Source organism: Shewanella sp. P1-14-1 (assembly GCF_001401775.1).
Lineage (GTDB): Bacteria > Pseudomonadota > Gammaproteobacteria > Enterobacterales > Shewanellaceae > Shewanella > Shewanella japonica.
The window spans coordinates 115,344-173,014 of record NZ_LKTL01000001.1; the positions used below are offsets into that span (position 1 = coordinate 115,344).

45 protein-coding genes (2 of these 45 cut by a window edge) are annotated in these 57,671 nt (G+C 40.8%); 24 read left to right on the forward strand and 21 right to left on the reverse strand.

The window, feature by feature from the left end:
- Nucleotides 1-337, reverse strand: partial view of an ABC transporter ATP-binding protein/permease gene (locus AN944_RS00460; RefSeq protein WP_055022613.1) — the 5' end (the start) only. 1,451 nt of this gene lie to the left of the window's left edge; the window shows 337 of its 1,788 coding nt (coding positions 1-337); it begins with the start codon at nt 335-337; its stop codon lies beyond the left edge, outside the window.
- A 367-nt stretch (nt 338-704) separates the two neighbouring features.
- Here AN944_RS00460 and AN944_RS21750 point away from each other — a divergent pair, with 367 nt between their 5' ends.
- On the forward strand, nt 705-878 hold the full coding sequence (locus AN944_RS21750) for a hypothetical protein (protein WP_119967651.1): 174 nt from the start codon (nt 705-707) through the stop codon (nt 876-878).
- A gap of 41 nt (nt 879-919) precedes the next feature.
- Here the strand turns inward: AN944_RS21750 and aroG are convergent, their stop codons facing one another.
- The 6 genes from aroG to AN944_RS21330 all read right to left on the reverse strand — a co-directional run bounded on the left by aroG (nt 920) and on the right by AN944_RS21330 (nt 7,626).
- Nucleotides 920-1,972: a 3-deoxy-7-phosphoheptulonate synthase AroG gene (aroG, locus tag AN944_RS00465; protein ID WP_055022614.1), complete on the reverse strand. Its 1,053-nt coding sequence runs from the start codon at nt 1,970-1,972 to the stop codon at nt 920-922.
- Nucleotides 1,973-2,357: 385 nt separating this feature from the next.
- Nucleotides 2,358-3,578, reverse strand: a complete 1,221-nt coding sequence (locus AN944_RS00470) for a lipopolysaccharide assembly protein LapB (RefSeq protein WP_055022615.1) — start codon at nt 3,576-3,578, stop codon at nt 2,358-2,360.
- A gap of 187 nt (nt 3,579-3,765) precedes the next feature.
- Nucleotides 3,766-4,050: a hypothetical protein gene (locus AN944_RS00475; RefSeq protein WP_144430104.1), complete on the reverse strand. Its 285-nt coding sequence runs from the start codon at nt 4,048-4,050 to the stop codon at nt 3,766-3,768.
- Nucleotides 4,051-4,217: 167 nt separating this feature from the next.
- On the reverse strand, nt 4,218-5,468 hold the full coding sequence (locus AN944_RS00480; RefSeq protein WP_055022617.1) for an ammonium transporter: 1,251 nt from the start codon (nt 5,466-5,468) through the stop codon (nt 4,218-4,220).
- 10 nt (nt 5,469-5,478) lie between these two features.
- Entirely contained in the window at nt 5,479-5,817 is a 339-nt protein-coding gene (locus AN944_RS00485) for a P-II family nitrogen regulator (protein WP_055022618.1), read from the reverse strand.
- A 450-nt stretch (nt 5,818-6,267) separates the two neighbouring features.
- Nucleotides 6,268-7,626, reverse strand: coding sequence for a polymer-forming cytoskeletal protein (locus AN944_RS21330; RefSeq protein WP_082419821.1), 1,359 nt, complete (start codon nt 7,624-7,626; stop codon nt 6,268-6,270).
- A 226-nt stretch (nt 7,627-7,852) separates the two neighbouring features.
- On the opposite strand from AN944_RS21330, the gene AN944_RS00495 reads away from it, so the two are divergent.
- Both AN944_RS00495 and zapE read left to right on the forward strand, forming a co-directional pair.
- Nucleotides 7,853-8,473, forward strand: coding sequence for a response regulator transcription factor (locus AN944_RS00495; protein ID WP_055022619.1), 621 nt, complete (start codon nt 7,853-7,855; stop codon nt 8,471-8,473).
- Nucleotides 8,474-8,766: 293 nt separating this feature from the next.
- Complete coding sequence (gene zapE / locus AN944_RS00500; RefSeq protein WP_144430105.1) at nt 8,767-9,963, forward strand: cell division protein ZapE; 1,197 nt, start codon at nt 8,767-8,769, stop codon at nt 9,961-9,963.
- 70 nt (nt 9,964-10,033) lie between these two features.
- Here zapE and AN944_RS00505 read toward each other — a convergent pair whose 3' ends face one another.
- From AN944_RS00505 to glnE, 3 genes are all read right to left on the reverse strand, one after another.
- A complete protein-coding gene (locus tag AN944_RS00505) occupies nt 10,034-10,315 on the reverse strand; it encodes a DUF3081 family protein (RefSeq protein WP_055022620.1) in 282 nt (93 codons plus the stop codon).
- A gap of 179 nt (nt 10,316-10,494) precedes the next feature.
- On the reverse strand, nt 10,495-11,463 hold the full coding sequence (locus tag AN944_RS00510) for a sensor domain-containing diguanylate cyclase (RefSeq protein ID WP_055022621.1): 969 nt from the start codon (nt 11,461-11,463) through the stop codon (nt 10,495-10,497).
- 210 nt (nt 11,464-11,673) lie between these two features.
- Nucleotides 11,674-14,535, reverse strand: a complete 2,862-nt coding sequence (gene glnE, locus AN944_RS00515) for a bifunctional [glutamate--ammonia ligase]-adenylyl-L-tyrosine phosphorylase/[glutamate--ammonia-ligase] adenylyltransferase (RefSeq protein WP_055022622.1) — start codon at nt 14,533-14,535, stop codon at nt 11,674-11,676.
- 238 nt (nt 14,536-14,773) lie between these two features.
- On the opposite strand from glnE, the gene AN944_RS00520 reads away from it, so the two are divergent.
- The 8 genes from AN944_RS00520 (at nt 14,774) to AN944_RS00555 (ending at nt 21,565) form a co-directional block, all read left to right on the forward strand.
- Nucleotides 14,774-15,742 (forward strand): hypothetical protein, encoded by a 969-nt coding sequence (locus AN944_RS00520; RefSeq protein WP_055022623.1) that lies wholly within the window; start codon nt 14,774-14,776, stop codon nt 15,740-15,742.
- 9 nt (nt 15,743-15,751) lie between these two features.
- Entirely contained in the window at nt 15,752-16,651 is a 900-nt protein-coding gene (locus tag AN944_RS00525; protein ID WP_055022624.1) for a DUF350 domain-containing protein, read from the forward strand.
- A 4-nt stretch (nt 16,652-16,655) separates the two neighbouring features.
- On the forward strand, nt 16,656-18,404 hold the full coding sequence (locus AN944_RS00530) for a polyamine aminopropyltransferase (RefSeq protein ID WP_082419823.1): 1,749 nt from the start codon (nt 16,656-16,658) through the stop codon (nt 18,402-18,404).
- 81 nt (nt 18,405-18,485) lie between these two features.
- The gene (locus AN944_RS00535; protein ID WP_055022625.1) at nt 18,486-18,899 is read left to right on the forward strand and encodes a YjfI family protein; all 414 of its coding nucleotides are present in this window, start codon (nt 18,486-18,488) and stop codon (nt 18,897-18,899) included.
- A gap of 10 nt (nt 18,900-18,909) precedes the next feature.
- Nucleotides 18,910-19,599 (forward strand): PspA/IM30 family protein, encoded by a 690-nt coding sequence (locus AN944_RS00540; protein WP_055022626.1) that lies wholly within the window; start codon nt 18,910-18,912, stop codon nt 19,597-19,599.
- A 7-nt stretch (nt 19,600-19,606) separates the two neighbouring features.
- Entirely contained in the window at nt 19,607-20,263 is a 657-nt protein-coding gene (locus tag AN944_RS00545) for a hypothetical protein (protein WP_055022627.1), read from the forward strand.
- Between the two features lie 30 nt (nt 20,264-20,293).
- Complete coding sequence (locus AN944_RS00550) at nt 20,294-20,617, forward strand: hypothetical protein (RefSeq protein WP_055022628.1); 324 nt, start codon at nt 20,294-20,296, stop codon at nt 20,615-20,617.
- Nucleotides 20,618-20,740: 123 nt separating this feature from the next.
- On the forward strand, nt 20,741-21,565 hold the full coding sequence (locus tag AN944_RS00555; protein ID WP_055022629.1) for an ion transporter: 825 nt from the start codon (nt 20,741-20,743) through the stop codon (nt 21,563-21,565).
- Nucleotides 21,566-21,626: 61 nt separating this feature from the next.
- Here AN944_RS00555 and AN944_RS00560 read toward each other — a convergent pair whose 3' ends face one another.
- On the reverse strand, nt 21,627-23,108 hold the full coding sequence (locus tag AN944_RS00560; protein ID WP_082419825.1) for an inorganic triphosphatase: 1,482 nt from the start codon (nt 23,106-23,108) through the stop codon (nt 21,627-21,629).
- Nucleotides 23,109-23,332: 224 nt separating this feature from the next.
- Between AN944_RS00560 and AN944_RS00565 the strand changes: the two genes are divergently transcribed.
- The 8 genes from AN944_RS00565 to AN944_RS00595 all read left to right on the forward strand — a co-directional run bounded on the left by AN944_RS00565 (nt 23,333) and on the right by AN944_RS00595 (nt 33,196).
- Nucleotides 23,333-24,016: a TIGR00153 family protein gene (locus AN944_RS00565; protein WP_055022631.1), complete on the forward strand. Its 684-nt coding sequence runs from the start codon at nt 23,333-23,335 to the stop codon at nt 24,014-24,016.
- A 25-nt stretch (nt 24,017-24,041) separates the two neighbouring features.
- The gene (locus tag AN944_RS00570; protein WP_055022632.1) at nt 24,042-25,310 is read left to right on the forward strand and encodes an inorganic phosphate transporter; all 1,269 of its coding nucleotides are present in this window, start codon (nt 24,042-24,044) and stop codon (nt 25,308-25,310) included.
- Between the two features lie 268 nt (nt 25,311-25,578).
- Nucleotides 25,579-26,142 (forward strand): TIGR04211 family SH3 domain-containing protein, encoded by a 564-nt coding sequence (locus AN944_RS00575; protein ID WP_235530817.1) that lies wholly within the window; start codon nt 25,579-25,581, stop codon nt 26,140-26,142.
- Between the two features lie 374 nt (nt 26,143-26,516).
- Nucleotides 26,517-26,657 carry a hypothetical protein gene (locus AN944_RS21590; RefSeq protein ID WP_156669182.1) on the forward strand — a complete coding sequence of 47 codons (141 nt, stop codon included), beginning with the start codon at nt 26,517-26,519 and terminating at the stop codon, nt 26,655-26,657.
- Between the two features lie 107 nt (nt 26,658-26,764).
- Nucleotides 26,765-29,941, forward strand: coding sequence for a bifunctional proline dehydrogenase/L-glutamate gamma-semialdehyde dehydrogenase PutA (gene putA, locus AN944_RS00580; RefSeq protein WP_055022633.1), 3,177 nt, complete (start codon nt 26,765-26,767; stop codon nt 29,939-29,941).
- Nucleotides 29,942-30,292: 351 nt separating this feature from the next.
- Nucleotides 30,293-31,621, forward strand: coding sequence for a Na+/H+ antiporter NhaC family protein (locus tag AN944_RS00585; protein ID WP_055022634.1), 1,329 nt, complete (start codon nt 30,293-30,295; stop codon nt 31,619-31,621).
- Between the two features lie 211 nt (nt 31,622-31,832).
- Complete coding sequence (locus AN944_RS00590) at nt 31,833-32,480, forward strand: hypothetical protein (protein ID WP_055022635.1); 648 nt, start codon at nt 31,833-31,835, stop codon at nt 32,478-32,480.
- A gap of 14 nt (nt 32,481-32,494) precedes the next feature.
- Complete coding sequence (locus tag AN944_RS00595) at nt 32,495-33,196, forward strand: pseudouridine synthase (RefSeq protein WP_055022748.1); 702 nt, start codon at nt 32,495-32,497, stop codon at nt 33,194-33,196.
- A gap of 22 nt (nt 33,197-33,218) precedes the next feature.
- Here AN944_RS00595 and AN944_RS00600 read toward each other — a convergent pair whose 3' ends face one another.
- The 6 genes from AN944_RS00600 to AN944_RS00625 all read right to left on the reverse strand — a co-directional run bounded on the left by AN944_RS00600 (nt 33,219) and on the right by AN944_RS00625 (nt 42,681).
- Nucleotides 33,219-35,375 (reverse strand): S46 family peptidase, encoded by a 2,157-nt coding sequence (locus tag AN944_RS00600; RefSeq protein WP_055022636.1) that lies wholly within the window; start codon nt 35,373-35,375, stop codon nt 33,219-33,221.
- Nucleotides 35,376-35,592: 217 nt separating this feature from the next.
- Nucleotides 35,593-36,798, reverse strand: coding sequence for an amino acid permease (locus AN944_RS00605; protein ID WP_055022637.1), 1,206 nt, complete (start codon nt 36,796-36,798; stop codon nt 35,593-35,595).
- Nucleotides 36,799-37,221: 423 nt separating this feature from the next.
- On the reverse strand, nt 37,222-38,685 hold the full coding sequence (katB, locus tag AN944_RS00610; protein ID WP_055022638.1) for a catalase KatB: 1,464 nt from the start codon (nt 38,683-38,685) through the stop codon (nt 37,222-37,224).
- Between the two features lie 595 nt (nt 38,686-39,280).
- Nucleotides 39,281-39,532, reverse strand: a complete 252-nt coding sequence (locus tag AN944_RS00615) for a YgjV family protein (protein ID WP_055022639.1) — start codon at nt 39,530-39,532, stop codon at nt 39,281-39,283.
- 59 nt (nt 39,533-39,591) lie between these two features.
- Entirely contained in the window at nt 39,592-40,038 is a 447-nt protein-coding gene (locus tag AN944_RS00620; protein ID WP_055022640.1) for a PaaI family thioesterase, read from the reverse strand.
- Nucleotides 40,039-40,179: 141 nt separating this feature from the next.
- Nucleotides 40,180-42,681: a S8 family serine peptidase gene (locus AN944_RS00625; RefSeq protein WP_055022641.1), complete on the reverse strand. Its 2,502-nt coding sequence runs from the start codon at nt 42,679-42,681 to the stop codon at nt 40,180-40,182.
- 635 nt (nt 42,682-43,316) lie between these two features.
- Here AN944_RS00625 and AN944_RS00630 point away from each other — a divergent pair.
- Entirely contained in the window at nt 43,317-44,855 is a 1,539-nt protein-coding gene (locus AN944_RS00630; RefSeq protein WP_055022642.1) for a hypothetical protein, read from the forward strand.
- Nucleotides 44,856-44,984: 129 nt separating this feature from the next.
- On the opposite strand, the gene AN944_RS00635 is transcribed toward AN944_RS00630, so the two are convergent.
- Together AN944_RS00635 and AN944_RS00640 are read right to left on the reverse strand one after the other, a co-directional pair.
- Entirely contained in the window at nt 44,985-45,650 is a 666-nt protein-coding gene (locus AN944_RS00635; protein ID WP_055022643.1) for a LuxR C-terminal-related transcriptional regulator, read from the reverse strand.
- Between the two features lie 227 nt (nt 45,651-45,877).
- Nucleotides 45,878-46,483, reverse strand: a complete 606-nt coding sequence (locus AN944_RS00640; RefSeq protein ID WP_055022644.1) for a DUF2238 domain-containing protein — start codon at nt 46,481-46,483, stop codon at nt 45,878-45,880.
- A gap of 151 nt (nt 46,484-46,634) precedes the next feature.
- Between AN944_RS00640 and serA the strand changes: the two genes are divergently transcribed.
- Nucleotides 46,635-47,864, forward strand: a complete 1,230-nt coding sequence (gene serA / locus AN944_RS00645) for a phosphoglycerate dehydrogenase (RefSeq protein WP_055022645.1) — start codon at nt 46,635-46,637, stop codon at nt 47,862-47,864.
- A gap of 182 nt (nt 47,865-48,046) precedes the next feature.
- Nucleotides 48,047-49,009 (forward strand): tRNA-modifying protein YgfZ, encoded by a 963-nt coding sequence (gene ygfZ / locus AN944_RS00650; RefSeq protein WP_055022646.1) that lies wholly within the window; start codon nt 48,047-48,049, stop codon nt 49,007-49,009.
- A gap of 95 nt (nt 49,010-49,104) precedes the next feature.
- Here the strand turns inward: ygfZ and AN944_RS00655 are convergent, their stop codons facing one another.
- Nucleotides 49,105-50,124 carry a two-component system response regulator gene (locus AN944_RS00655; protein WP_055022647.1) on the reverse strand — a complete coding sequence of 340 codons (1,020 nt, stop codon included), beginning with the start codon at nt 50,122-50,124 and terminating at the stop codon, nt 49,105-49,107.
- Nucleotides 50,125-50,193: 69 nt separating this feature from the next.
- The gene (locus tag AN944_RS00660) at nt 50,194-55,473 is read right to left on the reverse strand and encodes a PAS domain S-box protein (protein WP_055022648.1); all 5,280 of its coding nucleotides are present in this window, start codon (nt 55,471-55,473) and stop codon (nt 50,194-50,196) included.
- Nucleotides 55,474-55,870: 397 nt separating this feature from the next.
- On the opposite strand from AN944_RS00660, the gene AN944_RS00665 reads away from it, so the two are divergent.
- Complete coding sequence (locus AN944_RS00665; RefSeq protein WP_055022749.1) at nt 55,871-56,539, forward strand: ABC transporter ATP-binding protein; 669 nt, start codon at nt 55,871-55,873, stop codon at nt 56,537-56,539.
- Nucleotides 56,532-57,671, forward strand: partial view of an ABC transporter permease gene (locus AN944_RS00670; RefSeq protein WP_082419827.1) — the start only. 1,500 nt of this gene lie beyond the right edge of the window; the window shows 1,140 of its 2,640 coding nt (coding positions 1-1,140); its start codon is at nt 56,532-56,534; its stop codon lies off the right edge, out of view. The genes AN944_RS00665 and AN944_RS00670 overlap by 8 nt, the downstream gene beginning before the upstream one ends.

A 57,671-nucleotide genomic window follows, 5' to 3' on the forward strand; every position in this document is an offset into this window, starting at 1 on the left:
CCGCTAAACCTAGGCGCCGAATTGCACGTTCAGTGACTCGGCCAAATAACGTATCTCGAATTTCACCAATGATGACATTAAGAAACCTAACCGAGCCATAAGCCAACACCAAAGCAATAGGCACGGCCACGATTGTTGCCGTTTTTTGAGCATCTAAGCTATCAACCAAATCTTTTAAAATAAACGGTAGGCCCACACTGGCAAGTTTGGCAACAACAAGACATAACATTGCCAGAAAAATACGCCCTTTGAACTCAAATAAGTAAGGCCACAATAGCCCCACAACTTTCCAGTTAAGTTTGCCAACAGGGCCATCAAAATATAAAGAGGGTCTCATTAAATTTCACCATAGGGAGGGAATACAAGCACAATGCAACAATTTCAGTTAAGCAAGACATTAAGTTCTACATAACGTTAACACTATAACGGCTTTACATAGCTTATTTAAAATCAAAAAAGCACGATAAAAATTGCATGATTTTGCCGCATTATATCGGTAAGATATCCGATAAATAATACTTTAGAATTACTTTTGCTTTTTTTGACTAGTCTAAAAGACTATTTTTTTAGAAAAAAACGCAGATTTAGCTAATTTTGGCTTGTTTCTAGTTCTGAAACGAAAAAGAATTTGGTACTCTTTATTTGATTCTTTTTGGCATTTATTACCAGCCATTAACATTTTTTCCCAGCTCAAAGGAAGTAACATGTTAGACGCAACAAAAGTTCAGCACCCACCATTACAACTAATACAAACTTGGGTATGGATGATGATCGAATCAGGTAACCCTGAGCTACAAGACAAAGGAAGAAACAACCTCATCTCGGCATTTGGAAGCCTAGCTAAAGCAAACGAATATTTAGCAAATACCAATAAATAAGGCGCCTCTCAGCGCCTTATTTATCAAATGAGTGCACTTAATTAGCTGCGACGTTTTTGTACGCTTTGGCTAAGTGTCTCTAATAAGCTTTCGGTATCGTCCCAGCCAATACAAGCATCAGTAATACTTTGACCGTAACAAAGCGCTTTACCAACAACTAAATCTTGGCGACCTTCTTCGATATTACTTTCAACCATCACACCAAAAATATTCTGATTGCCCGCACTAATCTGATTAGCCACATCCTCTGCCACTAACATCTGCTTTTTAAAATCCTTACTGCTATTAGCGTGACTAAAATCAATCATAATATTAGCTGCAAGCTTGGCTTTCTCTAGTTGGCTTTCAATCGCTGCTACATGAGTTTGACTGTAGTTTGGCTCTTTACCGCCTCGAAGAATGATATGACAGTCAGGATTACCTTTTGTCGATACAATGGCTGAGTGACCAAACTTGGTCACTGATAAAAAGTGATGAGGTGCACTTGCTGCCCCAATAGCGTCGATAGCGACTTTAATTGTGCCGTCAGTACCATTTTTAAACCCGACAGGGCTTGATAAACCCGATGCTAACTCACGGTGAACTTGAGACTCAGTAGTACGAGCTCCAATTGCACCCCAACACATCATATCCGCCACATATTGTGGTGTAATCATATCGAGGAACTCACCCGCGGTAGGAATACCAGCTTCGTTTAAATCAACGAGAAGTTTACGTGCAGTACGTAAACCATCATTTAATTTAAAGCTATTGTCCATGTAAGGATCATTAATTAAACCTTTCCAACCAACAGTTGTACGTGGCTTTTCAAAATACACTCGCATCACGATTTCAAGCTGATCTTTATATTTTTCACGTAATGCTAATAAGCGCTTACCATAATCCAACGCGGCAACAGGGTCGTGGATAGAGCAAGGGCCTATGACGACAAGTAGACGATCATCTTGTCTGTTTAAAATACGGTGAATGCCATCACGTGCGTTAAAGACTGTTGCTGATGCAGTTTCTGATGCTGGAAATCGCTCTAAAATGGCAATTGGAGGCAATAGTTCTTTTATTTCATCAATTCTAACGTCATCATTTTGGTAATACATAGTTTATACAACTCCAGCAAACAGTTTATTTATGCCAACGTTTAACATTGGCAGTAAAGCATAGCGATCAGCTCTATAATTCAAACAGTACCACACAATAATTCGTTCAATCTATGGTTTTATCAGTTTTATGTATTTAAATGACTGTTAATCAATAAGTTTAGATAAACAAAAATAAAATATATAATAAATTCATTAAGTTCGGTTTAGTTGAATGAATATGAAATTTTTATTATTTGCCCTTATTTAGCTAGATTGAGTTAATATCGCACAGCGTGCTCAAAGTCATAAACGAAAAAACCATGAGCAACACACGTTGAGCATGGTTTTATAATGAGCCACGACGAGGCTTTTGTTTTTCACACTTATTTGCTGGGCTATCGGACTAATGGCGCATCATAGCTTGCAACTTGCCTTTGTAGCGATGTTGGTTTACTTCATCAATACTCAAATCCAGTGCTTTTTTCATATTCTTTTTCGCACGCCTCTCATCACCTGTCGCCCAGTAAGCGCGAGACAGGCCAAAATAAAACTCATGTCGATAGTCGGCTCTTTCAACCGCGCGCTTATACCAGACTAGCGCCTCTTGATACTGCTTTTCAAAATAAGCTTGTTGCGCCATATCAAAGTAGTAGAAAGGGTTTTTAATCCGTGCAAGCTCCAATACTTTATGTACTTGTTGCCATTCATCTAATCTGTTTTGTTCACCTAATATCAAGGCTAAGTTATATAAAGTCGTAATGTTCTCAGGCTCAAGCTGTAATACATGCCGATACGCTTGCTCTGCGAGTTTGTTTAAACCTTTATGGCGATAAATCACAGCTAAGGTATTAATGCTATTTACATAATATGGATCTAATTCTATCGCTCTTTTAGATAGTGCATAAGCTAAGTCATACTCGTTTTTAACTAATGCTTCTGCTGCAACGTTATTGAAGTACATACTCGATAAAGTCTGCTTGTTTATCTGCTTTATTCTATAGGCTCTAATTGAACGCTCAGGTAAAAAGTCGACTAAAATTTCAGACCCTCTAAAGCTGTATGAGTTGATGTCGTCTCGATGGAGCAGCTTCATATTCACATGACCATTAACAAGATAAAAACCGCCACGTCTATCCCAAATAGGCTCGACATCTATGTCTTGATACTTAACAGGGACATTTAATGCCTCAGCTATTGCAGTGGACAGCACAACTAAAGACATGCAATTGCCTGCTCGTTCTTGTGCGGTAACGCTGGCCATTCGCGTATAATGATCACGATATTCAAATCCACCATTTTCTGCATCAATGTACTCAGCAAGCCAAACATTAACCGGCTTTTTATTTCCAACAACTCCACCTGAGCGGGCATACGCTTTCTTAATCTCATTAACCATGCCCTCAGGTAACTCATAGATTGTTTCTGTTGCTGGTATTGCCGTTGGTGTGAAATAGCTGTCATTAAACAACTCCGTGGCATTGGCTGAACTTTGATGGGGTTGAGTGCTAGAGCAGCCAAAAAGAAAGAGAGGTAATAGCAATGCCAAACAAAGGCTTAGCTGTATATTATTGCGAGGTAAAATTGCATTATTATTTTTTTTGTTATTTTCATATTTTTGAAACATATTTATGCTCCGTACAAAACACCTTTATTAAGCATAGATGCATGTACGAAAATTGAGATATATAAATGTGACAAAAAATATTTTCAATAAGGTTAAGGCTGTTCAGCAACAATCAACAGAAACGGAGTAAACAGGGCAATGTATATCGCTAAGAACATAGCGAAGCACATTACCAAGAAGATAGTAATTACTTTACTTGTGGTATTTTAGGCGGGTCAATTTGAATAAATAACTCCTGATTTTGATGCATATAAGGTCGGTACATACTGCCTGCACAATTATAATAAGGGTATGGAACAGCGACTGCGAGGCACCCTAAAGGCAACGCTTGAAGGATTTGAATTTGTTGTTGCATACGTAGCATTTCTTGCCACTGATGGTCTTGCTGAACCGCATCTCTAACGGCAAAGGCATCAAAAGGTTCAGATGATTTACGAACCACAACTTTACCCGCATGACTTAGCGTACTCATCGTTATTCCCGCAAGTGCTATAACACTAATAAGAAGCGTTAACCTAAGTGACTTAGCCATAGTGAGACCTATTCAAATAAGAGCATTGGTATTTCATCAGTATAACAAAAAAGCAGAGCTAAATAGCTCTGCTTTTATACACGATTTTATAAACGATTTTTTAGTTATTAACCCGCTGATTTAATCGATACAAACTCTGGGTATGCATCAACACCACAGTCTGATGCATCCATACCGTTATACTCTTCTTCTTCAGTAACACGAATACCAACAGTTGCTTTAAGGACAAACCAAACAGCAAATGAAGCGGCAAATACCCAAGTGAAGATTGCTGCAGCACCAAATAACTGCGAGCCAAAGCTTGCATCAGCATTTGATAATGGCACTAGCATTAAGCCTAGGAAACCACATACACCATGCACTGAAATTGCACCTACTGGGTCATCGATTTTAATGCGGTCAAAACCAACAATTGAGAAAATAACCACACCACCAGCAACGACACCGATAACTGCAGACATCAATAATGAAGGTGATAATGGGTCAGCGGTAATAGCTACTAAACCAGCTAGTGCACCATTTAAAATCATGGTTAAATCAGCTTTACCCCAAACAATTTTACAAACAATGAGTGCTGATACTGCACCAAATGCGGCTGCAGAGTTTGTGTTAACAAAGATTTTTGCTACTGCTGATGCATTTTCAGCATCTGATACTAATAACTGAGAACCACCGTTAAAACCAAACCACCCCATCCATAGGATAAACATACCTAATGTCGCCATTGGTAAGTTTGAACCAGGAATTGGGTTTACTGCGCCATTCGCGCCATATTTCCCTTTACGAGCCCCAAGTAACAGTACGCCAGCAATCGCTGCTGCTGCACCAGCCATGTGCACGATACCACTACCAGCAAAATCAACAAAACCAGCAGCAGAAATGAAACCACCACCCCATGTCCAGTATCCTTCAATTGGGTAAATAACACCTGTTAATACCACTGAGAAAAGTAAAAATGACCATAGCTTCATACGCTCAGCAACAGCACCAGACACAATCGACATTGCAGTAGCGACAAACACAACTTGGAAGAAGAAATCTGACTCAAGTGCGTGATCCGCATCGGCTGATTGTGACCCTATTAATGAACCAAATGAAGGTAACCAACCCGCTTCAACATTATCAACATACATAATGTTGTAACCGACAAGTAGGTACATGACACAGGCAATTGAATATAAACAAACGTTTTTAGTTAAAATTTCAGTGGTGTTCTTTGAACGAACTAAACCCGCTTCAAGCATGGCAAAACCTGCTGCCATCCACATCACTAACGCACCTGAAATCAAAAAGTAGAATGTATCTAGTGCAAATCGTAATTCTGTTACTGTTGTTCCTAACGCTGCTAACTCTTCCATTTCAGCCCCCTTATAATGCTTCGTTATCAAGCTCACCCGTACGAATACGGATTGCTTGTTCAAGATCAGTTACGAAAATTTTGCCGTCACCAATCTTGCCGGTGTGAGCTGCTGTTGTGATAGCTTCAATTAACATGTCTAAATTTTCAGATTTTGTCGCAATTTCTAATTTTACTTTAGGAAGAAAATCAACTTGATATTCTGCGCCACGATAAAGTTCTGTGTGACCTTTTTGACGTCCAAAGCCTTTAACTTCAGTAACAGTCATTCCCTCAATGCCCATTCCTGCAATTGCTTCTCGGACATCATCCAATTTAAACGGCTTGATGATAGCGCTGACGAGTTTCATCTCGACCTCCAAAAGTGTGATTGTTATAAATTTGTTTGCAATAACAATTCAATCATTAGGCCAAACTTGTAAGATAATGTTTTTGTTGAAATATTTAATTTATTGCATTCAATAACCTCAAACTTTCGCACCATATAAGTGCAGCGCTATTTCGGTGCGCACAAGATTAGCGCATCCTTCTCGTCTCCAAAATTGACTCAAAAGAGCTATTAATTCATTCGTGTTCTAATAGAAATAAGCACTCAATAACAATTGAAACTCCAAGAAGAAAAGTAAACTTACGGATAAAAATCAAAACAACGATAGATCAAAGGATGGGCTAAAGAAGTTGGTATGTTGTCAAAATCTGAGGAAAAAAAGCGTTGCGCCGAGTGGTATCACACTGGGTTTCAGGCATAAAAAAGACCCTCAAATGAGGGCCTTTAAACATGTAAAATTAAGCTTTAAGGCTTATAAATTACCCGCTGTTGTCGTTGCTTCTTCAGTCGCTTCAGCCGCTTCTGTAGAGTCAGCTCGCTCTTCTGCTAATAAATCAGCAAGTAGGCTATCAACTTTTGTTTTGTCATCTTCAACTGACGCTGCAGCACTTTCGACAATATCATCAGCTTCTGTATTGATGTCGGCAGTCAATTCACTGTCAACGCCTTCTAGTTCTGCTAATAAATCAGCTTGTTCATCAGCCAAAGTCTCATTGATAGACTCATCAACACTGTCAGAAGACGTTTCGCTAACGTCTGCAACAAGCTCTGTCGCCGCTTCAGCTTCAACGGCTTTAGCTGCTGCAGCTTGATCTAGCTCAGCGAGGGCTGTTTCAGCATCAATAACTTCAACTGCTGTAGTAGTTTCAACGTTGGCAATACTTGCATCTTCTACTGCTGGTTCAGATTTTGCTGATTGCGTGTTCGTCGTTGAATTAATTTTCGCCATCACGGCTTCGCCTAGTTCAGGCTTTATAACTACTGCACCAGCTGCGGCTGCAGCTAATACCACACCGGCAACAACAAATTTAGTCGCACCTGATTTCTTTTGTTGCGCTTTTTCTGCTGCTGCTTTTGCCGCTAACTGAGCTTGAGGATTTGGTTGTGGCTTAATCTCAAGTTTTGACATCGGCTTAGGCGCTGGCATTGGTTCGCTTTCTGGCACGCTATTTAATGGTGCAGGAGTACGAATCTCTTGTGCTTGAGCCGGTTTTTCTGACTTGACTTCGGTCTTAACTGTCATTTCATCAGCGACAAACTCTGGCTTAATCTCAGGCGTTACATCAGGCTTTATTTCAGTTTTTACTTTAGGAGTGTCAACAGCAACGTTAGTAATAGGCTCGGCCATTACGTTAACATTACTCACTTTTGCAGCCTGAGCTATCGGCGCCTCTGCAATAGGCGCTTCAGGCTTTGGGGATGCGTAAGCCGGCTCATCATTAAAAGGTTGAGAATAAGGAGCAACAGGCTGTTCATCAGCTGCTAGCTCAGGTAATACACCTTGCTCAGGGCCTTTAGTTCTTGCACCTAAGAATTGACCACCATCATAAATTTCCATTTTATGACTCGAAACATCACCTTCAACCACACCAGAGCTTACGATAACGAGACTGTTACAGTGTAATTTTCCTTTGAAAACACCACAAACACGTAACTCTTGACAGTAAAGTTCACCGTCAATTTCGCCACCTACTTCAATTTTAACTTGGTCTGTTGAACGAATAACACCTTTGACTTGACCAGCGATCAAAGCAGGTCCTTTTACCGTCATTTCTCCATCCAATGAAGTCTCGGGACCGATAAAAGTCACCCCATTTCCTTTGTTATTCATACCCAGCAGTATCCTTTTATTATAAATTTTCGACTTATAGTAAACTAACTAATTAAAAACAACAAATAACATTGCATTTACATAAAATTCACCTTGTAAACATTTCGGATCAATTAAATTGCTAACTCATCACTTATTGCTGGACACTGTGATTAAGAATAATTATTATTCACGAACCTATTGTTAAGGATTTTCAATAGTCGAGTTTTATAAACAAGGATGTGACATGATTGTATCGGATATTTTTTTAGGTGAAATACCTGAAAGTTTGACCCAACAGCTTTGCCAGATTACTGAACTTTTAAAGTGTAATACCATTAGCCACGACCCGCTTAACCTCCAGTGGCAACAAGCAGAGCACCACAAAAAAATTCTACTGCACTATGTCAGTGATCCCAAATTACACATCCCTAACTTATCGGCAGAATTACTTGCAGACGGCAAACATTTGGCTTTTTGCCCTCAATTGACCTCTGACACTGAAAGTTTGCTCATCGCAAATGGGTTTCATGGTGGACTGTCTTTTGATGCATCGATTATTGAGATCATCGAAGCCTTTAAGAATCTGGACAACAATAAATTGTATTTCAGTCATGATGCGATGTCTCATTATATTCAATCAAGAAACCGCCAACCTATTACACAACGCCAAACTGAACTACTGTCATTAACCACCAAAAAAGAACAGCAAGTGCTGTCTTTGGTTTGCCAAGGCTTATCTAATGAGCAAATTGCAGCAAACTTAAGTATTTCGATTAATACAGTCAAAATGCACATTCAAAACATTTTCAAGAAAACAAATGTTTCTAGCCGTGGACAGCTTTCTTACGTCTTTACACAAGTGTAATTTAGGTTAGTCGCTTATATAGATGTCTGACGTACTAACGGGGTTTACGAAGTTGATCGCGTTTTAGCAGCCGATTGGTTTTAGTACTTTCTTATTCTCGTCTTATTTCGCTCGATATAGACAAGATAGTAATGAAGCCTGAACCATGGGTATGCCTATAAGGGTAGCAAACTACTTCAAGTTGTTTTCAACTCGACGGCTCACACATAGCGCTAGTTATATTTCCCTTAAATACTTGAGCTTGTTTTTAATTGATATATTGTGACTCATAAACCAATCAATATGGTCTTGGCGTGACAACGTTATTAGAACTCTATCAAAGCAAAATAGCACAATCTCAATCATCTCAATTGCGATTACACGATGATGCTGAACAGCATACAGCGCTACTTGCCCTCAACGAGCTATTTATTCAACTCCAACATAATGTGAATGTTAATGAAGAAGTAGCAGAACTCGGTGATACAAGTCTTCAGCAGCAAGTTGCCAAAGGTGTTTACCTTTGGGGGGATGTTGGTCGTGGTAAAACATTTTTGATGGATTTATTTTTTAATCATCTTAAACAGCAAAATAAGCTTAGATTACATTTTCATCGCTTTATGGCTATGGTGCATCAAGAACTCAATCTCACAAAAGGGATTGCCGATCCTTTAGTGCATATTGCTCGTCATTATGCGGCTCAATATCAAGTCATTTGTTTTGATGAGTTTTCTGTCAATGATATTGCAGATGCAATTATTCTTGCTAGGTTGTTCGAACACCTTTTTGCTCATGGAGTCATCTTAGTCGCCACCTCCAATATTGAAATTAGCCGTTTATATGAAGGTGGATTGCAGCGTGAGCGATTTTTACCTTTTATTGATATTTTACAAACTAATGTAGACGAAATTAACTTAACTGGCGCCACTGACCATCGAATAGCTGCGCAATCTGACCGTTCGCTTGAACAACAAATACAGTTAACAAAGCACATGAGTCACCAAGATTTTGTCACTATTGCAGGACAGCATTATCCCCATCAAGCCGCGGTTTGTGAAACACATAGCTATATCGAAATATGTCATCGTACAATTGCTTTTCAAGCTAAAGTGAATCAAGTAATTTGGTTTAAATTTGATCAACTGTGTGACGGGCCTCGATCTGCTTTAGACTATATCGAGCTCGCAGGCTTATTTAAGCATGTGATTATTGATGAAGTGCCCCAACTTGGAGGTGAAATTAGAACTTGGATAAAAGCACGTGGTACGGAAGATGGGGCTGAAAGTAATAAAACTAGCGAGCGTCAATTAGAATATGCAACCAGTGACGATCCCGCTAAACGGTTTATTAGTTTAGTCGATGAACTCTACGATCAACGCGTATCGTTAACGGTCTGCTCAGAATGGACCATTACAGAACTGTATTCAGGCGGCGCCTTATCATTTGAGTTTCGTAGAACGGTGAGTCGCTTAGTTGAAATGCAGCGCTGGCTCAAACCAGCTACCAAATAAGCTTTATCAGTAACTTATGATTTTACTGATAAAGCATTACAACTCTAGCTAAGGTGTTTCATGCTGTCGATTATTGCACAGTGTGTTTAATCACATCACCAAAGCGACGCATAAAGTTTTCAAACGCTTCGTTATCAGGGTAATCAAATTGATATTTATTATGGAAGTAGATATTCAGCGAAGTTCTGCCATCACTCAGCGTTATTGTGTAACCATCAAAGCCTGTTTCAGCTTGCAGTCCACATAAATGATAGCGAGAGTTGTAGCCATTTTCAGCTTTATGCTTTTCACCACATTCAACGATTTTATTAAAGACCTTTAACGCTTGATAAATATCGATTGCATTTCGCATGCTACATCTCCTGATTGATACCTCTATGATGCTTTCTATAAACAGACTCGACGATTGCACCATTGAGGTGAATACGAGACGAACTCATAGTTAGATCAGTCTAGAATAATCGCAATTAAGAACAGTGATAGAGAGCAAAAAAACATCAATGATATGGGATTAAGGTGTAACAAATTGAATCAACGTTGTTGATGATGCTTGGATTTCACTTGATACATTTCTCGATCTGCAATTTCTAAATACTCGGCAATATCAAGTTTTTGATTAGCATGTCGAGTCGCAACTCCCACACTGTAAGCCAGCTCAAATACGTCTTCACTCTGTGAGTTATGGGCGTTCAATGCAGTTTGAAAACGAGCAAGTGCGACGTCAACCTGGCCCTTACTGCACTCACTAAACAATACTAAAAATTCATCACCACCAAAACGAGCGATCACATCAGAATCGCGAAATTCTGAGGTAAGCAGCTGAGCAAACTGGTTTAAGGCTCGATCGCCCGCTTCATGGCCATGATTATCATTAATTTCTTTGAAATAATCTAAATCGAAAAACACTAAGCAACTATCAATATGATTGCGATCCCATGTCGATAATGCTTGCTTTGCTAGCACTTCAAAACCACGACGGTTGGAAATACCTGTCAGCTGATCTAGGGTTGTTTGCTGGATAGAAATCAGCTCTGATACGACCATCTCTGCAAGGTCTTGTAGCGCTAGCATCTCGTCTTTATCTAGCTCTTTGGGTTTATCATCAATAATGCATAAGGTCCCGACTCTCATCCCATTTGGCATTGTCAGTGGGTGACCTGCATAAAAACGAATATGAGGCGCTTGAGTAACCAGAGGATTATCGCTGAAGCGTGCATCTTTTGAGGCATCGGTAATGACGAATGCTTCAGAGTATTGGATGGCATGACCGCAAAATGAAATATCTCGAGGAGTTTCATTCGCGACTAACCCTTGGCAGGATTTAAACCATTGTCGATTTTCATCAATTAAACTGACTAGACAGATAGAAACTGAAAATAACCGTTTTGCTAGGCGGGTAATGCGGTCAAACCGTTCTTCAGCGGCAGTATCAAGCACATTTAAATTTCGCAGTGTCGCTAAACGCGCAGCGTCATTTTCTGGTATTGGTGCGGTAAGCATAATCCCTGCCAATCAATATTAAACACAATATACTAACGTTAATATCAAATAGCAGATATGGCAATAAATCAATAGGTTAAATTTACTAGTTAGGGTGAACGAATTGACTAACTAACAAGTATGTAGCAAACCATATCAACGTTAAAGCCACTAGAATATGCGAATTCGATTATTGCCTTTCGGGTTTCAATATTGGTATTAAGCGTATTATTAATCCGCTTCTCCCAAAATATGCTGATAAATATCAATCACCTGAGCGACGTGTTTTTCTGCCTCTGAAACATCAATTTGTCCTTTTTGCTGTTGCAATGTCAGTCGATGGTTTTCATCTCTTAGCCAGCAGTAGGTCTGCGTTAAGTGCTGCGCAGTCATAAATGGGATCATTTCTAGTTCAGCTAACATTTGAAAGATACGCACGTTATCAGACCAAATAGCCAACTCTTTATGGCTGCTAGCATGGGCTAGCACCAAATACTGCGCCATAAATTCAATATCAGCGATGCCGCCAGGACTCTGTTTTAAATCGAATTTATCAGGACTTACCTTTAATAGATGATCCCGCATTTTAATTCGCATATCCCGAACCAGCTTAGCTAACTCAGGTAAATCACGTGGTTTAGATAAAATCTCAGTTCTAATCTCACTAAAACGGGCGGCCAACGCATTATCACCATAAACAAAACGGGAGCGAACTAATGCTTGATGCTCCCAGTTCCACGCCTCAGCTTGTTGGTACTCTTTAAATTGCTCAACTTCAGTAATTAATAAACCAGAGGCACCAGAAGGTCGAAGACGCATATCCACTTCATATAATTCACCCGATGTCGTACGTGTTGCAAACAAATGCACAATTCGTTGAGCAAGCTTCAAATAAAAATGGCCAATACCTATGGGTCTTTTGCCATCAGTTTCACCAGTATTGACGCTATTTCGCAGAAACACTAAATCCAGATCGGATCCGTACCCTAGCTCTATTCCACCGAGTTTTCCGTAACCAATTACCGCAAAGCCCATTTTGTCTGGGCTGGTACCAGCAGGAACACCATGTCGACTCGCCACTTGGTGCCATGCTTGCAATACGACTTGTTCAATTATTGCTTCCGCTAAAAAAGTCAGATGATCGCTGACTTCCATTACCGGTAATACACCTGTGACATCCGCAGCTGCAATTTTTAATTGTTGAGATAACTTAAACTGGCGCAACGCTTCCATTTGCTGCTCCATATCTTCTTCTGGCACCCGCAGCAAATATTGTCTTAGCTCACTAGGGTAATCATCAACAGAGGTGGTGTCGTATAATTGCGCAGGATCAATCAACTCGTCCAATAACATTGGGAAATTGGCAAGTTCTTGGGCAATCCATGGGCTAGCACAACATAAACTAATTAACTGCTGTCGAGCACCAGGGTTTTCGCACAATAACTCAAGGTAGGTAGTGCGGGTTAAAATCTGTTCTAAAACCCCTGATACGGCAGTTAATGCCGCGCTAGGTGAAGCATGCTCTAATAGCTCCGACAATAATCTTGGCATCAGCTTTTCGAGGGTCTCTCTTCCTCTTGGGCCAATTGAACGTTTAACCGTTATAGATCGCCACTCAGTTAATGTCGGCCAAAAATTAGCATCGTTCACTAAGTGTTCTTCTAATAGCGCTGCGGCGTTGTCGGGATCTTCAATGACCCATAATTGACTAGTCCAATGTTCCGTTTGTTCATGTGCATCATCGCCACCAACAGTATCGTTGAAGTGTCTATGAATTTGTTGCATTGCTCTATCAATGTCAGCACGCAGCACCGTTTCATTTTCGCAGTTCATCGCAAAACATAAACGCTGCCAGTCGACATCATTATCTGGCAATGTCTGAGTTTGCTTATCATCAATAGCTTGCAGTAAGTTTTCTACTCGGCGCAGTAAGATATAGCTCTTTTTGAGTTCATCAACGGCAAGGTACTCGAGTTGACCTAAGTTATATAACGTATCAATAGCACCAAAAAGGCTTTGCTGACGCAGTGCAGGCTCCCTTCCACCTCGAATAAGCTGGAAGCTTTGCACCACGAACTCCACTTCTCGAATCCCGCCCGCCCCCAGTTTTATATTATTGGTAAGCTGACGACGGCGCACTTCTTGCGCAATTAATTGCTTCATTTTACGTAATGAATCGATTGCTGAAAAATCGATGTAACGTCGATAAATAAAGGGTCTTAATAAGTCATGTAAGTCATCGCTAAATTGAGTCCATGGGCCTAATACTCTGGCTTTGACCATGGCATATCTTTCCCAATCTCGGCCTTGTTCTTGGTAATAATCTTCAAGACCGCTAAAGCTCACCACTAATGGGCCACTCTCACCATATGGGCGCAGACGCATATCAACCCGAAAAACAAAGCCATCAACGGTCACTTGATCAAGTAGGTTAACTAATCGCTGACCCATACGTATGAAAAACTGCTGATTAGCTTGGGCACGACGGCCTCCGACAGTCTCGCCATGCTCAGGAAAAGTAAAAATTAAATCAATATCAGATGAAAAGTTAAGCTCGCGCCCACCAAGTTTACCCATACCGAGAATTAATAATGGCTGAGGATTACCTTGTTCATCTGACGGTGTACCAAGCTGCTGACACATTTCTTGATATAGCCAATCTCTAGCGGCAATAACGAGGGCTTCAGCTAACGCAGACAAATCCAGTAATGACTCTTCTAATGCTGAATAATTGCCAAAGTCGCGCCAAGCTAATCTCACCATCTGGAAATTACGATATTGACGCAGGATTGATTTAACTTCATCTTCAGACTTTATCGAAGCAAGTTTATTTGCTAATTCAATCGCAAAGCCCTGCCTATCGACTTCTGTTAATAAGCCATCAAGTAACAAGCTTATCCATTCAGGGTGGCGACACAATTGTTCTGCAATGTAGTCACTCAAACCAAAGACTGTCTTTAATGCCTTTTGCTCGTCGATTGATAACGCATCAATGACTTCGGGGGAAGAATTACCTAACCTCAACCAGTAACGTTCTGCAATTTCTGATAATTCGGCAGATAAAATAGAGTTACTTTCGATTAGCATTATTATTCGATCCCTTCGGCAATTTACACATGATATGGCAGGTTTAATTCGACATAATATGTCGAATTATGCTATACCATTCATAACAAAAGTTTAATGTAAGTCTTAATTGTATATAGCATTAAGATTACTATAACCTGTATAGCAGTTATACCTAACCGTATAAATATTTGGTCGAATATGAATACATATTTATTCGGTTTGTTAATTATTTTAATTTGATTTTTATAGCATTGGAGAAAACATGGCTGGTTTGTTACCCCGTGTCCTCACAGTATTTTCCGGGTTGATATTATGCATCTCACTTTCAGGTTGCGGCGATGACCGTCCTGAAAAAATTGCGCAATATCAGCAATTGTCTCAACAACGAATAACTCAGCTTGGCGCCATGCTAGATGCTGGTGAATTGCGTAATGCCACTTTATTAAAGCAATACACGCAATTATTAAAAAGCAGCAAACCCGATCTGGTGCCGCTTTTAGATGAGTTAGCAAAAGATGCTGGCACCACAGGGCCAATGTTTCAATCGCTAAAACGACGCACAAGCGAGCTTTCTGATTCAGCTAACTTTATCGATTTAGATCAACAGCTCGAAGAAGCGCAGAACATTTATCAAGCTGCAGACTCAAGTCTCTATAATGACATGTTGTCTGATCCTGTTAACGTTGTAGCAGACTTATCTGGCGGGCAATTAGCACGGGTGAACTCAATAAGTCGTGAAGCCGCTGCACTGGCTAATGGCAGTGAAGATTTTGGTGCAGGTAGCCAACTCGTCGGTAACCCTTCATATGGTAGCTGGCAAACGAATTCAAGTGGCATGTCTTTTTGGGCGTGGTACGGCATGTACTCGATGTTTTCAAATATCATGAACCCAGTGCGTTATGATCGTTGGTCAAACAATCGTGGTTACAGCTATTACAATGACGTTGGTCGTTATCGCTACACGTCTCCAAAACAAGCAAGTGCTCAAAATCGCACTTATGAAAACACCAAGAAAACCTTTAACTCTCAGGGTAAACAATTTAATAGCCCGTACGCTAAATCCCGTACTGGCTCAACGAGCTTATCACGTCAAAGTACTTCAGCTCCCAAAGCAAGTACCACTGGCACTAGAAGTGCTAGCTCAAGTAAATTCCGTTCGACCTATTCAAAAGACAGCAGTTTTCGTAATTCATCTAGCCGCACAACTCGCGGTGTACGCCGAGGCAAATAAGGAACAATCATGACATTTTTAAGTGACTTCGGACTTACCCTAGACTTAGCGATTATTTTAGCTATCGACATTACCATTGCTGTAATTTTGTTAGCATTAATGCGCTACTTACAAGGTTGGAGTGTGCGTGTTAACAGCCGTGCAGAATTAGCAGACCGTGATAATTTTGCCTTTGGTGTTAGCACCGCTGGTGCAGTATTAGCCTTAGGCATTGTGTTAACTGGCGCCATTACAGGTGAAGCAGCAAACTCATACGCAATGGAAGCAATAGGCATGACCTGCTACGGCGTATTTGGTTTAGTGCTAATTAAATTTGGCCGTTTTTTACATGACAAAGTGGCACTCAATGAATTTGATAAAAACAGCCAAATTGTTAATGGCAATATGTCTGTTGCTATCGTAGATGCAGCAGCTGCAATAGCAACGGCTATCATTATTCGCTCAGTATTAATGTGGGCTGAAGATATTACGGTTGACACCTTTATCGCAATTTTCACTGCATTCTTGATTTCTCAATTAATGCTAGTGCTGCTAACTCGATTCCGTGAACACCAGTACGCTAAGCGTAATCAGGGTGATTCAATGCAAAAGGCGTTAGAGCAAGGTCAAGTTGCTATTGCTGTTCGTCACAGTGGTTACATGATTGCAATGGCATTTACTTTTAATGCTGCAAGTCACTTTATCATTTATGATCCGACTGCTTATTTAATGAATATTGTCGGCTGGCTGACATTCTCAGTGATCATGCTTATCGCACTGTCAGTATTATTAGCCATCGTCAAAAAGTTAGTGTTAGCGCAAATTAACCTCACAGATGAAGTTGAAAAGCAGCATAACGTTGGCGTAGCAGCTGTAGAGCTTGCTATCAGTATTGGTATCGCACTTATTCTTGCGGCATTAATGGCTTAATTCGATGAATAATACTTTGCTTGAACATGGCCAGGAGGGCTGCAACAAGCAAAGCAGTCCTTCTAAACGCAGCTTAGCATGGTTCGATGATGCCCTTTTACTGGGCATCATGGCGCTACTTGCAGGCTGCGGTCTTATCTACGAATACCTATTATCTCACTATGCCGGCCGCATTCTTGGCGCACTAGAAGCTGCGATTTATACCATGATTGGCATTATGATCGTATCTATGGGTATTGGCGCTTTTGCCGCCCGTAAAATTCGCTGTGCGTTTACCGGTTTCGCCTTGCTTGAACTCACCGTCGCTTTTTGTGGTTCACTCGCCATTTTAATCACAGCGGCCGTTATTGGTTTTGGCCAGCAATTACCCTTGATAATCGCCAACACATTAGGCCTGCCACCCGATCATATTCCTGATGGCGGTTTTATCGGGACACTACAAAATCTCAGTGAGTATTTACCTTATATTTGGGGCGTCATTTTAGGCTTGATGATTGGTATGGAAATTCCACTCATTGCTCGAGTTCGCCAATCCCTATCTGAAGAACACCTTCTCCATAATGCTGGTACCATTTATGGTGCTGACTACATCGGCGCTGGTGCAGGTGCTGCAATATGGGTAATGTTTATGCTCTCGCTAGACATTCAGTTAGCAGCAGCATTAACTGCCAGCGTTAACTTATTGGCAGGGTTTGTTTTTATATGGCGTTTTTGGCAACAAATTCGCTGGGCTAAATTGATTCTTATTGGTCACTTTGTTGCCAGTGGTGTACTGGTGCTATTGGCGATGCATGGTCCTAGTTGGGAACAAAACTTCAATAATTTATTGTACAAAGACAAGGTTGTTTATGCCGAAGCGACCCGTTTTCAGCAATTAACCTTTACTGAACGCTTACGTGGTAATGGCCAAGAACCTGTCTACTCTCTTTATATTAATGGCCGTTTGCAGTTCTCCAGCATTGATGAGCATATTTATCACAGCTTTTTAGTGCACCCAACGATGGCAGCCAGTGCTAGACAAGACAAGGTACTCATCATTGGTGGTGGAGATGGGTTAGGCCTTAAGCAAGTGTTCAAATGGCAACCTAAGTCGGTCACCTTAATGGACTTAGACGAGAAATTAGTCGAGTTATTTGCAGCCCCTGATGAAAAAATGCCAGCCCATGTCAGCCAAGCTATGCTGTCACTTAATGGCAATGCGTTAAATGACCCGAGAGTCAACTTGGTGTTCGATGACGCATTTAATGGCGTAGATAACCTGATTAAAGAGAATCAGAAGTTTGATGTCATCATCGTGGATCTTCCAGATCCAAGTCACCCCGATCTCAACAAACTATACTCTGATTTATTTTATCGAAAGCTCGCTGAATTATTGAGCGCCGATGGTGCGATGACAGTACAGTCTACCTCGCCATACCATGCGCAGCAGGCATTCATTTCTGTCGGAAAAACCATAGAATCGGCTGGTTTTACCGTACAGCAATATCATCATAATGTGCCAAGTTTTGGTGAATGGGGCTGGAGTATCGCAACTCGCGCAGGAAAAGATGCCAAGTCTCGTTTAGCCCATAATCAGCCACTGCCAATAGAAGAAGACTGGTTAACACCGGGCTTAATTCATGGTGCTTTTGAGTTTCCTGGCAACTTTTATGACGATAAAGATAAGATTAAGACCAATAAAATTGGCTCATTACAGCTTTACCATTATCACTTAGCGTCTTGGTCTGATAACCAAGGGATGAATCTTTTTTAATCTAATAAAGAATAGCCTTGACATAATATGTCTAAGTGCTATCTTTGAAACCTAAGACATAATATGTCAATAAGGACAAATATGAATATCCATAAGATTGCTAACCACTTAACTGAACTAGGCGATGAGAGCCACACAGGGTTGAAGTTTGATTGTTTCCCAATTGATGGTGATGTTGAGGTGTTACAAGTCAACGTTGCTGGTCGCGAAGAGTTACCAGTATTTGTATCAGTAACTGACAACCAAGTTTTGTGTATCAGTTACTTATGGGATGAGAGCGAAGTGAAAGAAGAAACTCGCACTCAAATGTTTGAAACCATGTTGGAGTTAAACATTCCAATGCCACTATCATCATTTGCAAAAATTGACGATAAATATGTGGTTTACGGTGCACTTTCAGTCACCTCAAGCATGGAAGAGATTGAACAAGAATTATCAGTATTGTCTGATAACTGTTTAGAAGTCATCGACGAACTCGTCGAATTTTTGAAGTAAGGAGCCACACATGGGCATTTTAAATAAAATTTTAACGGCGTTTCGCGGCGGTGCTAATGAAGTCGGCCAAAACATTGTCGATGCAAATTCTACCCGTATTTTTGAACAAGAAATCCGTGATGCAGAAAAGCATTTAACCAAAGCTAAGCGTGAATTAACTGACGTAATGGCGAAAGAGATGCAAGCTAGCCGTGAAGTTGACCGCTTAAAGCGCAGCATCACTGAGCACGAAGGTTACGCTACACAAGCGCTTGAAAAAGACAACGAAGCTTTGGCTATCGAAGTTGCTGAAAAGATTGCTCAACTGGACCAAGAACTCGCTGACCAAGAAGCCGCTAACGCAAGCTTTTCTGCTCATGCCGTTCGCCTTAAAGATTTAGTTAAGAAAACTGAACGTCAGTTAACGGATTACCAGCGTCAGCTAAGCATGGTGAAAACCACTGAAAGTGTTCAAAAAGCCACTGCCACGATTACTGACTCATTTGCGTCAAGTAACTCGAAGCTAATGAATGCAAAAGATTCTTTAGAGCGCATCAAAGCACGTCAGCAATCATTCGATGATCGCTTACAAGCCTCTGAAGCATTAGCTGAAGAAAACAGCAATAAGTCATTACATGCCAAGCTAGCTGAAGCAGGCATTGGTGAGCAAAAGTCTAGTGCTAATGCTGTTCTTGATCGCCTTAAAGCGAAAAAAGGTTAATTAAGCTATGGGATTTCTAAGTGGCCTTTTCGGCAAAAAAGAAGCCCCAAAACGTCAGCTTGACCATGTGAACAAGCTACTCAAGGGAGATATGATCTCCCTTGATGATAGCTTTGCTTTACCTGAGCAACTACGTGGGCAGCAGCTTAAAGTTGAAGAAGTCCATACTTATGAGTATGAGCGCTCTCAGCAATGTGAGTGGTTACTTAGAGGCCACAGCGGTACTGCAATTTATCTCTCGTATCATCAAGAAGATGAAGCTTACTTGAGTTTTTCAATCAAAGTAAACCGAGCGGTGGTAGAGCAGCTGTTTGACTTGGAGCAGTTTAGCCAAATATTTGAAGAACCTGGCAATGCAGAGCTCACGACACTTTCATTGTCGAATGAGTTAGATAGCGAATACGGACGTTGGCTTGCTAGCGCATACCATCAAGTAGAGTTTGGTTGTTTTGGATACTTCCATCGTGAAGATTATCGTGGCCAAAAACCACCTCAAGATGATAGCAGCCAACATCGCGGAAATGCCTTTGAAAGCTATTCTTTAGTCAATAATGAAGATTCTCAGGCTGTCGATATTGAGGTCTACGAAGGTGGCGATACCGATGTCATGTTAACACTGTACCGCCCAGTAACTGACATTCGTGAGTTTTGGCCAGCGAGTTAACACTGGCAGTATAAAGGAGTAACACCTGACATGAGTAAAGGTAAATCATTACCAGATACATGGATTAAAAATCAGCAAGCAGCAAAAGCGACACAAGTGGCTTTTGACCTCGATGAAAAGTTTCAATACTTAATTCGTAAAGCAGCGCTAGATGCAGGTGTTAGCCCTTCAGATCAAATTCGCTCAATCTTAGGCTTAGAAGTGACTAAACGCCCTAAGCGCCCAAGGTTAACAGTGTCATTAAGCCAAGATGACTATGCAATATTGGCACACAGATATGGTTTAGAAGCTGATGCTCAGCTAGAAATCAAAAAACGTGTGCTAGATGATTTAGTTCAATTTGTTGATGAATAAGCATACAACCAAGCTAAACGCAAAACACGCCCTTTGGCGTGTTTTTTTATACCTTTAGATTGTCTCTAAAAGGTTACATTGTTAGCATCACCACAACGCAATATTCTCAAAACGGATTTTACTATGATCGAAAAAAAACGTTGGTCACTAAAAGCATTAAATGGCCCGAGCCCTTTTGACTTAGCTATGATGATCCTGTCGCTGTTCTCTGTCATCGTGGTGCTAATCCTGACATTTGGAAACGTTGACGCAGAAACACGCAGGCTATTACTGTTTATCGATCTCAGTATTTGTATGATTTTTATGTCGCGTTTTTTTTACGGTCTCATAAAAGCCAACAACAAAAAATTCTATCTTCAACATCATTGGATTGACTTCGTTGCCAGTATTCCCGCCATTGAAGCACTGCGTATTGCGCGTGTATTCCAAATTCTTCGGGTTATACGCTTAATACGTGTTAGTCGCACCTTAATTATTCCACTGATTAGACAACGCAAACAAACCACTTTAGCGAGTTTGTTGTTAGCAATGGTCTTCATTTTAACCACTGCCTCTATTGTCATCTTATTAGTTGAAGCAGGTACAGAAGGCGCTAATATAGAGACCGCTGAACAAGCCATTTGGTGGACCTTGGTTACCATTTCAACCGTGGGGTATGGAGATTACTACCCTGTAAGCACTGTGGGGCATGTCGTTGGCGCCCTTGTTATTATGAGCGGCGTAAGCTTTTTTGGTGTGATATCGGGCTACATGGCCTCAGTCTTTGTCGCGCCAGATGACCATGAACGAAGCGAGAATAATAAGAAAGAAATTAAATTTGAACTTGAAAAAGCCTTATTGAGAATGGAAGAAAATCAGCAGCAAATGGAGCAAAACCAGCAAGTCATGTTAGCTGAAATCACTCGATTACGGGAAGAACTTAATCAACAAAACAAGACTCGTGAATAGCGCAAGTGACATAAAAAAACCTATCGTAATGATAGGTTTTTTTTGGGCGCTAATCCAATGCTTACCAATAAGGCTGATTATTAAGCGCGCTTTTACGTGAGTGCTCCATTGCAAAGAGTAAACTGGCTTCTTTGTCTTGAAGCCAATCGCTGATATCCACTTCACTTTGCTCAGTTAATTTAGCTAAAAGCTGATAGCAACCTAACGTTTGAATACCTAATGCCAGATCTTGCCATGGCGCTCTAAATGCTTCTCGATCATCAGATTGGTACAGCTCGCCATAAGCAAAACCGACCAAAATACTTTCATCTAACCCTTGTGCGACTTGTTGATAATCTAAACTGTCCATTGCCGCAGATATTGGCATTAAATCAACAATTTTTTGCCAAGAGTCCTGCTGAAGATGATTAGCAAATAAACCTAATTCGGGATAATCAACTAATTGGTGGCTCCCATTCGCGGTTTTTAGTAACAACTCAACCAGTGCCAATTGTAATTGGCCGTATTCAGGCAGTTGCCATAAACAGCTTAATCGTTGGTTTAAAACCAACTCATTGACGCTTTGCTGCACGAGTGGAATGATTTGAGTTTTATCGATGCGTTTGCCCAGCAACTTTTGTGGCTCATCGAGTAATAAGCTCAAACTTTGCAGTGGCTCGATAAATTGTAATTTTTGTTCAATCACATCAAAGTGGGTTAACACATCGCTATTAAGTAAGCCAAATTGCATCAAGGTTAATCTTAATAACCTGACACATGCTCTGAGCTGACTCCATAATTTTGCTTGTTGAACAATATCATTGGTATCAATAAGTAAGGCTTCTATAACCTGCCAGCGCTCAATACCAGTTTCAAGTAACACCTCTAATGTTTTAGATAAGCTTTTATCAGTAGGCAAACAAATATAATCAATCTGTTCTAGTGCTATGGCTGGCAGGTGTCCTGCTAAATGATAGCCGCGTTGCGCTTTACTCGCCTTACCTAAACGGACAGGTATATGCTTAGCAACTTCAATTGCAAGGTGCAGTAACGCCGATGTCTCTCCAGCCAGTAATTCAAACTCAATCTCGCAAATCGGATCAACCTCTCCATTTGCGATCACTTTTCCAACATCAAACGCCACTTCAACTAAACTGCCTTCAATGTATATGTGCCATGCCTGACGGGTAAAGTTCGTTTCAAATACGCAGGTTAACTCAGCTTGTAGCGCATCAATATCCGCTTCTTCAGGCCATACTTCTTTCGGAAAAAGCGCCAACTCGGGTGTATCTTGGGAAATCGGCACATTATATTCAGGTCGAGAGTGAATCCCTCCCGAAACTGTTCCAGCTGTTTTAATGGTTTGCTCGGTGAAATTTTCACCCTTTCTGATACGCAAGCCCATTTTCCAGCTGCGAAGTTGTAACTTGGCTGTATCAAAATATTTATTTGTTAAACTTGTGATATTTTGTGGTGTTGAATCACTCATTCCGTTAAGTAATTTAACAAGCAAATCATTGTGTTGCGACTGCATAAACAGCTTAAGTTCAATCTCTGCGTCCATTGACTTTCTACTCATCTTGTCATTAAATCTTCATCAATGCGTCATAATAAATTCACAATGTCACATTTCTGTCATAAAAATCCCTTAGGATTGCGCAACTCAGTTCTATATACTGAGCCGTATTAACTGTAGATTAAATTAAAAACACAGTTTCATTATGCGGACGCTTGAGGTAACATGCGCCCGTTTTTCCAACATTGGAATCATTAAATAGGTTAACCGCAATGCCAGTAAACTCTATTTTAGGTGTGTTTGCAAAATCACCCCTTAAACCATTAGAACAGCATATAGATAAAGTGCACGAATGTGCATCTTTACTCGTACCATTCTTTGAAGCAACCACTGCTGGAGATTGGGATAAAGCTGTAAGTGTTCGTAAGCAAATTAGCTTATTAGAAAATGACGCTGACGCGCTAAAGCGTGAAATCCGTCTCACCCTTCCTAGTGGGTTGTTTATGCCAGTTGAGCGTACTGACTTGCTTGAGTTGTTAACTCAGCAAGACAAAATTGCCAACAAAGCTAAAGACATCTCAGGCCGTATTATCGGTCGCCAATTAGTGTTCCCTCAACCAGTTCAAGCACCGTTTAATGCTTACCTCAAACGTTGTTTAGATGCTGTCTCTCTTGCTAAGCAAGCAATTAACGAACTCGATGACCTTCTTGAAACAGGTTTCCGTGGTCGTGAAGTCGAATTAGTAGCCAAGATGATCAATGAATTAGATCTAATTGAAGCTGATTCTGATGATTTGCAGATCCAAGTACGTCGTTTACTACTAAGCTTGGAAGCAGATTTGAATCCTGTCGATGTCATGTTTATGTACAAGATCATCGAATGGGTTGGAGGCTTGGCTGATCTAGCTGAGCGTGTAGGCTCTCGCCTAGAGCTAATGTTAGCTCGCAGTTCATAACTAAAAAAGTTATCAAGGAAACAACATGGTTGATGTATTAGTCACCAATGGCCCAATGCTAATTGGTATTGCGGCTGTATTTGGATTTTTGATGGCATGGGGTATTGGCGCGAATGACGTTGCTAATGCTATGGGTACCTCAGTAGGTTCCAACGCCATCACAATCAAACAAGCAATTATTATTGCAATGATCTTCGAGTTCGCTGGGGCTTATTTAGCCGGTGGCGAAGTTACCAGTACTATCCGTAAAGGGATTATTGACGCTAGCTTCTTCGTCGATTCACCAGAACTTCTGGTTTACGGCATGATCGGCGCACTACTCGCTGCGGGTCTATGGTTAGTTGCGGCATCAGCATTAGGCTGGCCAGTATCAACAACTCACTCAATTGTTGGTGCGATTGTTGGTTTCGCTGCAGTAGGTGTAGGTACTGAAGCGGTTGAATGGGGTAAAGTTGTTGGCATTATCGGTTCATGGGTGGTCACACCTGCGATTTCCGGCTTTATTGCTTTCATGATTTTCCAAAGTGTTCAAAAGTTAATTTTTAATACTGACGACCCTTTAGCTAATGCAAGACGTTACGTTCCTTTCTATATGGCACTTGCTGGCTTCGTTATGTCACTTGTTACCATTACTAAAGGTCTAAAACATGTTGGTCTACACTTCTCAACCGTTGAAGCGTACGGCTTAGCAATTGCTGTTGCTATTGGTGTTGGTATTTTCGGTAAAGTCGCTATTGGTCGCTTAAACATGAGCACTGATATTAATCGTCAAACTGAATATGCAAACGTTGAAAAAGTCTTCGCAATCTTAATGGTTGTTACAGCATGTTGTATGGCGTTTGCTCATGGTTCAAATGACGTTGCTAACGCAATTGGCCCATTAGCTGCAGTTGTATCTGTAGTTAACAGTGGCGGTGCAATTGAATCGAAAGCAGCACTTGCATGGTGGATTCTTCCTTTAGGTGCTATCGGTATCGTAATGGGTCTAGCTATCTTTGGTAAGCGTGTCATGCAGACCATTGGTAAAAACATTACTCATCTGACTCCAAGCCGTGGTTTTGCCGCTGAATTAGCTGCTGCATCAACCGTGGTAATTGCTTCTGGTACTGGTTTACCCATTTCAACAACTCAAACATTAGTTGGTGCGGTATTAGGTGTGGGTATGGCACGTGGTATTGCTGCAATTAATATCGGTGTAGTTCGTAACATCGTTATTTCTTGGGTAGTAACGTTACCAGCCGGCGCTGCATTATCTATCTTGTTCTTCTTCACCATCAAAGGTGTATTCAGCTAAGATTGCTGAGATAGATAGCCAAAATAAAGCCAGTCCTTGTGACTGGCTTTTTATTGCCTAAAACAAACCGAACAGATGATGGAGCATAAAAAAATCCACCCAGTTATTAATTGATGACACTTTTGCAGCAATTTTCACGTAAAAGTCGTCAAAAAATCAGTAATCCCGCTTATTTAAATAAGACTTTGCGGTTCTTCCTTGCAATCAAGACAGTAAATAAATAGCATGACGGATAGTTCTAATGGTATGGAAAAATAACGTGTTCAGAATGCTTACAATAGTAGCTTTGCTACTGCTCTCAAAAGGTTTAATGGCTCAGACGCATTACATTACTGACGATGTGTTTATTTACATCCACGGTGGTCCAGGTACCCAATATCGTATTTTAGGCAGCATTGAGGCTGGTCAAACGATTACCTTATTAAATGAAACTCAAAATGAATACAGTAAAATTCGTGATCATAAAAATCGTGAAGGCTGGGTAAAGTCTGATTTAATTGAAACAGGAACGAGTTTACGGAATCGCTTACCGCTACTAGAAGCTGAGTTAGCAAAAACTAAAACCACCTTATCTCAACTTGATCAAAGTTCAGAGTCTGTTGCTCAGGAGCTGACTTCAGCTAACAATCAGATTGCTTCTTTACAGTCTGAATTATCAAGAGTGACTAATGAGCGTGATAGCAGTAATCAACAACTGCAATCAATGAAAGATAACGCCCAGTCAAAGATGTGGCAGCAAGGTGCAATGATTGCCGGTTTAGGCGCCTTGATTGGTATTATCTTGGTTTACTTGCCAAGACCACAACGCAAACAAAAAAGCCGCTGGATGTAAGTTTTAACGGCTAAATGAAATCTATTGCTCCAGGCTTGTATTACGACAAGCGGCTCGACTAGATTCCATCAACGATTAAACCAGTGCTTGCACTGGTTTTTTTATTTGTAGACAGCATGAGGCTTTTGTATCGCTTATTGTCTCCAGCTTGCCTCTGACAAATTTCTATTAAAAATAGTTATCTTGAAACTTTCCACCTTACATTTTACTACCATTAATCCTGATCAACGGGTTGTACGACCAAAGTCCTCTGTACCAAAACATGCTATCGGGTGATAGTAACTAACACGCTAAAAAACCGTAAAGAAACGAGCTTTGATATTTTTCAACGCAAAGTAATTGATTGTCTTTTAACGTGTTTATAGCAGGCCTCAATGAACTCAACTCTGATGCATTTACCTAAAAATGTTGATGGGATCTTAGCCATTATCATCCGAATTATTGAGCATAAAACAGTCGACACTTTTATTTACAATCACATTTCTTTGCAAACATTGCTCAATGTCACATTTTAATATTATAATCGCCTCGATTTTCGTACATTGTATACAAAATAAAAAATATCATAATAAAACAACTTGTTTACATCAGGTAGTAAACAGCTAAAGACGGAATGAAAATTATGTTTAAAGCTAGTGAAGTACTAAACGGCCATTACGACAATGCCAGCCTAGATGAGCTATTCTCAGCCATAACAAATAATTACATCGTTGATGAAGAGCAATATCTTACTGAACTCTTGAAGTTAGTACCGTCATCTGACACCGATATTAAACAAGTGACGAATCGAGCCCATGAATTAGTCACTAAAGTTCGTCAGTACGAAAAGAAAGGCTTAATGGTAGGCATTGATGCCTTTTTGCAGCAATACAGTTTAGAAACACAAGAAGGCATTATTTTAATGTGTCTTGCTGAAGCATTGTTGCGTATTCCTGATGCGGCGACTGCCGATGCGTTAATTGAAGATAAGCTTTCTGGTGCTAAGTGGGATTTACACCTTAAGAAAAGCGATTCATTGTTAGTCAATGCATCCACCTGGGGATTAATGCTTACAGGTAAAATCGTTAAGCTCGATAAGAATATTGATGGTAAGCCAAGCAGTTTATTAAATCGACTCATCAATCGCGCAGGTGAACCTGTTATTCGTCAAGCCATGAATGCCGCAATGAAAATCATGGGTAAGCAATTTGTTTTAGGGCAAACCGTTCAAGAGGGCCTTAAAAACAGCACAGCTAAACGTCAACAAGGCTATACCCACAGCTACGACATGTTAGGTGAAGCAGCATTCACAGCTACAGATGCACAAAAATATTATCTCGACTACAGCAATGCCATTCGTCAATTAGGCGCTCAGTCGTATGAAGAATCAAATACACCTTTACCGACTATTTCGATCAAGCTTTCAGCTCTTCATCCGCGATATGAAGTCGCCAACGAGGATAGAGTACTAAGCGAGCTTTATGACACTGTGATTAAACTTTGTGTTCAAGCGCGTGAGCTAAATATCGGTATTTCTATCGATGCAGAAGAAATGGATCGCTTAGAGTTATCGTTAAAGCTATTTAAAAAGCTGTATAACGCTGAAGAAATTAAAGGATGGGGATTATTAGGTATTGTCGTCCAGGCTTACTCTAAGCGTGCTCTGCCCGTTCTATGTTGGTTGACGAAGCTTTCTCGTGAGCAAGGAGATGAAATCCCATTACGTCTAGTAAAAGGCGCTTACTGGGATAGTGAATTAAAATGGGCTCAACAAGCTGGCGATGGCGGTTACCCACTTTTCACCCGTAAAGCAGGTACTGATGTGTCATACCTTGCCTGTGCAAGATACTTATTGTCAGAAGCCACTCGTGGAGCTATTTACCCACAGTTTGCCACTCATAATGCACAAACTGTAGCCAGTATCAGTGCGATGGCCGGTGATAGAAACTATGAATATCAGCGTTTACATGGCATGGGCGAAGAGCTTTATGACACCATGCTTGCTGAAGCTGGCGCTAAAGCTGTCAGAATTTATGCACCGATCGGTGCGCATAAAGATCTCTTACCATACTTAGTCAGAAGACTACTTGAAAATGGTGCCAACACTTCCTTTGTGCATAAATTAGTTGACCCTAAAACCCCTATTGACAGCTTAGTGGTTCATCCTGTTATCACACTCAAATCCTATAAAACTTTAGCCAATAATAAAATCGTCTTGCCGGAAGATATCTTCGGCGAAGAACGTAAAAACTCTAAAGGACTCAACATGAATATCATCTCCGAATCCGAGCCATTTTTCGCAGGAATTGAAAAATTTAGCCAAACTCAATGGCAAGCTGGCCCATTAGTTAATGGCGAGACGCTAACGGGTGAAACGATTAATGTTGTCAGTCCTTTTGATACTAACCAAGCTGTTGGTAAAGTGGCCTTTGCAAATAACCAAGCCGTTGAATTAGCACTAAGCTCTGCTCAAGCATCGTTCCACAGCTGGAGCCACACTCCAGTTGAAGAACGTGCCAACGCTCTTCAAAAACTGGCGGATTTGCTCGAAGAAAATCGTGAAGAGTTAATCGCACTTTGTACCCGCGAAGCCGGAAAAAGTATTCAAGACGGGATTGATGAAGTCCGTGAAGCCGTCGATTTTTGTCGCTACTACGCCATTCAAGCTAAAAAAATGATGGCTAAACCTGAACTACTCCCAGGCCCAACGGGTGAGCTAAATGAATTATTCATTCAAGGACGTGGGATTTTTGTTTGTATTAGCCCATGGAACTTCCCTTTAGCGATTTTCTTAGGCCAAGTAACAGCTGCACTTGCTGCAGGTAACACTGTAGTTGCAAAACCAGCTGAACAAACATCAATTGTCGGCTATCGCGCAGTACAACTGGCTCACGAAGCGGGTATTCCGACTGATGTTTTACAATTCTTACCGGGTACAGGCGCAACGGTAGGCGCAGCAATTACCTCTGATGAACGTATTGGTGGTGTGTGTTTTACAGGGTCAACAGGCACAGCAAAATTAATTAATCGTACTTTAGCAAATCGTGAAGGCGCAATTATTCCATTAATTGCTGAAACTGGTGGCCAAAATGCCATGATTGTCGATTCTACTTCACAGGCTGAGCAAGTGGTTGCTGATGTTGTTGCTTCATCATTTACCAGTGCCGGACAACGATGCTCAGCGTTACGAGTGCTGTTCTTACAAGAAGATATTGCCGACCGTGTGCTTGATGTCATGCAAGGGGCAATGGAAGAACTCAGTATTGGTAACCCTAGTTCAGTTAAAACCGATGTAGGGCCTGTGATTGATGCAACAGCTCAAGCTAACCTCAATGCGCATATTGATCATATCAGCCAAGTGGGCAAATTGATTAAGAAAAATCAACTTCCTGAAGGCACAGAAAATGGTTACTTTGTTGCACCAACAGCGGTTGAAATTGATTCAATCAAAGTGCTTGATAAAGAACATTTTGGACCAATACTGCACGTTATACGTTACAAGGCTGCCAACCTTGCAGAGGTAATTAATGAAATTAATAGCACAGGGTTTGGGTTAACCTTAGGGATCCACAGCCGTAACGAAAGCCATGCACTTAATCTAGCGGATAAAGTTGATGTGGGTAATGTGTATATCAACCGTAACCAGATTGGCGCTGTCGTCGGCGTACAACCTTTTGGTGGCCAAGGTTTATCTGGTACTGGCCCTAAAGCAGGCGGACCGCATTACCTTACTCGCTTTATCACTGAGAAAACACGTACTAATAACATTACTGCCATTGGCGGTAATGCGACATTACTGTCTTTAGGCGATGCGGATTAACCTTATCCAAAGATAAGGTTGACTGTCTAAGTCTTCATTTAAAGCTCGCCACAGTGCGAGCTTTTTTTTGCCTACGAATTTATGTTCAAAATAGCATCGCCACGCTGAGTTTTTGCACTCAATTGTTAACCCAATTAAACAAAACATAATGAACAATGTAAAAGTCCCCAGAGAAGCAAAGAAGTCTAGACGTCTAGATTGACACTAATTTATAGATCTCCTATGCTTGCCAGAACTTAAGAAGTCATCATAATACTGATTATTAATACAGAGCTTGCTAAAGTAGCTTTGAACTTCGAAAGACTAGAACACTGCACTTTTGACACTAAATAAACAATAAGAGAGACAACCTTGACGACACAACAAACAACAACGAGCCCAGCCTCCTTTATTGCTTTATTGCCTCTATTTGCTTTTCTTGCATTATTTATTGGCGCGGGCGTTTACTTTCAAAGCCAAGGTGTAGACTTTGCGTTTTATCAACTACCAAGTGTAATCGCCATTTTACCAGCGATTATTCTGGCGCTTCTGCTTTCTAAGCAGAAACTAAACCAATCTATTGATACCTTTATTGCGGGTATCGGCCATAGCAATATCATTGCAATGTGTCTTATTTATTTGCTTGCTGGCGCATTCGCCTCTGTTGCAAAAGCAACGGGCGGCGTTGATGCAACTGTTGCTTTGGGACTGTCAATGATCCCATCTAGCATGTTGCTACCTGGCTTTTTTGTTATCGCCGCCTTTATTGCAACTGCAATGGGTACATCAATGGGCACCATTGCCGCCGTTGCACCTATTGCTTTAGGCGTTGCCGACCAAGCCCAAATTGATTATGCCTTAATGGCGGGTGCTGTTATGTCTGGCGCATTATTTGGTGATAACTTATCGATTATTTCTGACACTACAATTGCTGCAACTCGCACTCAGGGTTGTGAGATGAAAGATAAGTTCCGTGAAAACTTAATCTTTGCCTTGCCTGCATCGATAATTACATTGGTTTTATTTGCTTTTGCAGGCCAAGGACAAGCAGAAGTTGCGCCACAAGAAATCGACTTAATCAATGTCATTCCTTACTTAACTATCTTATTTTTAGCTGTCGCAGGCGTAAACGTCTTCGTCGTGCTAACTGTCGGTATATTGCTTGCTGGTGCAACTGGACTGTTTATCGCCGATTACAGCGTTATCCAGTTCGGTCAAGATATCTATGCTGGTTTTACTAACATGCAAGAAATCTTCATTCTTTCAATGTTAGTTGGTGGTTTAGCTGCGTTAATGCAACAACAAGGTGGCTTGAAGTTTGTTAGCGAGAAAATCGAAGCACTGATTAAACGTTTCTCAAAGGCAAAAGGTGGCACTTCAACCCGCGCGGCAGAATTAGGGATGGCAAGTATTGTTGCAGCAACCAACACCTGTGTTGCTAACAATACCGTATCGATTGTTGTCGCCAGTGATATTGCTAAAGAGCTTGCTCAAAAGCATGGTGTTGCGCCTAAACGTGCAGCAAGTGTACTGGATATCTTTGCTTGTATTATTCAAGGCTTAATTCCACATGGCGCTCAAGCACTACTAATAGCATCGACGTTTGCCATTAGTCCACTTGCTGCAATTTCAAATGCTTGGTACTGCATGATCTTAGCCGTTGTTGCTATCGCTATTGTAATTTTGCGTAAGCGAGCTTAATCAAAACTATCTAATACACGTCAACAATACATCTTTAAAGCCTGATATCGCTGCCGCAACGCTGGAGCAATATCAGGTTTTTTTCGTTATTTTTGCTGATTAAAACACGTAAACAGTGATATTCTGAGTTAAACATTTAGTTAACAATGGCCCCATGTCTAGTTCAATCGAATCAAATAAACATTACGACCTTCATTTAATGATTATTTTCATGTCGTTAGCGACGGCTGTGATCAGTGGACTAGGAATTGGAACCGCATTAATCGCTGAAGTGGCACGATTGGGCGTCAGTCCGTTAAGTATACGTGCAGACACCTTGGGCGATTATATGACCTCCCCTTTAGCAATCGTTTATAATATGGGCTTGGTCATTGGTGGCGCTTGCTTAATGCTATCTATGTTAGCTCGCTATTATGTTTTTGAGGACTTTTATAGCCGTACAATCACCGTAACCGGGGCGACATTAGGCGTGCTCATTGTGTTAATTGGTATCTTTCCGATCAACTTTTTAGAACAACATCGGTTCTTTTCTACCGGATATTTGATTTGCACCTTTGTGCTACACAGCTTTTGTTTTATTGATTATTTCCGCAAGAATAGCTCTCTTTCCGCTTCCTTATTCGCTTTCAATATCATCGGCCTGATTTTTTCAGTCGCACTGATGTATTTACTGAATTGGTCTACATTGGATTTTGACCCATGCTCTCATAAGGCTCACGAAATTTGTTGGGTCTCACTGGTCATGTGGGTGCTCACTCAAGCCAATATTTTATGGTGTGTACTGCTTGGATTAACTATGCGAAAAATGATAAAAACTCAGCAGCGCCAGCTCTCGACACTGACCTTTGCGAGTAACTAGCCTTGCCAGTAAACATGCGTTTAGAACAATATCTAGCTCATTGCGGCGTCAGTTCACGTCGCCAAGCTCAGCGCCTAATTGCGGCAGGAAGAGTGACATTTAATGGTCAATTAGCTAGCCCTCTTGATAGGGTCAATGCCAACGCTATCAATCCGAATATTTTATTAGACGGCGCCCCTATCGCTCCCATCGAAACCAAGCAATATTGGTTGTACCATAAACCGGTTGGTATTGATTGCCGTTTATTACCCGATTTACCTTCCAGCCTGATTCATATTCTACCAGCAGCCCCTAGACTGTATCCTGCTGGACGATTGGATAAGGATTCCCGTGGTTTGTTATTGCTGACTAATGATGGTGAGCTTACCCATAAATTAATGCACCCAGACTATGGGCATCAAAAAGTGTATTTGGTTACTGTAGATCGAGACTTTTCAGCTGAATTTATTGAAAAAATGGCAAAAGGGGTGAGCTACAAAGACGTCACTACTAAACCATGCGATGTAGAAGCAGTTTCGAGCAACCAATTTAAAATCACACTGACTCAAGGGCTGAATCGTCAGATCCGAAGAATGACTAAGGCCTTAGGTTATACTGTCATTGATTTGGTCAGATTAAGCATGATGAATTGTGAATTATTAGACTTGCCAGAAAAACAAATGCGGCCATTAGAGGCCGCAGAAATTAGCTTATTAAGGCATCAACTTAAGCTGTAGATGCCTGTTAAATAAGGCTTGCTTAATGGACGATTTCCATCTCTTCCAATAAGTTTTCAGCATTATCTAAGTACTTCATCACCCATAGCATGTAGCGGCTATCAACTTGAATTGAGCGATTAGTTTGTGGGTCGTAGCCCCAGTCGCCAATAATTGATTCATACACACCATCAAATAACAGACCGACTAATTCAGCACGGCCATTTAGTGTTGGAGAGCCAGAGTTACCACCTGTGGTGTCAAGCGTCGATAAGAAGTTAACCGGAACAGAATCTAACGATTTAACGTAGTAATCGCCATATTGTTTGTTTTTGATTAGCTCAAGCTGTTTAGCTGGCGCATCAAACGGATCTGCACCAGTGTCTTTAGCAAGGATACCTTCTAAGCGAGTAAATGGCACTGCAACTAGTCCATCTTGTGGGCTGTAACCTTTCACATTACCTACAGTCACACGTAAACTTGAGTTAGCATCAGCATATACTGGCTTACCTAACTCCTTATTGTACGCGATAATTGCATCCATATATTGAGGGCGCACCTTCATTAAATCACCAGCAAGTTGTTTACGTGCCTTTTCTTGCTTCATTCTTTCATCATAAGTGCTAACAGCATATTGAATAAACGGATCTTTTGACTTTTTAAACTCAGCAACAGACTTATCCATCCACGCCAATCGAACCGCTTTATCTGAAAGTTCAGTTTTGGCATACATCTTATCAAGGGTCTTGCTCAATTTAGCGTTATCGGCACTTTTACCAATAGCGAATGCTTTATCAAATGCTGGTAGGCGATCAGCTTGAGGTAATGCTGCGTAACGGGTCATTAAGTCTAATAACATCGCTTTATCAACACTGGCAGCAAATCGACGCTCAATACGCTCCATACCAGAAGTAAAGCGAGTCATATCTCGCTCTTGATACCCAGGTTCACGATCCATATCAGCCAATGTTTTCTCGTTCGCTAAGCGATATAAACGTTCAGCTGTCGACATCATTGAACTGTAACCCATATAGCTCATGATTAAATCGCGCTCTTGCTGTTGCTGGCTTTGCTTAATTAGCTTATCCAGTTGTGCTAAGACTTCGCCATATTGTGATTTACGCTTACTATCAGCTTTTATCCACTGCGACAGTTTTAGCTCTAGCGCTTTACGATCATCAAGCATGGTCGACTTGCCATAAAACTCAATCATTGAGGTAAAGTTTTTCGCATAGTTAGCTAACCCAGCGATAGCACTCTCATACTTAATTCGTTCATCACTGCCTTCTGGCGCGGTCTCTTTGATGATTTCAATTAGGCGCTCACGAAGTACTTTCCCTTCTGGGTAAGCCCATTCAAATTGGTTCTCAACTTCATTAGCTGTGCGGTAACGATTAGTGCGACCTGGATAACCAGCTACCATTACAAAATCACCGTCACTAACCCCTTTAGCAGAGACTTTTAAAAAGCTTTTAGGCTCGTAAGGAACGTTATCCTTACTAAAGTCAGCAGGCTTACCGTCTTTACCTACGTATGCGCGATAAAAAGAGTAATCTCCCGTGTGGCGAGGCCACATCCAATTATCGATATCACCACCATATTTACCAACACTACCCGCTGGATTATAGGTTAAGCGAACATCACGAATTTCCATTTGTTTCACAAGGTAATACTCTAGACCACCATGAAAACTATAAACTTTACAACGATATCCATCTTCAGCTTCACATTCAGCAACTAATGCTTTTTCTTGTTGCTCGATACCTTTATAGAACTCATTACCGACTTTATTCATTTGACCTGACTTCACTCTATCAGTCACATCAGTTACCGCCTCGGTAACATAAATTCGTGAACCAGGGGTTGCTGGTAATTCCTCTGCGTAAGTTTTCGCTAAGAAGCCTTCTTTTAACAGGTTTTTTTCAGGGGTAGAGTTGTATTGAATTGAGCCATACGCACAATGGTGATTGGTTACAACCAAGCCTTTAGGAGACACAAATGATGCTGTACAACCACCAAGGCTTATCACAGCATTCATTGGAAATTCCGTTAACTTAGAGATTGATTTTGCATCAATTTCTAACCCTTTTGCTTTAAGTTCATCAGCCATTGCTGGTAATTGATAAGGTTGCCACATCCCCTCATCAGCTTGTGCAGAAAAAGATGCCAAGATTGCGGCACTTAATAACCATTTTTTCATGTTGTTAATTCCATTTGATTCACAATAGTGAGTGTGTTGTTTGTTATACCTATTTAATAGCAAAAAGATGAACAAAAGCAGACCACTAAACTTACTTTTAGGCCAATAAAAAAGTCAGGCATATAGCCTGACTTTATCATATTGAAACAAAGGAATAATAGCCTTAGACAAACTCAGTTACATTCCTTTCTAAAAAACGTTAACTGACGTTTACATTTTAGCCCAGTGCGACCATTAATTGCGCTAGCACAATCATCACACCTAAGAGCCCTGTTACGCCCAGCGCAAGATTTCCACCAGCGACTTCATAGCCACCCATTTGCGCTTTACGTTGCTTCAATGCCATTGCAATTGGCAAGAATATGATCATGACAACTAGCGGTATAGCCGCAAAACCCAACACTTGGAAGAACCCATCAGGATAGTAAAGCGCACATAACAATGGTGGAACAAACGTGATTAACCATGTTTTAGCTCGGCCTGCTTTATCATCTCTTGCACGAGTTAATTCAGCCACATAATCAAACAAACTCATGGTCACACCCAAAAATGATGTAATCAACGCAAGGTTAGCAAATAAGTCGATAAACTGACTTACGATAGCTGACTGAGCAACACCTTGAAGAGCATTAACGAGCTCAGGTAAAGAACCAGCAAAACCATGAACGGTTTCCCCACCTAAAGTACCCAGCGTCACAAGTAGCCACAATATGTAGCAAAATAGCGGTATTGTAGAACCAATCAGCAATATTTTACGTAACGATACCGCATCGCCATCTAGGTATCTAACGATCGTTGCAATACACACATGGAAACCAAATGAGGTAAATACCACAGGTATGGCAGCTAACCACAGTTGATCCAATTTATCGCCTTCAGCGACATTGGCAGAGAAGTTAGTCAATGAAGCAACAATATTCACTTCTGGCAATAAAAAGGCAACCACAAGTACAAGCAACACCACCATAGCGGTGAATAAGACTCTTGAGACCTTATCAATCCAAGTCACGCCGATAGCAATAAAACCACCGAAGATTAAAGTAAATAGCAATACTGAGACTTGGTTATTTAAATCCACACCTAATAACGGCTCTAAACGGGTTTCAAGTAATGAAGAACCGCCCATTAGATACACCATTGTCAACGCAAATAGCAGGCTTAAAAATGAAGCACCTTGAATTAACTGACCCACTTTGCCTAATGTTTTACCCGTTATGCCGTGAACATTATCACCCACACCAGCGCGTAAATTAATCTCAAGCATGAGTAAAGAGGTATAAGCCGATAATCCCCAAATGACAACCAGTAACATAATCGCAGGCATAATCCCTAATGCTGCAGTCGCTAGCGGCAACGCTAGCATTCCTCCCCCAATTGCAGTACCTGCAACAATGGCTATTGAGCCAAGCATTTTTAAGTTCAAAACATGAGTCCCGTTTAATTTTTATTTATTGGTCGTTATTTGGCTAGATTGAAAGTGTGTATAACATTTCATCGAGCTGTTTTGACAGTATCAGATGCTTCTTGTAACAAGCAAGACACTTAGTTATATAAAGGCTTACAAGCCTGTTAATAAACAATTACGCAACATTAATTTAAAAACTTAAATGCAATAATATTGCAATGGCGTAGCATTACGCCGCTACAATCAATATTTACACTAAATCGGTATAAAAAGACAAGTGAAGCAACTAAGAGGAATGACGTTAAGGAATAGAACAATTAGGCTAACAGCTCAGAAATGAAAAATAAACGCAAAAAAGGGAAGGCATCTGCCTTCCCTTATATTTTGAACATAACACTCTGTTTAATACTATTTAAGCATTAACAAGATTAAAGGGCATGATTACGCTTCTAACAATGCTTTAATGCGTTGTCCGTAGTCAGCATCAGCTTTAGTGAAATGTGCCAGCATTTTTTGCTGAACATCTTGAGTCACTTGACCGAGTGTACCTGCAATCGTTTCCGCAAGGCGTTGTTTTTCTTCCTCACTGAAGATGCGATATAGATTACCTGCTTGAGTATAATCATCTTGGTCATATCGGCTGTATCTATCAGCTTCCCCATCAAGTCTTAGCGGTGGCTCAGCAAATTGGCTCGCATCTTGTAGGCCCGTGTCAACTGAATTTGGACCATAGTTAGGTGTTGCATCGCCGCCTGTTTGGTTACCGTTATAAGGGCATTGCGTTCCTGCCATCGCGCCGCCACGTTGATGGTGGTTAGCCTTCGCTGCATGCGGACAGTTAACCGGAAGTTGATTATAGTTGGCACCAATTCGATAACGCTGTGCATCTGCATAAGCAAATAAACGGGCTTGCAGCATCTTATCTGGAGACGCGCCCACACCTGGTACAAGGTTACTTGGTGCTAAAGCCACTTGCTCAACTTCTGCAAAGTAGTTTTCAGGTAAGCGATTAAGCTCAAGTTCACCAATTTCAATCAAAGGATAATCAGCATGTGGCCATACTTTTGTTAGATCAAATGGATTGATCGCATAAGTATTCGCTTCAGCTTCCGGCATAATCTGGACATTTACAGTCCATTTAGGGAAGTTTTTATCGTTAATTGCGGCAACCATATCACGCTGCGACGAATCAGGGTCAATCCCTTTTAATTTATCCGCTTGCTCGCCAGTTAAATTAACTACACCTTGTTGCGATTTAAAGTGGAACTTCACCCAGAAACGCTCACCTTTGGCATTCCAGAAAGAAAACGTATGCGAACCATAGCCGTGCATTTGGCGATAATTAGCCGGGATCCCACGGTCTGACATTAAAATTGTCACTTGATGCATTGCTTCTGGGTTTAATGACCAGAAATCCCACATGGCTTGTGGATCTTTTAGGTTTGTATGTGGGTTACGCTTTTGTGTATGAATAAAATCAGGGAATTTAATACCATCTCTTAAAAAGAAAGTTGGCGTATTGTTACCCACAATATCGTGATTACCTTGCTTGGTATAAAAACGTAAACCAAAGCCACGAGGATCGCGCTCTGCATCAGCAGATCCCATCTCACCGCCTACTGTTGAAAATCGAACAAATGTTTCAGTTTCTTTTCCAACGCCATTGAAGTGCTCAGCAATGGTGTAGTCACTTAAATCTTTGGTTAAGGTAAATTTACCGTAAACACCCGTTCCCTTAGCATGAACAATACGCTCTGGAATTCTTTCACGATTGAAATGAGCTAGTTTCTCAATTAAATGCCAGTCTTGGAGTAAAACGGGGCCTCGTTCTCCTGCTGTTAATGCATTTTGATCGTCAGCTATTGGTGCGCCACTTTGGCTAGTTAAATAATGTGAAGTAGTCATTCTCTATTTATTCCTTTTAGTTATCTTGTAGCCACATTTCAATTAAATCGTGGACGGTTGCCATGATGCTCTCTCCTGGCTCAGTATTTATTGCGATAAATCAATAATAGTGACGAAAAGCAATTAGCTAAAGCGATTAAATGCGATGATAACAATAGAAAATAACGATTCAAGATTAATATCTGATTTATATAGTAAAAGTGTGTAAATTAGTTTGTAATTGAGATTCATTCACATTAAAAAGGAAAGTTTTGATAAAAATAGCTGCGTTTTTCCTTCAATAGGCGCCTCTGAGCCGACAAAGAAAAACTTAAAATGTGCTAAGAAGATTACCGAAAATGATTCAGAAAAAATGCGATAGTTTGACTTAATTATCGCATTCAAATACCACGCAGTTTTCTGGTGTAATTTGACTGTAGAGTAATCTTTTGTGGTTTGAACTGTAGTTGGAACTATGGTTTAAACTAGCCAAGACGTTGGCTCAATAAAGAAAGCCTTTCCAGGTACTGAAAAGGCTTAAGCTTGTTTCAAATCAAAGGCGCAAGTAACACCACTACCAATGCCAAAAGAACGCTAGTTGATTCATCCTGTCTTATCAGGCCTTATCATTTGAAGCAGGTTCGGGCTCTCGATACAGTTTCACTAAGTAATAAATATCAATCAATACAATAAAAAAGTTCACTAATGCCACAGGTATAGCACTAATTGCGAGTCCGTAAGCGACAAACAAAGCTGCACCAATTAAATTCCACCAGCGAAGCTTTTTAATATTCGACATCATGAGTGAAATAGCCACCACTACAGATGCTAAATAACCCACCCACTCCCATATTGTTGCAGATTCCATTCATTAATCCTTAATTGTCTTTATTACTTCAGTGTAGCTAATCTTCATAAGTTATGCTGCTAGCCTGCCTTTCTTGCTACAACAGCAGCTGTCATTCGAGAAATACAGCACAACTCGCCTGCACTATTGGTTATAAGAACCTCCCAGACTGAGCTACGCTTGCCAATATGAACAGGTTTAGTTGTAGCAATCAGCTCACCTTTACGCGATGCTTTTAAATGATTGGCATTTATCTCTTGGCCCACACAATAAAAGTTCTCAAAATCGACAACAAAATTAGCAGCATAGCTTGCAACTGTTTCCGCCAATGCGACATTAGCTCCGCCATGAACAATACCTAAGGGATTGTGAACTGCAGGGTCTGCTGGCATCGTTGCAACCATATAATCATCACCAATTTCAGTAATTTTAATGCCTAACGTTTTCATTAAGGTGCCTTTACCATGGAGCCCACTGTCCATTTTGGCGCAATTCTCTAAGGTAACTTCTCTAAACCAAATACTCATCTTGTCATCCATATCAAAAAACTGTCTTCAGTCTACTGGCTCGCTTTTTAATATCAACGCTTTTACAGATAAAGTTTTTAACAACAAAAAGGGATGGCAAGCCATCCCTTTTTCTACAGTAATCTTACTGTTTAGTGTTGATTAAAATGCTGCAACAATTGGATCAGAACATAAGCTCGTTTCTGTTTCACAGATTTTATATGTCACTTCAGCTGGAGCATTAGTAAAGCGATCGCGATAACGGCCATCATTCGCTGTTGTCGCTACCATGACGTCATCACGATAAATCGCCACATTGTCACCAACTGCACCACTCCAAGTTAGATCAACTAAAGCACTACCTCGACGAGACTTCATTGTACGAGTCACCGCTGCATCAATTGAATAATCAAATACTTCTACATCCATAGATACAGTGTCAGATTGGTTTTCACTATCAGTTACAACCAACGAGACATTATAGATACCACCAGCAGCATACATGTATGCTGGAGATTCATCTGATGACATGCTGCCATCACCGAAGTCCCACTCATAACTAACGATATCATCGTTGATATCTGAACTTGTGTTAGTAAAGCTAACCATTAGCCCATCAACATCATATTCAAAACCGGCAACAGGTGCAGCTGGAGCTGCTTCACCTAATGCTGAAATATCTAATCCCCAGCTATTAAGTGTACCCGTATCGCCAGCGGCATTATCTGATACAGATAGTGTCCATGTACCCGCTGCTATATCACCGTTAAAGTCTGATAGACTCCAAGTTTTAACAAGATCATCGGCACTACCACCTTCACGATCATGTAATACCACAACAGTCCCATCAGGCGATGTTAAGCTAACAATTAAATCGCCAATCCATGTGTGGCTGATATCAACGCTAACAGCTAAATCAAAGATTTGAACAGGATCTACAATTTCAATCGTGCTAGTAATTAGACTGTTATCGCTAATATCAACAGGTGAATCATTACCATAGCTGTAATCATTCAATCCAGCAGGATAAATAGTAAGCGCAACCGCTTTATCTTTAACAGTTACGCCATCATCAGCAGAAACAGTTAATACATAGTCTCCCCAAGCAGCGTCATCAAGGGTAGCAACATCCAATGTAAAGTCATCACCAGCCATCGCTGTGTCTGTTGATAAGCTCACACCATCAAGCGCTGGTGAAGACGATACCGTTAGGCTTACTTGATCATTCCAGCCTGCAATACTGCCTACAGAGAAGTCGTAACTTACTGCACTTCCTGCTTCAACAGATTGTGAAGCTGGCGTCACTGATAACTTAAATGATGGGTCTGGATCAGCTGCCGCTAACGCATCAGCCACATTCAATCTTGTACCCGCAACCGTGATACCAGTTAAATCACCATTGACTTCACCCGAATCCATTAGCAACTGTTTCATTTCAGTCGGGCTAATATCTGGTTCAACCGACCATACTAAAGCAGCTGCACCCGTAACGTGAGGGGTTGCCATTGAAGTACCTGATATAGTGCCGTACGAATCATTAGGGAAAGTAGATAAAATCGCAGAACCTGGCGCGCCCATATCTACACTGGTTAAACCCCATTGTGAAAAGCTAGAAATGGCATCATTTCTGTCAGTACTCGCAATAGACATAACAACATCAGAGTCATAGCTTGATGGGTAGTGCGGGTTAACGTCATTATCAATCGCGTCATTACCCGCTGCAGCAACAAATAAAATGCCTTGATCACCAGCTGAATCAATAGAATCTTTTAATGCTTGGCTGAAACCACCGCCACCCCAAGAGTTATTGGTCGCTTTAACATCAACGCCATGGTTAACCTTGAGATTTGTGAAATAATCAATACAAGCAATTGCATCTTCGGTTGTTCCCGTACCACTGTCCGATAGGAACTTACAACCGATCATCGTTACATCCCAGTTGACCCCCACGACACCGACGCCGTTATTACCTGTTGCACCAATGGTACCCGCAACATGTGTACCATGACCATTGCCGTCCATTGGATCACCAGATCCAGTTATCGGGTTATAACCATGTACATCATCGATGACCCCATTACCATCATCATCTATGCCGTTACCTGCAATTTCACCAGGGTTAACCCACATATTACTGACAAGATCTGGGTGATTATAATCAACACCAGTATCAATGACGCCAATGACAACACTGTCGCTACCCGTTGTAATATCCCAAGCAGCAACGGCATCAATATCAGCCCCTGCGGTGCCTGAAGATTGACCAGTATTATGCAGGCCCCATAGGTCTACAAAGCTAGGATCATCCGGCATGCCTAAGGCTCTGTATGTGTAGTTTGGCTCTGCATATTTTACCGCTGGATGCTTGCTGATCATTTTGATTGCAGCATCTAAATCACTACCGCTTTTTAGTTGCAGTTTTGCAAGGCGACCTGATAATAAATGCTGAAATTTATCATCAACACCATCTAAATTTTTATCGGTTAACGTACCGCTAACTAAGCGTTGAGCAGATAACTTTTCAAATTTAGTCACGTTGTCTTTATAAACAACGAGCAATTGATCCTTTTTATATTCAACGGTATTTTTTGCCATTGCAGGGGCGGCATTTAACGCCATAACTGAAGTAATTGCGATTGCAATTGGTGACATTTTCTTGATCATTTTCTGGCTTCCTATCTTCCATTATTAATTCCAGAACCGGTACCTCAACACTGGTAGCTTATCCATTAGCCTTATAAGCGAGTTGACATTCCACTAAGTGAAACCCGGAATTGTTGTTGCATTGTGATTGTTGTCATAGCAAAAGGAGTTTTAAAAGTGGCGAATCGTGAAATAGTAATAAACTACTAACCCTATTAGTCTAGATAAAATATCAACCTGCCAAAGTCCACAAATTAAATCTTTTATAAACACTAACTTAAACACAAATAGCACTAAAGTATTGTTGTTAACAGGGCAAATAAAAGTAGCCATTCTTCCGATTGAGCTATCAAGTATCTGTCCGTAAGTTAACCCATGTAGCTTGTCTCAGTTCATATAAAGGAAGTCATCAAGGTTCACGAGAATGCCAAAGATTTGCAAAGAAAGACGGAAGATTTCAATGCGGATTTTTCGACATTTTCTCAACAGACTTTTTGAAATGTACGGGTACCAAGTTCACTTCATGCTCGCAGTCAGGACTCATTCTGCAGCGGTTAATTCTGTATGCATTATCTGTGCTAGGAAGCGAATTTTACTATTGAGAAGGTAGTTACCAGCACTATCACTTGAATCAATATTCAAACAGGGAGCGTCTAATGAAGTCGCAAACAAAATTATCGTTAATTTCTCTCGCTATTACAGCAAGTCTTGCTTTACCGGTCAGCGCTACTGGCCTATCTCTGCCTGGTGTCACTGCTGTAGAAAAATCAGCAGAAGTCGCTGCAGCAGTTAACAGTCAATCGACTGTTGTTCAAACTGGATTAGGGCAAGATGCTTTAGTTAGTCAATCTGGTACTCGTCATGTTGCAGAGGTCACTCAAGTTGGTGATGACCAAATTGCTGAAGTGATACAGACAGGTGATTGGCAGGAGTCATACATTACTTCTGAAGGTAATGGTAATATTGTGTTAACCAATCAGGTTGATGACTGGCATATTTCAAACGTAAGTGTGAATGGTAATGACAACCAAGTTACTGTTGACCAATCAGGGTTTTGGAATACAAGTGAAACCACTTCTGTAGGCGCATCTAATATCGCTGATACAGTACAAGACGGGTTTCGAAACAACAGCATTATCCAGCAAGTGGGTGACAGCAACTTAACTCAAACCACACAAGTTGGTGAAACTAACTTGGCAATTTTTCGTGTAGAAGGTAATGACAATGATGGCATTATCTCTCAGCAAGGTAACAATAACCAAGCTGGCTTAGTATCTGCTGCAGGTGGTACAAACGTTGGTAATAACAACGATTTATTTGTCGACCAATCAGGTGATGAAAACTTTGGCGCTGTATTAGGTGTCACAGGTAATGATAACAGTTTTGAAATCGTCCAATCTGGCTTTGCTAACACAGGGGTTGTTGCAAGCTTAACGGGCTCAGATAACGATATTGTTATCGATCAAACCGGTGACTTGAACAGCGCCGTTATTGAGTTTGCTACTGGCAATGGTAATGAAGTATTCATCTATCAAGATGGTACAGGCAACCAAGTTGGTGATAGCAACATTGCTGTAATTTCTGGTAATGACAACATGATTGATATTGATCAGTCAGGTACTGCCAACCTAACCGAGTTCGAAACAATCGGCGATATAAACGTGATTAGTGTCGTTCAAGATGGCGAAGATAACTACGTTGCTTCAGGTACATATGGTGCTGATAACATGGTAGAAATTAGCTCAACAGGTAACAGTAATGAAGTTGCTGTGTTTGTTGAACTTGATCAAAATACAGTTTCAGTTAGCCAAGAAGGCGACACTAACTTTGCTTATTCAGATACCTTTGGTTTTGAAAACAGCACGACACTTGAACAAGTCGGCTCTGACAACGAAGCCACAGTGAGCGTCGTTGGGATTGGCCAAAGTGTTGATATCGTACAAGAAGGCGAATTTAACTTAGCTGATGTTGTGTCTCTTGGTGAAGATCATATCATCGATATTGCACAAGAAGGCGCTGGTAACTGGGTTGGTGGCGATGACGGCTATTTCCTTGTCGATGGTACTAACAACAGCTTAACTATTTCTCAAGTAGGCAATGATAACTTAGTAACGGGTATGCAAGTAGGCAGTAACGATATGATCAATGTATCGCAGTCTGGCGACTTTAATACAGCAACTATTTACCAAAACTAATTATTGCTTTTTACAAATAATTTGTAGTAGCGATGAAAAAGGGAGCCATTTGGCTCCCTTTTTATGCAAACTTGTTGACTGCAATTTTAATGGAAAATCATTAACTGTAACGTCTACCAGTATATAGATTTAAGCGAACTCAAAGTGAGCTTGATAAGTTTGCGCCCAACGCAATAATTCAACCCGATTGCGTGATTGCGTTTTACGGAAAATAGATGAAATGTGGGCTTTGACTGTATGCTCACTAATACACAACCTGTGGGCAATTTCTTTATTACGAGCACCGCTAGAAACAAGTTGAATAATCGTTCTTTCTCGGCTTGTTAGCATTTGTAGCATAGCAACCGTATCAGGCGGAATATCAATATTTGCATCCAGTTTCTGAACCAGTCTGCGGAAAATCTTACTAATGAGCGGTCTATCATACCAAAGCTCATCTGCGACCATTTTTCTCAGCCCTGTTAACATCAGATCCATACGCTGATCGGCATAAAGTAAGCCTCTTACTCCTAACAATAGCGCTGACTCTTGATCAAGCGAGCCACGCTCAACTTGATATAAAGCAACAGGGACATGATTGACGAGCCGAGAAACCAGTAAAGGGATACCTTTACTGTCTAAAGCCGCTCCTTTTTGAGCGATTAGATAAAAACTATTGGTATTTTTCTCAACCTCTAGTTCACTCGCATGTTTAACTATGCGAGTTTTGAGACCAATAGACTCAGCTAAAATGGCCAAATGACATGGCGCTGCGACTTGGTGCAGAAAAACTAATTCATCAATATTTGAATTCATCACTTTTCTCCCTGAAAAGTATCCATCACATCTCGCGTCAGCGAGTTTCTTCCTGAAATGTTGAAAACATGTAACAACAATGTTCAATGATAGTATATTTTAACTAGTCCATAAGGTATTTTTGCAATACTAATGTATGAATTAATCATCTAAGTCCTTATAAAGTCCTCTATTAATAGCATAAAAAAACTTTCCGCACTGCCTAATTTAGTTTATTTACCTAAAAATTAGTGACGATTAAGTGATGCTAACTGCTTATTATGTAGTCCAGTAAGCAACACTAATGCACTAATTCCTCCTACTAATGCCATAAACATGTCAGATTGGGTATCCCAAACGTAACCTTGAGTGCCTAAAAAGGCTTCTGCATCTTCACCCGTTAATAAAGCTACCCACCATTCTATGAGTTCGTAGAAAGCTGAAAACGCCAACACAAAACACACAGATAAAAACTGGCACCAATAGCCTGGTTGTAACACATGATTTCTCAACATCACTTCACGGGCTAACATCACAGGTATAAAACCTTGCGCGAGATGGCCAACTTTATCGTAGTTATTTCTGTCACTATCCATCAGTTGTGCTAACCAATCGAATAACGGCACCTCTGCATAAGTGTATTTAGCGCCAACCAACAGCACACAGCAATGGATTAAAATTAACAGATAAGACAGTGAGGTTAAGGGGAATTTATTTCGAGTAAAAAATAGGATAGGAATAGCCAATAACGCAGGAAGCGCTTCAAGCCACCAAGTAAACATATCCTTAGGTGAGATAACAGACCAACAGAGCACGCTGCAATAAATCACTAGCCATATAACTTTCTTATTCAAACTAAATCCCTCTTAGATGATATTGTTCTAGAATTAGAATATTAACTTTAGCCATCTAGCCCTCTACAACCAGTTAAAAAAGTGCTATTTTGGTCTTGCATTACTATCAGCATAACATAAGCATAACTATTGATAAGAGGGTACCCATATCATGGCGAAACACTCGCTTGACAAGGATAAGATCAAAATCCTGCTGTTGGAGGGCGTCCACCAAACTGCGGTCGATGTACTAGAGCGTGCAGGTTACACAAACATTGAATATCACAAAGCTTCGTTACCAGAAGATGAGCTATTAAAATCCATTAAGGATGCCCATTTTGTCGGTTTGCGTTCCCGTACTCAATTAACTGCTGATGTGTTAAATCATGCTGAGAAATTAGTGGCTATTGGCTGTTTCTGTATTGGTACTAACCAAGTCGATATTGCTGCCGCTGAAAAGTTAGGTGTGCCTGTATTCAATGCGCCATTTTCTAATACGCGAAGTGTAGCAGAATTAGTATTGGGTGAAATCATCATGCTGATGCGTGGCATTCCGCAACGAAATGCCCATGCACATCGTGGTGGGTGGTTGAAGAGTGCAGCTGGCAGTTACGAAGTTCGTGGTAAAACCTTAGGCGTTATCGGCTACGGTCATATCGGTACTCAACTAGGTATTCTTGCAGAAACCTTAGGCATGAAAGTCGTATTTTTTGATATCGAAGACAAATTGCCACTCGGTAACGCGAGTCAAATTCACTCATTAGAAGCCCTATTGAATAAAGCTGACGTAATCAGTTTGCATGTACCTGAAACGCCTCAAACAAAAGACATGTTTGGCGCAACTGAGTTTGCTCAAATGCGTGAAAAAAGCATATTCATTAATGCGTCTCGTGGCACCGTTGTTGATATCGAAGCGTTATCTGAGGCATTAAAGTCTGGTCACCTTGCAGGTGCTGCGATTGATGTATTCCCTGTAGAACCAAAATCTAATGATGATGAATTTGTTAGCCCATTAAGAGGCTTAGATAACGTGATTCTTACTCCGCACATTGGTGGTAGCACCGCTGAAGCGCAAGAAAATATCGGTATTGAAGTCGCTGGCAAGTTAGCTAAATACTCAGATAACGGTTCAACTGTATCTGCAGTTAACTTCCCAGAAGTGACGTTGCCACAACACAAAGGCACTTCACGTCTACTGCATATTCACCATAACCGCCCTGGCGTATTGATCAAAATTAACCAAGCCTTCTCTGAAAAAGGTATCAACATTGCAGCGCAATATCTGCAAACCACTGCAGATATCGGTTATGTTGTGATGGAAGTTGACTCTAATCAAGCTGAACAAGCTCTTGGTGAATTGAAAGCGATTGATGGTACGATTCGTACTCGCGTATTGTTTTAATCGTTAAGTTAAACGGTCAATCAGCCCATTTAAACTTGATGACGAATTGACCAATAACATCACGAAAATATTGTGAACTAAAGCTATCTTCATTCAATTGAAGGTAGCTTTTTCTTTTGAGCATTAATGAATTCCGTTACACTCACTGTCTATCTTTTGATGGTCATCTTAAGGATCAGTTTATGACACTTGCAACAACACAGCCTGATTGGGACTTTCTACATACTTCCCCTGACTTATTTGTCGCCAATCTCACGCATTTAGGCTTAATTGAAATTACTGGTGAGCAAGGTAAAACCTTTATTCACGGCCAAGTCACCACTGATATCACCTCACTAACAGATCATCAATGGCGTTGGGGAGCTCATTGTGATGCAAAAGGGAAAATGATCTCAAGCTTCAGAACATTCTCATGCAATGACAGCTTATTCACCCTTCACACAGCATCCGCATTACCACTAAGTTTGGCTCAGTGGCAAAAATATGCTGTTTTCAGTAAAGCTGAATTAACTGATATCAGTGCGAGTAAATGTATTATAGGGATAGCAGGTAACACAGCAAGCCAGTTCGTTGAACAAGAATTTGGTGCGATAAATGACGAATTAACTGTCGTCAATAACTCGATTATTTTAAAAGATAATGACCGATTTATATTGATTCTAAACGAAGATATAGCAAGCAAAGTCATTGCAGCTTCTAAGCAGCCATTACTTAATGCTTCTGCTTGGCAAGCACTAGAGATAAAAGCGGGTTATGCCAACATTGACGCTAACCATAGCGCTGAATTTGTGCCACAAATGTGTAATATACAAGCTGTAAATGGGATTAGTTTTGAAAAAGGCTGTTACATGGGTCAAGAGACTATCGCCAGAATGAAATACCGAGGTGGTAATAAACGTGCCTTGTATATTTTATCTGGAACAGCCTCCGATACCGTCAATAGCGAAACACAAATCGAAGTTCAAATGGATGGTGACTATCGCCGTGCAGGTAAAGTCATTGAGTCAGTTCAGTATAATGGCCAAGTATTGCTTACCGCAGTCCTAGCAAACGACACTGATAATGATGCTGTACTTCGTATTAGCGATGACAGTGATAGCCTACTTTCAGTTGTACCACTACCTTATTCATTAGACGATGAGTAACAGCATAAGTAGTTGCGCTAATCAAACGTGATATAAAAAAGGCTGCTAACCCAATAAGGGTTAGCAGCCTTTTTATATTCTAAACTGCGGCAGTATTAAAAAGTTTCTTCATGCTTCGCTTTGATTTCTTTCACATCATCGAGTACTGAACGAAACTGTTTTACCAAATCAGGATCGAAATGCTTGCCTGACTCTTTCTCAATTAGCGCCATCGTGTCTTCAACCGTCCACGCTTTTTTATAAGGCCTTGCTGAAGTCAGTGCATCAAATACATCGGCAATGGCAATAATACGTCCTTCTATTGGAATATCTTCACCAGATAAACCGTGGGGGTAACCACTGCCGTCCCATTTTTCATGATGACTAATGGCAATGCGTTTAGCCATTTGCAATAAAGGGTCGTCATGATCGCCGATAATTTCAGCACCGATTTGCGCATGCGCTTGCATCTCTTTCCACTCATCGGCATCTAACTTACCCGGCTTTTTTAATATCGAATCTGGTGTGCCTATTTTGCCAATATCATGCATAGGCGCTGCGTTATAGACTAACTCACAAAACCGAGAAGAATGACCAGATGCAATCGCTAATAATCTAGCGTAGTGGCTCATTCTAATAACATGTAATCCGGTTTCATTATCTTTGTATTCTGCTGCTCGACCTAAACGGCGAATGATTTCAAATCGAGTTTCACTCAACTCTTTAGTACGTTGGGCGACTTCTGATTCAAGTAAGCGTTTTTGATCATACAAAGATAGATGGGTTTTTACTCTCGCCTTTACCACTGCGGGACTGACAGGTTTAGTAATATAATCCACGGCGCCTAACTCAAAGCCTTGTGCTTCATCTTCAGTCTCAGATAATGCCGTAACAAATATCACCGGAATGTGGCAGGTTAGTGGTTCACTTTTGAGTTTCTGGCAAACTTCATGGCCATTCATGCCTGGCATCATAACGTCTAACAAAATAAGATCTGGAGCCGATTTTTGAGCCAAAGCTAACGCTTTAGGACCATCAATTGCGACTTTGATCTTGTAATCTTTACCTAAAATACCAACTAAAATGTCAATATTTTCAGGTGTATCATCAACTATCAGCACCGTCGCTTTTTCCATGTTAAATCCCTATAACTCTTCCTAGTGAATATGACTTAAAATACTTTTCGGTAAGCTGTAAAAACCACATCAGCCAATACTCTTACGAATTTTCTGAATATGTTCGACAGCATCTTCAAACTGGTAACCTTTAATCATTGCACCTACAGGCTTAAGTTTAGCCCAAGTTTGCTGATTCACCTGTAACTGTAGATTGTCGATCATATCGGTAGCTGATGCATCGCCATCGTCTAACAGCGCCAATAACTTATCGAGTAATTCCGCAAAAACTTCATCGCTGATAAGTTCAAGCTGAGTAGCCTCATCGCCAGTTTCATTGTTATTTAACCAAACATCGATAGCTTCGCAAATTGAGCTAACTAAGCTATCTAATTGACTAAGTTCATCTGAAAGCTCAGTTTCGTCAATCAAGTTCTTTTCAAGTTCTTTTGCCTGAGCGGTTAACTTATCGCAAGCTAAATTACCGGATAACCCCTTAAGAGTATGTGCATACCTGATAGCATCTTCTCGTTCATTGCTATCGATAGCATTCGTTATCTCTTTAACAATGTGACGCTTACCCTCTACAAATCGGGTCAATATTTTGCGATATAGGCGAGCTGAGTTTTGCACTAATTGCAAACCACGATCGACATCGACGTCAGGATGCTGAGGCCAAGTTTCATCGGTCTTAGTTGAACCCTTTGCGGTGAATGTTAGGTTTTCTGTTGCTATGTTTGACCCTAAATATTTAAGCAAGGTTTGATATAAAAGAGAGACTTCTATTGGTTTAGCGACATGATCGTTCATTCCAGCGTTAATACATTTCTCTTTATCACCGGCCATGGCATTAGCAGTCATCGCAATAATCGGCAGATTTTCAAATTCTGGCTGTAATCTAATTTGCTCTGTTGCGGTATAGCCGTCCATTACAGGCATTTGGCAATCCATTAGCACTAAGTCAAAATCTTGTTTCGCTACCATGTCTAAAGCGATTTGGCCATTATCAGCAATAGTTAATTCAATACCCACTTGCTGTAGAAACTCTGCTGCGACTTCTTGGTTCATGTCATTATCTTCAACTAATAACACTTTTTTGCCATTTAGCTGTTCAAGCAACTCTGCATTTAAGCTGGTCGCCTTTGCTCTAACTGGCATGTGTCCTTGCTTACCAAATGCCGACATTATGGCATCGAGTAGTCGTGAAGCGCTGATGGGCTTGGTGATATAACCGTTGATTCCTAGCTCATTTACTGACTGAGTAAACTCAGGAGTCGCATGAGCTGATACCATAATCGTTAACGGCGGATTCGCACTCTCTTTCATTATGGTTTCAGCCGTTTCCAAACCATCCATGCCCGGCATTTTCCAGTCAATTAAGGCCAATTTGTAATTGTTTGAATGACACATGGAGATTGCTTCAGTACCATCTTTTGCCAAGGAAACACTGAAGCCCATACCTTTAAGCATGGTCTGTAAAATATCCCGTGCGGTTTGGTTATCATCAACAACTAAAAGCTCCATCCCTTCTAGCTCTTGAGTTGCCTTTAGCTGTAGATCATCGGCTTGGCTGAGCTGCGCAGTAAAGTAGAATGTACTTCCGACTCCACGCTTACTTTCCACTCCTATTTGTCCATCCATCAACTCGACGAGTTGCTTACAAATAGCAAGACCTAAACCAGTACCGCCATACTTTCTGGTTGTTGAACTATCAGCTTGGCTAAAGGATTGGAAAAGCTTATTACATTGCTCTGGGGTAAGACCTATTCCACTGTCTCTTACGCTAAACTTGAGTTCTATCTCATCACCTTGTTGAACTAAAGTCTCGATAGTTAGAATGACTTCCCCACGCTCGGTAAACTTAATGGCATTGTTCATTAAGTTAATCAGCACTTGGCTTAATCTAAGGGGATCGCCCATTAAATGACTTGGAATATTGGGTGCGACAGAGAACAATAACTCCAACTGTTTATCGGCCGCTTTAACAGCAAACATATCACTGAGATCTTCTAACAATGTATCAAGCTGAAATGGCACGATTTCGATTTCCATTTTGCCAGCTTCAATTTTTGAAAAGTCTAAAATGTCATTAATAATGCCCAGCAATGACTTAGATGCACGTTCAATTTTCTCCACAAAGTTATGTTGTTTTTTATCTAAATTAGTCTGTAGACAAAGGTGTGACATACCAATAATGGCATTCATAGGAGTGCGTATTTCGTGGGACATATTAGCCAAGAAATCACTTTTCGCTTTGCTTGCTGCGTCAGCTTCATCTTTAGCAATTTTTAACTCATTGGAAACCGTCATTAAGCTGGTAATATCGGCCATAGACACAACTGCTGAGGTCACTTCACCTTGGTCATTATTGAGCGCAGCAAAGGTCATATCCATCCAAATAACATCACCTGATTGGCTCAGTATTCTTGGCTCAATATTAAAATTTTCAAATTCATTTTTGATCAGTTTATTAAACTGCTCTTTTGCTAGTACCTTGTCTTCAGGCGCCATAAATTCAAAGAATAATTTTCCTTCTAGCGCATTTGAATTTATTCCGATATTGCGGCCAAAGTGCTCGTTACAATTCAAAATCACGCCGTAAGCATCAATATTTACTATGCCCATTTCGGCGGTATTTAATAATGCTCTTAAATGTTTTTCACGATCAGCTAAGCGTGTTTCTGCTTGCTTCCTATCTGTGATATTCATTAAATAACCATTCCACATAATCGAATCGTTATTCCATGACTGCCCTTTCGCGCCAGCTTCTAACCAGATAGTCTCACCTGACGGATGCAGATATTGAAACTCTGTCACCCATTGCAAGCCATCAACACCTTTACCGGCTAAATCATCCAAAATCGTTTGTTTCTGGCTATCTACAATTCTGTCAATGAGCAAATCAAAGTTTTGCATTAGCATGTCACGAGGGAAGCCAATAATGCTGACACAAGCCTCTGATAAAAAGCTAAATTCGCGCTCTGAATCAGAGTGCCAAATCATTTGATAAACTAAGTTGGGTAATGACTCGGTGATATTTTCGAGCTGTTTCTGGGAGTTTTTAATCGCTTCCAATGCATGCTTGCTGTCTGTTACGTCATGTAAACTACCGTCAAACCACAGCGGATTATCTTGCTCATCGTAACTGGCTTTACCTTTCTCATGTATCCATTTAATGCTGCCATCTCGATGATAAATTCGATATTCGACATCAAAACTTTGTTGAGTTTTAATCGCCTCACTGATTGCGGTAAAACAAGCCGCATCATCGTCTGGGTGAATAAGGGTGTTAAATCTAAGCTTATTACTCTCAATGAGATCTATGGCTGAATAACCTGTCATATCAGCGATATTGTCGCTGACATATTCCATTATCCAATGGTCTTCGATTCGAGTACGGTAAATCGCACCAGGAATATTAGCCACTAGCCCTCTAAAGCGGCTTTCACTGTCTTTTATTTTACGTTCGATAGCTAGCTGGCTAGTAAGATCTCGAATCGTCGCCGCAATTTGTTTTCTACCTTCATGCCGTATTGGTAACAATGCTAAGTTTATTTCAACCTGCATTTCGGTGTTATCTGATTTTAACGCTACCCAGCCTTCTTTAGGGGTGGCAAATCGGGTTAACTCTTGCTCTAAAAAGACTGTTCGAACAGCTTCATGTTTTTTCCTAAATCGTTCAGGAAAAAGTAACTCAACATTGAGGGCTAAAATTTGTTCAGCGCTGTAGCCAAACAACTCTTGGCAGCGGCTATTGGTAAAGATGATATTCCCTAATTCATCAACAATTAGCATCGCTTGTGGTGATGACTCAATAACCGCATTGGACCATAGAGCAGCAGAAAATTGCTCCGTCACATCAGTAAATAACATCTCAACAGAAATTAATTCGCCAGCATCTGAAATTAATGGCTGCATAAACACATCAAGCCGTCTGATATGACCATCATCGGCAAGCATTTCAACTTGATGAGCCGGAACGGTTTTACCTGTTAATGCTTGTTCAGTGTAATGCCAATTTTGTTCATTGATTGGATCATTGGTAAACATGCGTTGGTATTTTCGTTTTAACGTATCAACGTCAACACCTAATACTTTTTGAACACCGTCACTCACTTGCGCTAATTGCCCTTGAGGATCTAAAGAACAATAAAATGATTTATCACTCATACCATCAATGAGACTGGCAAAGCGACTTCCGGTTGAATCTTTTAATGCGAGTTCCCTTTCAGCCAGTAACTCAGCGAGCTGATTGAATTTATTGGTTAAGGTTGCAACTTCAAAAATATTATTGCCACTGGTATCTAATCGGTTAACCTTACCTTCACCAAATGCAATAATGCCATTTGCTAAGTTTTCAAGCGGGCGGTTTAAGCGTTTAGAAGCAATAATACTTGTTAGAAGCAGTGCAATTGATAGTAATAATAAAATAAGGGCGAGCCTTGATATGTTCGTTAAGAAGTACTGACTTAACTCTTCGTCACTTGTCGCAATAACCACCTGCCAGCCTAATACTGGAACATTAGCAACACTGACTAAAAAACGATGTCCCGATTCAGTAATGGCATTAGTTTGGCCTGTTAGATTATTTTCCAGTAGGTTTCTTAGTTCATTATTAACGCCACTTTTAGACAGCCACTTATCGCTACTGCCTTTTAAGTCACTATTTTCAGAATCATAAAAAATGACTTGGTCATCTTTATCCAGTACCACTAAATTCTTACTGGGAATTTGCATCAACCTAGGTAAGTTATCTAACGCAATATCGGCAGTGACGACCCCAATGCGATCATCTATTTCACCAAACGCTTTTGAATAGGTGATCATAAGAATATTGCCCGCACCTTCATCAAAGTAAGGCGTTGACCATACACCTTCTGTACTGGCTATTGCATCACTCCACCAACTCCAACTGCCATCGGTATAGTCATAAGCCTCAGCACCAATATCAAGCATGCTTATTTCATTGCCATCACGAAAAACGTAAGGTGCGTAGCGTAGCTTTTCTGCTAAAAAGTTAGGACGATAGGCAATGGCGCTGCCAAAAATACTCGGATTGCGTCCAAGACGATTGATAAGCAGGTTTTCTATCTTATGAACATCGTCGTATAAATCATCACTGTCGACATAGGTGAGATAGTCAGAAAGGCCTCGCGTATTATTTTGAATCGAGTCCATCACAAAGTTAAGATGATTGGCAGATAAAACAGCTTGTTGCTCTAAGCGAAGGTAGGTATCTCTTTCATATTCTTGATAATTAATCCAGCCATGAAAACCATAAACTAATCCCATAATAAGGATTAATGGCAATGCAATATATGCCAATATTCGACTTCGAAAACTATGTAACTTGCGCTCATTTTTATCCATAAATATAAGTCTCATTTACTCAGTCAAATTTTAGCTCATCACGACATTTCACTTTCCTGACATTCAATGCTGACAATGGCGCGACAAGCCTCATCAGCACATGTTCACTATCACGATGCAGCATTGTATAAAAAACACCCACTCTACTATAACGGTTAACCCTATGAATGCAATTGCAAATATTGTTTAAATTTGACTCATTTATCTGTTTGTAAACGCCCTTATAAGCCTAGTAAGAGTTTCCAGCCACTACAACTTAAGTTGCAATTTTTTTATTCATGCAAACCTTAATGTCGATTCATTTAACTCAAGCGCAACCTCGCATGCAGCATATAAAGATCTATTCTGCTAAAAATACCGTATGATGATGTTATTACGAGAATTACTGGAACACGTTATGTCCTCTGTTGTCTGTCAGTTATCACAGGTCACTAAAAGCTTTACCGACGGCGAGCAACGTCATCAAGTTCTTAATGATGTCGACTTAAGGTTACATCTCGGTGATACCATTGCATTAACAGGGCCTAGTGGTACAGGTAAAAGTACCCTGCTTAACATTATTGCAGGCTTTGAGCGTGTTGATGCCGGCCAGTTAACACTGCTAGAACAAGACACACACCTCTGGACTGATAACCAATGGGCATTATTTCGGCGCCAACAATTAGGTGTCGTATTTCAGCAGTTCAACCTCCTCACACCGCTAAATGTCATTGATAATATTCGATTTCCGCTTCAGCTGAATAATCAAAAATGGAACATTTGGGGTGATGAACTCATTGAAAAACTAACACTTACTGAAGTCATTAACCGACCCGTTGAGACCTTGTCTGGTGGACAACAACAGCGAGTAGCGATTGCAAGAGCCTTAATCCATAAGCCTGCGCTACTGTTAGCTGATGAGCCCACGGGTAATCTTGATGAAAAAGCAGGACAACAAGTCATGGGACTGTTGTGCGATCTAGCCAAAGCCGCTAACACAACAGTACTTATGGTAACGCACAGCGATACTTGTGCTGCATTTATGCAAAGGCGCTGGCACCTTGAGCAAGGTAAAGTGCATGAATGATAAGCGAAGCAATCAAGACAATAAGCCTCAACTAGATGCAGGTACGAATCTAGGTACCATAAGCTGCACACCAACTGAACTTGATTATCGTTTAGAGCAAGACTCTGCTTCAGGCTATAGCTTATACAATAGTTTGGCCGTATTTGCTGCGCATTATCGCCATGCACCTTTACAAGCTGGTGCTATCTTACTTGGTATTATTTTGGCTGTTACGTTATTAATTGGGGTTAAATCCACCAACGAAAACGCAGTCCGAAGTTACAGTGAAGCTACGGAACTTTTAAGCCAACGAGCCTCGTTACTCATCACACCTAATACAGGTGAACAGTATCTGGATGAGCAAGTTTACTTTCGCCTTCGTCAAGCAGGAATAAGCCAAGCACTCGCTGTCATTAATGGGTTAGTGGTCGATAGTGAAGGACGACGCTGGCAACTTCAAGGTAGTGACCTGTTTGCAGCAATTAACCTTCAGCAGCATAGTGGCACTAATCAGAAAACAGATTCTGCAATTAACCCAAATATCCCCTTAGCGAAATTACTCGGCGCTAAAAATATTCTGCTCATGAGCCAATCCTTAGCCGATAAAGTCGCCCCAGATGGCCTGTTTTACCTTCAAGACCCATTACCATTAAATGATCAAGGGCATCCTATTTCACTTGAAGTCGTAGGCTTAGACGATGAGTTTGGCTTAGGAAATGCAATTGTTGCTGATATCTCTCTTGCGCAGTCTCTGCTAAATCATTCTCAAAAGTTATCTTATATTGCCTTATTTGACGAACCCAGCAGCTTGATAACTCAAATTAATCAAGCACAATTATTATTACAACAAGCTACGATAACAGAACAAGATCAAGGACAGGCACTCCAAGAGTTAACCCGTAGTTTCCATCTCAATTTAAATGCAATGAGTATGTTAGCCTTTGTTGTCGGCCTGTTTATCGCCTACAACGGTGTGCGTTACAGCTTGATGAAACGGCAAAAACTGTTAGTTCAACTGCTGCAATTAGGTGTCCAAAAGCACATGTTATTACTGGCACTTGTGGTTGAGCTCAGTTTTCTGGTGCTTGTCGGTTCAGTCGTTGGCTTCATTCTCGGTTTGCAGTTAAGTCTCTGGTTGCAGCCTATGGTTGCG

Excerpts from the sequence above, each read along its gene's own strand:
- AN944_RS00530 (WP_082419823.1), top strand. The coding sequence starts at position 16,656 with ATGAATAATACTTTGCTTGAACATGGCCAGGAGGGCTGCAACAAGCAA.
- AN944_RS00635 (WP_055022643.1), bottom strand. The coding sequence starts at position 45,650 with ATGAATTCAAATATTGATGAATTAGTTTTTCTGCACCAAGTCGCAGCG.
- putA (WP_055022633.1), top strand. The coding sequence starts at position 26,765 with ATGTTTAAAGCTAGTGAAGTACTAAACGGCCATTACGACAATGCCAGC.
- AN944_RS21590 (WP_156669182.1), top strand. The coding sequence starts at position 26,517 with ATGAACTCAACTCTGATGCATTTACCTAAAAATGTTGATGGGATCTTA.
- AN944_RS21750 (WP_119967651.1), top strand. The coding sequence starts at position 705 with ATGTTAGACGCAACAAAAGTTCAGCACCCACCATTACAACTAATACAA.
- AN944_RS00575 (WP_235530817.1), top strand. The coding sequence starts at position 25,579 with ATGCTTACAATAGTAGCTTTGCTACTGCTCTCAAAAGGTTTAATGGCT.
- AN944_RS00545 (WP_055022627.1), top strand. The coding sequence starts at position 19,607 with ATGGGATTTCTAAGTGGCCTTTTCGGCAAAAAAGAAGCCCCAAAACGT.
- AN944_RS00470 (WP_055022615.1), bottom strand. The coding sequence starts at position 3,578 with ATGTTTCAAAAATATGAAAATAACAAAAAAAATAATAATGCAATTTTA.
- AN944_RS00535 (WP_055022625.1), top strand. The coding sequence starts at position 18,486 with ATGAATATCCATAAGATTGCTAACCACTTAACTGAACTAGGCGATGAG.
- AN944_RS00555 (WP_055022629.1), top strand. The coding sequence starts at position 20,741 with ATGATCGAAAAAAAACGTTGGTCACTAAAAGCATTAAATGGCCCGAGC.
- AN944_RS00475 (WP_144430104.1), bottom strand. The coding sequence starts at position 4,050 with ATGAGTACGCTAAGTCATGCGGGTAAAGTTGTGGTTCGTAAATCATCT.
- AN944_RS00480 (WP_055022617.1), bottom strand. The coding sequence starts at position 5,468 with ATGGAAGAGTTAGCAGCGTTAGGAACAACAGTAACAGAATTACGATTT.
- AN944_RS00485 (WP_055022618.1), bottom strand. The coding sequence starts at position 5,817 with ATGAAACTCGTCAGCGCTATCATCAAGCCGTTTAAATTGGATGATGTC.
- AN944_RS00625 (WP_055022641.1), bottom strand. The coding sequence starts at position 42,681 with ATGATCAAGAAAATGTCACCAATTGCAATCGCAATTACTTCAGTTATG.
- AN944_RS21330 (WP_082419821.1), bottom strand. The coding sequence starts at position 7,626 with ATGAATAACAAAGGAAATGGGGTGACTTTTATCGGTCCCGAGACTTCA.
- serA (WP_055022645.1), top strand. The coding sequence starts at position 46,635 with ATGGCGAAACACTCGCTTGACAAGGATAAGATCAAAATCCTGCTGTTG.
- AN944_RS00540 (WP_055022626.1), top strand. The coding sequence starts at position 18,910 with ATGGGCATTTTAAATAAAATTTTAACGGCGTTTCGCGGCGGTGCTAAT.
- AN944_RS00565 (WP_055022631.1), top strand. The coding sequence starts at position 23,333 with ATGCCAGTAAACTCTATTTTAGGTGTGTTTGCAAAATCACCCCTTAAA.
- AN944_RS00505 (WP_055022620.1), bottom strand. The coding sequence starts at position 10,315 with ATGCGAAATGCAATCGATATTTATCAAGCGTTAAAGGTCTTTAATAAA.
- AN944_RS00550 (WP_055022628.1), top strand. The coding sequence starts at position 20,294 with ATGAGTAAAGGTAAATCATTACCAGATACATGGATTAAAAATCAGCAA.
- AN944_RS00620 (WP_055022640.1), bottom strand. The coding sequence starts at position 40,038 with ATGAGTATTTGGTTTAGAGAAGTTACCTTAGAGAATTGCGCCAAAATG.
- AN944_RS00510 (WP_055022621.1), bottom strand. The coding sequence starts at position 11,463 with ATGCTTACCGCACCAATACCAGAAAATGACGCTGCGCGTTTAGCGACA.
- AN944_RS00570 (WP_055022632.1), top strand. The coding sequence starts at position 24,042 with ATGGTTGATGTATTAGTCACCAATGGCCCAATGCTAATTGGTATTGCG.
- katB (WP_055022638.1), bottom strand. The coding sequence starts at position 38,685 with ATGACTACTTCACATTATTTAACTAGCCAAAGTGGCGCACCAATAGCT.
- AN944_RS00560 (WP_082419825.1), bottom strand. The coding sequence starts at position 23,108 with ATGGACGCAGAGATTGAACTTAAGCTGTTTATGCAGTCGCAACACAAT.
- AN944_RS00495 (WP_055022619.1), top strand. The coding sequence starts at position 7,853 with ATGATTGTATCGGATATTTTTTTAGGTGAAATACCTGAAAGTTTGACC.
- AN944_RS00525 (WP_055022624.1), top strand. The coding sequence starts at position 15,752 with ATGACATTTTTAAGTGACTTCGGACTTACCCTAGACTTAGCGATTATT.
- aroG (WP_055022614.1), bottom strand. The coding sequence starts at position 1,972 with ATGTATTACCAAAATGATGACGTTAGAATTGATGAAATAAAAGAACTA.
- AN944_RS00615 (WP_055022639.1), bottom strand. The coding sequence starts at position 39,532 with ATGGAATCTGCAACAATATGGGAGTGGGTGGGTTATTTAGCATCTGTA.
- AN944_RS00665 (WP_055022749.1), top strand. The coding sequence starts at position 55,871 with ATGTCCTCTGTTGTCTGTCAGTTATCACAGGTCACTAAAAGCTTTACC.
- AN944_RS00595 (WP_055022748.1), top strand. The coding sequence starts at position 32,495 with ATGCGTTTAGAACAATATCTAGCTCATTGCGGCGTCAGTTCACGTCGC.
- AN944_RS00520 (WP_055022623.1), top strand. The coding sequence starts at position 14,774 with ATGGCTGGTTTGTTACCCCGTGTCCTCACAGTATTTTCCGGGTTGATA.
- AN944_RS00655 (WP_055022647.1), bottom strand. The coding sequence starts at position 50,124 with ATGGAAAAAGCGACGGTGCTGATAGTTGATGATACACCTGAAAATATT.
- AN944_RS00660 (WP_055022648.1), bottom strand. The coding sequence starts at position 55,473 with ATGGATAAAAATGAGCGCAAGTTACATAGTTTTCGAAGTCGAATATTG.
- AN944_RS00590 (WP_055022635.1), top strand. The coding sequence starts at position 31,833 with ATGTCGTTAGCGACGGCTGTGATCAGTGGACTAGGAATTGGAACCGCA.
- AN944_RS00600 (WP_055022636.1), bottom strand. The coding sequence starts at position 35,375 with ATGAAAAAATGGTTATTAAGTGCCGCAATCTTGGCATCTTTTTCTGCA.
- AN944_RS00630 (WP_055022642.1), top strand. The coding sequence starts at position 43,317 with ATGAAGTCGCAAACAAAATTATCGTTAATTTCTCTCGCTATTACAGCA.
- ygfZ (WP_055022646.1), top strand. The coding sequence starts at position 48,047 with ATGACACTTGCAACAACACAGCCTGATTGGGACTTTCTACATACTTCC.